This is a genomic window from Pseudoalteromonas sp. Angola-30 (assembly GCF_028599215.1).
GTDB classification, from domain to species: domain Bacteria; phylum Pseudomonadota; class Gammaproteobacteria; order Enterobacterales; family Alteromonadaceae; genus Pseudoalteromonas; species Pseudoalteromonas atlantica.
This window is the reverse complement of record NZ_JAQREI010000006.1, coordinates 1-57,671: the sequence shown is the minus strand read 5'-3', so window position 1 is coordinate 57,671 and position 57,671 is coordinate 1. Positions and strand designations below refer to the sequence as shown.

At 41.5% G+C, this 57,671-nt stretch carries 48 protein-coding genes (1 of these 48 running past the window's edge); 19 read left to right on the top strand and 29 right to left on the bottom strand.

From position 1 onward, the window contains the following. Together pdsS and PSH54_RS09885 are read left to right on the top strand one after the other, a co-directional pair. On the top strand, nt 1-359 hold the end of the coding sequence (pdsS, locus tag PSH54_RS09890) for a proteobacterial dedicated sortase system histidine kinase (protein WP_273606046.1). 1,777 nt of this gene lie to the left of the window's left edge; the window shows 359 of its 2,136 coding nt (coding positions 1,778-2,136); its start codon lies beyond the left edge, outside the window; it ends in the stop codon at nt 357-359. Nucleotides 360-500: 141 nt separating this feature from the next. After that, nucleotides 501-665 (top strand): hypothetical protein, encoded by a 165-nt coding sequence (locus tag PSH54_RS09885; RefSeq protein ID WP_024033174.1) that lies wholly within the window; start codon nt 501-503, stop codon nt 663-665. An 8-nt stretch (nt 666-673) separates the two neighbouring features. On the opposite strand, the gene PSH54_RS09880 is transcribed toward PSH54_RS09885, so the two are convergent. Continuing rightward, nucleotides 674-1,924: a multifunctional CCA addition/repair protein gene (locus tag PSH54_RS09880; protein ID WP_273606045.1), complete on the bottom strand. Its 1,251-nt coding sequence runs from the start codon at nt 1,922-1,924 to the stop codon at nt 674-676. Between the two features lie 125 nt (nt 1,925-2,049). Between PSH54_RS09880 and PSH54_RS09875 the strand changes: the two genes are divergently transcribed. Further along, entirely contained in the window at nt 2,050-2,277 is a 228-nt protein-coding gene (locus tag PSH54_RS09875; protein ID WP_004586108.1) for a hypothetical protein, read from the top strand. A gap of 8 nt (nt 2,278-2,285) precedes the next feature. On the opposite strand, the gene PSH54_RS09870 is transcribed toward PSH54_RS09875, so the two are convergent. Genes PSH54_RS09870 through PSH54_RS09855 form a run of 4 tightly spaced genes read right to left on the bottom strand, consistent with a single transcriptional unit; the run spans nt 2,286 to nt 6,136 of the window. Beyond that, complete coding sequence (locus PSH54_RS09870) at nt 2,286-2,786, bottom strand: DUF1543 domain-containing protein (RefSeq protein ID WP_024033177.1); 501 nt, start codon at nt 2,784-2,786, stop codon at nt 2,286-2,288. A gap of 20 nt (nt 2,787-2,806) precedes the next feature. Beyond that, complete coding sequence (locus PSH54_RS09865; protein WP_273606044.1) at nt 2,807-4,156, bottom strand: sigma 54-interacting transcriptional regulator; 1,350 nt, start codon at nt 4,154-4,156, stop codon at nt 2,807-2,809. A 2-nt stretch (nt 4,157-4,158) separates the two neighbouring features. Continuing rightward, nucleotides 4,159-4,680: a hypothetical protein gene (locus PSH54_RS09860; RefSeq protein WP_273606043.1), complete on the bottom strand. Its 522-nt coding sequence runs from the start codon at nt 4,678-4,680 to the stop codon at nt 4,159-4,161. A gap of 1 nt (nt 4,681) precedes the next feature. Then, on the bottom strand, nt 4,682-6,136 hold the full coding sequence (locus tag PSH54_RS09855; protein ID WP_273606042.1) for a sensor histidine kinase: 1,455 nt from the start codon (nt 6,134-6,136) through the stop codon (nt 4,682-4,684). Nucleotides 6,137-6,437: 301 nt separating this feature from the next. On the opposite strand from PSH54_RS09855, the gene PSH54_RS09850 reads away from it, so the two are divergent. The 6 genes from PSH54_RS09850 to PSH54_RS09825 all read left to right on the top strand — a co-directional run bounded on the left by PSH54_RS09850 (nt 6,438) and on the right by PSH54_RS09825 (nt 10,278). After that, the gene (locus PSH54_RS09850) at nt 6,438-6,671 is read left to right on the top strand and encodes a calcium dependent protein (RefSeq protein WP_004586103.1); all 234 of its coding nucleotides are present in this window, start codon (nt 6,438-6,440) and stop codon (nt 6,669-6,671) included. Nucleotides 6,672-6,696: 25 nt separating this feature from the next. Next, the gene (locus tag PSH54_RS09845; protein ID WP_273606041.1) at nt 6,697-6,924 is read left to right on the top strand and encodes a hypothetical protein; all 228 of its coding nucleotides are present in this window, start codon (nt 6,697-6,699) and stop codon (nt 6,922-6,924) included. A gap of 288 nt (nt 6,925-7,212) precedes the next feature. Beyond that, nucleotides 7,213-7,449 carry a calcium dependent protein gene (locus PSH54_RS09840; RefSeq protein WP_024033183.1) on the top strand — a complete coding sequence of 79 codons (237 nt, stop codon included), beginning with the start codon at nt 7,213-7,215 and terminating at the stop codon, nt 7,447-7,449. An 8-nt stretch (nt 7,450-7,457) separates the two neighbouring features. Further along, entirely contained in the window at nt 7,458-7,694 is a 237-nt protein-coding gene (locus PSH54_RS09835; RefSeq protein WP_004586100.1) for a calcium-binding protein, read from the top strand. A 131-nt stretch (nt 7,695-7,825) separates the two neighbouring features. Then, on the top strand, nt 7,826-9,481 hold the full coding sequence (locus PSH54_RS09830) for an amidohydrolase (protein WP_273606040.1): 1,656 nt from the start codon (nt 7,826-7,828) through the stop codon (nt 9,479-9,481). 119 nt (nt 9,482-9,600) lie between these two features. Beyond that, a complete protein-coding gene (locus tag PSH54_RS09825) occupies nt 9,601-10,278 on the top strand; it encodes a FlgO family outer membrane protein (RefSeq protein WP_004586098.1) in 678 nt (225 codons plus the stop codon). 50 nt (nt 10,279-10,328) lie between these two features. Here the strand turns inward: PSH54_RS09825 and PSH54_RS09820 are convergent, their stop codons facing one another. Further along, complete coding sequence (locus PSH54_RS09820; RefSeq protein WP_096041230.1) at nt 10,329-10,559, bottom strand: YgjV family protein; 231 nt, start codon at nt 10,557-10,559, stop codon at nt 10,329-10,331. 489 nt (nt 10,560-11,048) lie between these two features. Here PSH54_RS09820 and PSH54_RS09815 point away from each other — a divergent pair, with 489 nt between their 5' ends. Beyond that, the gene (locus PSH54_RS09815; protein WP_004586096.1) at nt 11,049-11,705 is read left to right on the top strand and encodes a Crp/Fnr family transcriptional regulator; all 657 of its coding nucleotides are present in this window, start codon (nt 11,049-11,051) and stop codon (nt 11,703-11,705) included. A 144-nt stretch (nt 11,706-11,849) separates the two neighbouring features. On the opposite strand, the gene PSH54_RS09810 is transcribed toward PSH54_RS09815, so the two are convergent. Together PSH54_RS09810 and pepB are read right to left on the bottom strand one after the other, a co-directional pair. Then, nucleotides 11,850-12,416, bottom strand: coding sequence for a phosphoribosyltransferase (locus tag PSH54_RS09810; RefSeq protein WP_004586095.1), 567 nt, complete (start codon nt 12,414-12,416; stop codon nt 11,850-11,852). Between the two features lie 182 nt (nt 12,417-12,598). Beyond that, nucleotides 12,599-13,894, bottom strand: coding sequence for an aminopeptidase PepB (gene pepB / locus PSH54_RS09805; RefSeq protein ID WP_273606039.1), 1,296 nt, complete (start codon nt 13,892-13,894; stop codon nt 12,599-12,601). 120 nt (nt 13,895-14,014) lie between these two features. Here pepB and sfsA point away from each other — a divergent pair, with 120 nt between their 5' ends. The 8 genes from sfsA to PSH54_RS09765 all read left to right on the top strand — a co-directional run bounded on the left by sfsA (nt 14,015) and on the right by PSH54_RS09765 (nt 20,358). Continuing rightward, a complete protein-coding gene (gene sfsA, locus PSH54_RS09800; protein ID WP_064384729.1) occupies nt 14,015-14,731 on the top strand; it encodes a DNA/RNA nuclease SfsA in 717 nt (238 codons plus the stop codon). Between the two features lie 226 nt (nt 14,732-14,957). Further along, nucleotides 14,958-15,401 (top strand): RNA polymerase-binding protein DksA, encoded by a 444-nt coding sequence (gene dksA, locus PSH54_RS09795; RefSeq protein ID WP_004586092.1) that lies wholly within the window; start codon nt 14,958-14,960, stop codon nt 15,399-15,401. Between the two features lie 16 nt (nt 15,402-15,417). Then, nucleotides 15,418-16,362: a tRNA glutamyl-Q(34) synthetase GluQRS gene (gluQRS, locus tag PSH54_RS09790; protein WP_024033189.1), complete on the top strand. Its 945-nt coding sequence runs from the start codon at nt 15,418-15,420 to the stop codon at nt 16,360-16,362. 234 nt (nt 16,363-16,596) lie between these two features. Next, the gene (gene pcnB / locus PSH54_RS09785; RefSeq protein ID WP_004586090.1) at nt 16,597-17,928 is read left to right on the top strand and encodes a polynucleotide adenylyltransferase PcnB; all 1,332 of its coding nucleotides are present in this window, start codon (nt 16,597-16,599) and stop codon (nt 17,926-17,928) included. Nucleotides 17,929-17,932: 4 nt separating this feature from the next. Continuing rightward, a complete protein-coding gene (gene folK / locus PSH54_RS09780; protein ID WP_029773910.1) occupies nt 17,933-18,418 on the top strand; it encodes a 2-amino-4-hydroxy-6-hydroxymethyldihydropteridine diphosphokinase in 486 nt (161 codons plus the stop codon). A gap of 30 nt (nt 18,419-18,448) precedes the next feature. Next, entirely contained in the window at nt 18,449-19,243 is a 795-nt protein-coding gene (gene panB, locus PSH54_RS09775) for a 3-methyl-2-oxobutanoate hydroxymethyltransferase (protein ID WP_024033191.1), read from the top strand. Beyond that, the gene (panC, locus tag PSH54_RS09770; RefSeq protein ID WP_004586087.1) at nt 19,243-20,091 is read left to right on the top strand and encodes a pantoate--beta-alanine ligase; all 849 of its coding nucleotides are present in this window, start codon (nt 19,243-19,245) and stop codon (nt 20,089-20,091) included. The genes panB and panC overlap by 1 nt, the downstream gene beginning before the upstream one ends. Before the next feature lie 30 nt (nt 20,092-20,121). Beyond that, nucleotides 20,122-20,358, top strand: coding sequence for a hypothetical protein (locus PSH54_RS09765; RefSeq protein WP_024033192.1), 237 nt, complete (start codon nt 20,122-20,124; stop codon nt 20,356-20,358). Between the two features lie 93 nt (nt 20,359-20,451). Here PSH54_RS09765 and PSH54_RS09760 read toward each other — a convergent pair whose 3' ends face one another. From PSH54_RS09760 to PSH54_RS09705, 12 genes are all read right to left on the bottom strand, one after another. Beyond that, the gene (locus PSH54_RS09760) at nt 20,452-21,417 is read right to left on the bottom strand and encodes a PstS family phosphate ABC transporter substrate-binding protein (protein WP_004586085.1); all 966 of its coding nucleotides are present in this window, start codon (nt 21,415-21,417) and stop codon (nt 20,452-20,454) included. 115 nt (nt 21,418-21,532) lie between these two features. Beyond that, on the bottom strand, nt 21,533-22,840 hold the full coding sequence (gene phoR, locus PSH54_RS09755) for a phosphate regulon sensor histidine kinase PhoR (RefSeq protein ID WP_004586084.1): 1,308 nt from the start codon (nt 22,838-22,840) through the stop codon (nt 21,533-21,535). Between the two features lie 58 nt (nt 22,841-22,898). Further along, nucleotides 22,899-23,588, bottom strand: coding sequence for a phosphate regulon transcriptional regulator PhoB (gene phoB / locus PSH54_RS09750; RefSeq protein WP_004586083.1), 690 nt, complete (start codon nt 23,586-23,588; stop codon nt 22,899-22,901). A 635-nt stretch (nt 23,589-24,223) separates the two neighbouring features. Beyond that, nucleotides 24,224-25,288: a class II fructose-bisphosphate aldolase gene (fba, locus tag PSH54_RS09745; protein ID WP_004586082.1), complete on the bottom strand. Its 1,065-nt coding sequence runs from the start codon at nt 25,286-25,288 to the stop codon at nt 24,224-24,226. Nucleotides 25,289-25,490: 202 nt separating this feature from the next. Further along, nucleotides 25,491-26,666 (bottom strand): phosphoglycerate kinase, encoded by a 1,176-nt coding sequence (locus PSH54_RS09740; RefSeq protein ID WP_004586081.1) that lies wholly within the window; start codon nt 26,664-26,666, stop codon nt 25,491-25,493. Nucleotides 26,667-26,729: 63 nt separating this feature from the next. Then, nucleotides 26,730-27,740, bottom strand: coding sequence for an erythrose-4-phosphate dehydrogenase (gene epd, locus PSH54_RS09735; RefSeq protein WP_004586080.1), 1,011 nt, complete (start codon nt 27,738-27,740; stop codon nt 26,730-26,732). Between the two features lie 178 nt (nt 27,741-27,918). After that, nucleotides 27,919-28,581: a peroxiredoxin-like family protein gene (locus tag PSH54_RS09730; protein WP_264390037.1), complete on the bottom strand. Its 663-nt coding sequence runs from the start codon at nt 28,579-28,581 to the stop codon at nt 27,919-27,921. A gap of 79 nt (nt 28,582-28,660) precedes the next feature. After that, the gene (locus tag PSH54_RS09725; protein WP_273606038.1) at nt 28,661-29,389 is read right to left on the bottom strand and encodes an SIMPL domain-containing protein; all 729 of its coding nucleotides are present in this window, start codon (nt 29,387-29,389) and stop codon (nt 28,661-28,663) included. A 137-nt stretch (nt 29,390-29,526) separates the two neighbouring features. Beyond that, nucleotides 29,527-30,150, bottom strand: coding sequence for a 3'-5' exonuclease (locus PSH54_RS09720; protein WP_256845428.1), 624 nt, complete (start codon nt 30,148-30,150; stop codon nt 29,527-29,529). A 15-nt stretch (nt 30,151-30,165) separates the two neighbouring features. After that, entirely contained in the window at nt 30,166-32,004 is a 1,839-nt protein-coding gene (locus PSH54_RS09715; RefSeq protein WP_004586076.1) for a DUF294 nucleotidyltransferase-like domain-containing protein, read from the bottom strand. Between the two features lie 113 nt (nt 32,005-32,117). Continuing rightward, nucleotides 32,118-33,842 (bottom strand): sodium:solute symporter family protein, encoded by a 1,725-nt coding sequence (locus PSH54_RS09710; protein ID WP_004586075.1) that lies wholly within the window; start codon nt 33,840-33,842, stop codon nt 32,118-32,120. A 10-nt stretch (nt 33,843-33,852) separates the two neighbouring features. Beyond that, nucleotides 33,853-34,116 (bottom strand): DUF4212 domain-containing protein, encoded by a 264-nt coding sequence (locus tag PSH54_RS09705; RefSeq protein WP_004586074.1) that lies wholly within the window; start codon nt 34,114-34,116, stop codon nt 33,853-33,855. Between the two features lie 392 nt (nt 34,117-34,508). Here PSH54_RS09705 and PSH54_RS09700 point away from each other — a divergent pair, with 392 nt between their 5' ends. After that, nucleotides 34,509-37,949 carry a PAS domain-containing hybrid sensor histidine kinase/response regulator gene (locus PSH54_RS09700; RefSeq protein ID WP_273606037.1) on the top strand — a complete coding sequence of 1,147 codons (3,441 nt, stop codon included), beginning with the start codon at nt 34,509-34,511 and terminating at the stop codon, nt 37,947-37,949. 81 nt (nt 37,950-38,030) lie between these two features. Here the strand turns inward: PSH54_RS09700 and PSH54_RS09695 are convergent, their stop codons facing one another. The 9 genes from PSH54_RS09695 to PSH54_RS09655 form a co-directional block, all read right to left on the bottom strand. Continuing rightward, on the bottom strand, nt 38,031-40,736 hold the full coding sequence (locus PSH54_RS09695) for a DUF2339 domain-containing protein (RefSeq protein ID WP_273606036.1): 2,706 nt from the start codon (nt 40,734-40,736) through the stop codon (nt 38,031-38,033). A 175-nt stretch (nt 40,737-40,911) separates the two neighbouring features. After that, nucleotides 40,912-42,273, bottom strand: a complete 1,362-nt coding sequence (locus PSH54_RS09690; RefSeq protein ID WP_024033201.1) for a DUF4397 domain-containing protein — start codon at nt 42,271-42,273, stop codon at nt 40,912-40,914. Between the two features lie 153 nt (nt 42,274-42,426). Next, nucleotides 42,427-43,332, bottom strand: coding sequence for a GGDEF domain-containing protein (locus PSH54_RS09685; protein ID WP_264390040.1), 906 nt, complete (start codon nt 43,330-43,332; stop codon nt 42,427-42,429). Nucleotides 43,333-43,559: 227 nt separating this feature from the next. Further along, on the bottom strand, nt 43,560-44,144 hold the full coding sequence (locus PSH54_RS09680; protein ID WP_029772950.1) for a YqaA family protein: 585 nt from the start codon (nt 44,142-44,144) through the stop codon (nt 43,560-43,562). 116 nt (nt 44,145-44,260) lie between these two features. Then, nucleotides 44,261-44,839 (bottom strand): OmpA family protein, encoded by a 579-nt coding sequence (locus PSH54_RS09675; protein ID WP_138684499.1) that lies wholly within the window; start codon nt 44,837-44,839, stop codon nt 44,261-44,263. A 2-nt stretch (nt 44,840-44,841) separates the two neighbouring features. Then, the gene (locus PSH54_RS09670; RefSeq protein ID WP_273587415.1) at nt 44,842-46,143 is read right to left on the bottom strand and encodes a TolC family outer membrane protein; all 1,302 of its coding nucleotides are present in this window, start codon (nt 46,141-46,143) and stop codon (nt 44,842-44,844) included. A 12-nt stretch (nt 46,144-46,155) separates the two neighbouring features. Then, complete coding sequence (locus tag PSH54_RS09665; RefSeq protein ID WP_273606035.1) at nt 46,156-47,463, bottom strand: HlyD family type I secretion periplasmic adaptor subunit; 1,308 nt, start codon at nt 47,461-47,463, stop codon at nt 46,156-46,158. Then, entirely contained in the window at nt 47,463-49,583 is a 2,121-nt protein-coding gene (locus PSH54_RS09660) for an ATP-binding cassette domain-containing protein (protein WP_273606034.1), read from the bottom strand. Before PSH54_RS09660 ends, PSH54_RS09665 begins: the two co-directional genes overlap by 1 nt. Continuing rightward, nucleotides 49,580-57,671: T1SS-143 repeat domain-containing protein (locus PSH54_RS09655; protein ID WP_273606033.1), on the bottom strand; the 8,092-nt coding region annotated here is incomplete at its 5' end. The genes PSH54_RS09660 and PSH54_RS09655, both read right to left, overlap by 4 nt.

Sequence of the window (57,671 nt, the reverse complement as noted above, 5' to 3'; positions counted from 1 at the left end):
CTTTACCTATGCAAGGTGCCCCCGAATTTATAGCTCAGCTACTTGATAAGCTTATTAATAATGCGCTGGAATTTAGTGAAGCAAATACGGCTATTAATGTAGGTCTTAAGCAGAGCGAAAATAAAGCAATATTAACAGTGAGTAATACAGGCCCCGCCCTGCCTGAAGGGCTAACTGAGCATATTTTTGATTCTATGGTGTCGGTACGTAGCCAGCAGATGCAGCAACAACCGCACTTAGGTTTAGGGCTTTATATTGTAAGGCTGGTGTGTGACTACCATAAAGGCAGTGTCACTGCGCAAAACAACGAGTGCGGTAATGGCGTGGTGTTTAAAGTAACCCTGCCTTTACAAAGCTAGGCTGTGCATAAAGTGGCGCCCTGCTGAGCCGCCCTTATTTTTTGCACATCGATTACAATTTACTACAACTTAAAATGTAACTATTCACTTTTAATTCAGTCAAACGGCCATACCCTGAACGCTAATTAAGGAGAATAGATCATGAACAACCCACTTGAGCGTGAAGAGATCGAATTTATTTTTGATCTATACAGGCCCCAAGAGCAAGCACCTAGCTTACCTTCAGAGCCTGCCACCTCTACATATAAAAACTTACGACAGCCAGAACAAGTTAAAAACGAAGGCGTGTCAGAATACCTCAGCTAGGGTATTGCCTATTGCGTTGCTTGCTCGTTTTGTAAAAACGCTTTAATGCAGTTTATTTCTGCCAGTTTTACCTCTTCGCCTATTTCTGGGCCTTTTTTGCCATTTTTAAGTGCTGTTTGCACTACCTGCTTTTTATCCATTTTTTGTAGTTCATTAAAAATTGCACGCAGCTTAGCCCCTTGCTGATAGGGCTTATTTACAAGTGTTTCTCCGCGCCCTTGCGCATCACATTGGCATGCTTGGGTAAACGCAATAAATCGCTCTGGGTGCACTAAAGCATTTAAATTAGTAACAATTAATTTATGAATCGTTTGTGGCCTTAATTGCTCAAGCGTATGACATAAGGTGTGATTATCGCTGGTGAGTACGCCAATATCACGAAAACGATTAGGCACTTTTAAACGCTCACAAAACTTTTCTACTACGGCTACCCCTTCGCGTTCATGGCCGCGTAAATTACCGCGTTTTTTAAAGCTCAGTGCCTTACCAAAATCATGAGTGAGTGCCGCAAACCGTGTTTCTAAATTAAAGTTTAAATCGGCAGCGCGCCTAAGTACCAACATAGTATGAACAAACACATCGCCTTCAGGGTGGTGGTTTGCAGGTTGCGGCACCCCTTGCATACTCTCTATCTCAGGGAAAATACCTAAGCCATGTAATGCTTGAAAATACAGTTCAGGGTGTTTTTCACCCAGCGCTTTTTCGGTTTCAAGCCATACACGTTCGGGCACTAAATGATTAAGCTCACCTTTGTTTTTAAGCTCGCGCATTAATGCATAAGTACTTGGGTGAATACGCCATTCGCTTCCGTAGCGTGCTAAAAAACGCGCTATGCGTAATACCCTTACCGGGTCCTCTACAAAGGCTTCTGTGGTGTGGCGCAGTATTTTATTGTGTAAATCGCTTTGGCCATTGAAAGGGTCAATAACGGTACCGTTTTCATCAAGTGCCATTGAGTTTATGGTTAAATCGCGCCGTGCTAAATCTTCTTCAAGGGTGACATTAGGGCTGGCATCTACCACAAAGCCGGTATAGCCTTTACCGCTTTTTCGCTCGGTGCGACCCAAGGCGTATTCTTCTTTTGTTTTTGGGTGTAAATAAACCGGAAAATCACTTCCTATAGGCACAAAACCAAGCGACTCCATAGTTTGGGGTGTTTCGCCTATAACAACATAGTCGTTATCTTTTGATGCTATATTAAGTAGCTGGTCGCGTACCGCGCCACCAACAAGGTAAACTTGCTTAAGGTTGTGTTTCACTGTTTATCCTAATCACACTGGGTGGTTATTTGATGTCGATCATACCATTAAAATAGCCATAGTTTGCCAAGCTTAAATAAGCTCATTACAATAGCGCTTTATTTTAAGCCACAGCCTTATACTCAATGAAAAATCATTCATCAAAAAAAGAACTTATGCTACTGCCTATATTACTTGTGGTTATTGTAATGTGCGTGGCGGGTCACTTTTTACTACAGGCTAACTTTCAAGATAGCAACATGGTTGAATACATGTTGGCAGCGCTACCCTTTGCAATGTTTGGCCTAGTTATTGTGGCATTTAAAATGGCAGCTAAAAGCGAAGCCAATGAGCAAAGCGAGCAAGACTCTTAATTTTACTGTTAAAGAATATAATACCCAAACCAATCTGGTTTTATTGGTTGAGCATGCCCACTTGGCGTAAGCTTAATATTTAATTGGCTGTCGAGCAGGTCTATAGCAAAGCAGTCATCTACATCATGTAAATCATCTTTATGAATATGGCTAAGGCCTGCAAGCAAATCGCTTTTAGCGCGCTGCTTGGCCTCTGCTGCGCTACTGGCAACATACAATGCAAAGTCGTGTTGCTCAGCCATAGAGTCGCTTCTGTAAGCGCCTAAATTAACAAAATACAGCTGCTTATTTTGCTCAACGTAGGTATCAACGACTTCTACTTTATAACCGTCGATATGGTTAATTGCCATGTAGCTGTCCATATGCACATTGTTTTTATCGCCCACCCATTGGCTTTTTAGCTTTGAATAAGTTTGCTCAATGCTTTGCCCTACGACAAAGCGAATATCGTGCATTTCTATGTGGCAGCCTTGAATTCGCCCGCCCAGATACACCATAAATAACTGCATTTAATAACCTTACTCTTAAATTACACTAAATTATCGACATCAATATTGTGTTTTTTTATTAACTTATAAAAATCCGAACGATTACGTTTGGCAAGCTTTGCGCCTTCGGCTACGTTACCGCCGGCCATTTTGAGGGTGTTTATTACATAATCGCGCTCAAACTCTTTTTTGGCATCATTTAGAGAAAGCGGCTCTGCACTGGCCTCGTTTGAGTTAAGTGCGTTTAACACTAAGTGTGCAGAAATTACCTCACTGGCGCTCAATGCGACCACTTGCTCTACAACATTTTGTAGCTGGCGAATATTCCCAGGCCAGTCGTAACGTACTAGTGCATGCATGGCATCGTTTGCAAAGCGCTTTTCTTTTTGGTTCATACGTTTAGCAATACTTGCGCTAAAGTGCTGAGCGAGCAGGCTTATGTCTTCTCGGCGCTCACACAGCGGCGGTAATTTTAAATTAACAACATTTAGGCGGTAGTATAAATCTTCCCTAAATTGTTGATTGCTAATCGCATCGGGTAAATTTTTGTGAGTGGCCGATACAATGCGCACATCAATAGGAATTTCTTCTTGAAAGCCCACCGGGCGAATGGTTTTTTCTTGCAGTACACGCAGTAACTTAACTTGTAAATTAAGCGGCATATCGCCAATTTCATCTAAAAATAAGGTGCCGCCTTGAGCTTGCTGAAATAAACCTTGGTGATCTTTCACCGCCCCTGTAAATGCGCCTTTTTTATGGCCAAATAATTCTGACTCTAAAAGCTCCCCAGGCACTGCGCCACAGTTAATAGCCACAAAAGGCCCTTCACTTACATGGCTGTGTTGATGAATCGCCTGAGCCAGCAGCTCCTTACCTGTGCCGCTGGCGCCAGAAATAAGTACATTTACTTGGGTTGGCCCCAGTAACTTTACTTGCTCAAGGAGGTGCAACATAGCGCCACTGCGCGTTACTATATTGCTTTTTTGGGGCGATTCTTCTGCGTTTACGCCATGTATTTCAATGGCTTTGGCTAAGCTGTCAAACAGCTCGTCTTTATCTACCGGTTTTGTAATAAACGCAAAAATACCTTGTTTTGTCGCCTCCACCGCATCGGGTATAGAGCCATGCGCAGTCATCATTATAACCGGCAGTGCTGGGTAGCGGCTTTGTAATTGGCGATGTAAGGCCATACCGTCCATTTCGTCCATACGCAGGTCTGTTATAACTGCATCAAACACTTGGTTTTTAAGAATTTGTAATGCAAGTATGCCGCTTTCACAGGTTGTTACGTCATACCCTTTAGACTCGATTCTTAGCGCGAGTAATTTAAGTAAACTTGCATCGTCATCAACGAGTAATACTTTTGCACCTTGTGGTGTGTGTGTTGCCATAATTACTGCTCCTTAGTGTCTTCGCGTAGTAATAGCTGCTGCTCTATGGTGGCTAAAGACGATAACGTTTGCTGCATTTTGTCATTTAACGCCTGTTGCTCTTTTAGGGCATTTATTTGCCGAGTAACATGCTGCTTTTGAAGCCATAAATATTGTTTTATTGGCTCAGGCCAAAAGTAGGCTAAATCGAGTTTTTGTAATCGTGTCATTACCTCCTCTGGTGCACGTGAGGTGTTAACACACATGAATTTAAAAAAACGTTTTAGCTCTTTTTCACCTAAATAAGTATGTAGGCTTGGCTTTACTTTAAAACCGCCACATTGATTAGCATGCCATGCAACAACACGTTCTGCACTGGGGTAAACGGGGTCACTTTTAGGGCGCTTTTTAGGATTTGGCATCGTATTTTTTGCAGGCTCAACCTCCTGCGACACTGCTGCTGTTTGTGTGTTATTTGTTTCACACCCAGCTAAAACAACCGTACTACTGAGCACACATAAAATAGCTATTAAACGCGTACGCATGCTATAAAACTCCTTGATTAGTTAAAGGTATTTTTATTGTAAATAAGCAGCCTTGGGGCTGGTTATGCTCAACACTAAGCTGGCCTTGCAGTTGCTCAACCGACTCTTTTACTATGGTTAAACCTAAGCCACTGCCTTGCAGCGTAACATCTTTATTATGCTTGCCTTGGTAAAATGCGCTGAATATCTGAGTTTTTTCTTGCTCTTTAATACCACAGCCTTCGTCGCGCACTTGCATTATTAATAGCTTTTGCTCAACTGCTAAGGTTACATCAACACTTTGCCCTGTATTTGAAAATTTTAATGCATTAGAAATGAGCTGAATGAGGGTCATTTCTATCAGCTCTGCGGGTAATGCAAGTGGCTGTTTTGTTATGCTGTTGTGCCAATTTAAGCGTTGCTGCTTAGCCGTTAAGCGGTGCTCAAAATGGCTGTTTATTTTATTTATTAAATTGCCAAATTCGACTTCGCTAACGCTGTCTTTACTGGTTCTGATAGCGTTATAACTAAGTAGGCTGTCAATCATAGTGCGCAAACGCACCATAGATTGGCTAATAAGCTCAAGCACAGCTTGCTGCTCTTTTGTAATGGGGCCGACTATTTCATCGCTAAGTAAATCGGTGCCCTCGACCATTGAAGCCAACGGCGTTTTAAGCTCGTGGGTTACATGGCGTAAAAAGGTATCTTTTTGTTGCTCAAGCATATGTAGCTGCTCTTGCACCCATTGTAGTTTTTCGCCTAATTCCACCAGCTCACTTGAGCCTTGCACTGCAATTTTTTGCTGCCAGTGGCCTTGTCCTAGTTTATCTATTACCGACGTAAGCCCTTTTAAGCGCTTACTTATGCGCCATAAAAAGCCCCCACCCACTAGTAAAGTAAGCGGAATAAGCGCCACTAACCAGTTAATAAACGAGCTTTGTAAAGTACTTAATTCACTTTGGTTGTTTTGAATTTGTGCTGCATTCGTATCGCGCAACCACACCGTAAGCTCAGCCACTAAATCGCTAATAGGCACAAACAATGCAGCATCTTGTTGGTTATTTTCAATTAAAGCTTGATGAGTACTACGCAATGTTGTTGCTAAGCGACGCCACTGCATAGTGTATTGCTGTGTGGCACTGGCTTGGCTGAGCGTGTCGATTGTTTGTAAGGAGGATTGCCATTTTTCGTTTATTAACGTGTCGAGCGACTCGCTTTTTAACACCCAGTTTTGTCGCGTTGCCCGCTCTAGACTATTAAGCTCTTGCTTTAAAAAATTAAACGACTTAGTAACTTGGTAATTATTACTGACAATAAGCTGAGTAACAGCGAGCTGTTTGTTTAACGCATTTAAAAAAACAATAACCACTAAACTAAGCGGCAGTAACGACAGCAACATACTAATTATAAACTGACCTATTAAGTTAGGCCGCCAATTAAGCATTGCACGATACTTTTTAGCCAACGTTACAGGCATTATCATTTCCTTTTATTATTTTAAGCGCCCTATTTTAGTTACTTACCTTATACTCTCGCTGAATCAACTTCTATATTTAACCCAATATAACCACTTGTTGCTATTTAGCAACACACTAAGCTATTGATAACTCTGTTAACTACTAATAGTACGTACCGCCTGTTGCAAAAATAACACACATTTAAGTAAAAAATTCCGACCTGCGCCCCATAAAAAATATAAACTACTGATTTTAAACACCTATTTAAATTGGCATTATTTTTGTAATAGTGAGTGCAACTTTAATCAATAAGGAAATTAAATGAACAACCGCTTTTTAGTAATTTTACCCATGCTGGCTTTTGGGTTTATGGGCACAGATGCAATAGCTATGGACGTTCAAGCTACTTTTAATGAGCTAGATAAAGACAGTAACGGCACACTTAGCGAATCAGAAGCGGGTGAAGATGCCGTACTACACGAAAACTTTTCACAAATAGACACTAACCAAGATGGCCAGTTGTCGCTAAGTGAATTCAAAAAGTTTATTCAGTAAATTCATTTAATTAGGGAACATGATTATGAAACAACTTATCGCAGCATTTGCATTAATGTTTTTAGCCATTAGCGCCACGGCTTTAGCCTCTTCTGTCAACATTCGCTTTGCTCATTTAGACAAAGATATGGATGGTTCAGTATCGCTTGCAGAAGCCAAACAAGATAAAGAAGTAATGAGACAATTTGCCGATTTAGACGAAAACCAAGACAAGAAAATTTCTAAAGAAGAGTTTCAAAATTTTAAACCTTAATTGTGATTAAGCGCTTTAATAACAAACTCAATAGTAACGATGTTTAAGTCTTTTTCTCTGGCTAGAAATTTTAATCAGTTAGCGCTAAACAGGCTGCTTAAAATAGATTTATTATCCACAGCTGAAGTTAATTAAGTTTTACTTAAGCTTTTATCTAGTAAGGTAGGTTTCAAAAGCATTTGCCATAATCCCTGAGGGAATGTGTAAACGGATTTAATGTTGGGAAGTTAAATTATGGCAAGTGCTTTTTTTATTAATCTACAAACACTGTATGTTGGAAGGAAAACCATGAAGTGTGTTTTTTTTAGTGTTATCGCTATTACCATGATCAGCTTTAATGCTGTTGCGTTAGATGTTAAACAACGTTTTGATCACCTTGATGCCAATAAAAGCGGCTTCTTAACAGAAGACGAATTAGAGCCACAGCCTCAGCTACTCAGCACCTTTACTCGCTGGGATAAAAACCAAGACAAACAAATCTCGCTTCTTGAGTTTAAAGACTATTTAACCAATAACCTTTACTGAGTATAAGTATGAAGACCGTAAGCTATTTAGCGCTTGTTGCGCTGGGCCTTTTTAGCGATGTAAGCCTTGGCCAAAGTACAGAAGTTGCCGATAAATTTGAAAAGTTTGACCGTAACCACGATGGCTTTTTAACCCGTTCAGAAACCGCCATTGACCCCGCCCTTTGGTCGCGTTTTTCAAGTTATGATAAAGATAAAGACGGCAGACTTACCCTTTCGGAATATGGCATATACGCCAGTAAGTAACTCTTTTTTATAAGCGTAAGCGCTAAATTTTTAACAGCCCTTACGCTTTTAAGCTATCTACCTCAACATATTGGTATTCTAAAAGTGAGTTTGCTAGTGTTATTTTACTAACAATAAAAAATAACCAACTTATGCAACTCAAAAAACTATTTAACCCACTACTGCTTGCCGGCTTATTTGTAAGCAGCACTGCGATTGCGCAAACGCAGGTCATTTACAACGCTAATGGTTACACTCCCTTATACCAAGGTGGTATTCAAACGTTTTCTACTTTAGTGATTAAAAACGGTAAAGTTGTTAAAACTGGAGATGATACGCTTAAAAACACTTTTCCTGATGCCACACTTATTGATGCCAAAGGTAATACGTTACTGCCAGGGTTGATTGACGCTCACGGGCATGTAATTGGCCTTGGCGATAACTTATCGCAACTTGATGTCCGCGGCGCTAAATCGGTCGCTGAAATAACCACAAAGCTAGAACAATTTGCGAAAAATAAACAAGGCTGGATACTAGGGCGAGGCTGGAACCAAGAGCTGTGGAGCGACACGCGCTTTCCTACCGCCAAAGACTTAGACAAAGTAGTCAATGACCGCCCAGTGGTACTTTCGCGCGTTGACAGCCATGCAATTTGGGTTAACAGCAAAGCCTTAGAGCTGGCCGGTATTACCGCAGCCACTCAAGCCCCTGACGGCGGCGAAATTATTAAAGATGAATTTGGTAATCCAACCGGTATTTTTGTTGATAAGGCCGAGTCGTTAATTACCCAGCATATGAGCGCCCCTTCAAAACAAGCTATAAGCGACTCGTTAGATGCCGCAGGCGCGCACTTATTAAGCTTAGGCATTACCTCTACTCACGATGCCGGTATTGATAAAACCACCTGGGAAGTTTACAAAGAGCGCAGCGAGCAAGGTAATTTGCCACTAAGAATAGTCGCCATGCTAAGTGCTGCTAGCCCCGATTTAAAACACATGCTTAAGGTAGGGCGCTATCAAGATGCTGCATCGTTTATGTCTATCCGCAGTGTAAAAGTATATGCCGATGGTGCATTAGGCTCGCGCGGGGCTGCGCTAATTGATGACTACGCAGATAGAAAAAACCACCACGGCCTGATGCTAGAAACCCAAGCCAAGCTTGAAGAATTATTTACTTTAAGCTTCAAAAATGGCTTTAGCGCCAACACTCATGCAATTGGTGATAAGGCAAATAAAGTGGTACTTGATGCTTATCAAAACGTGTTTAAGCAAACGGGCGGTATGTTACTGCGTAACCGTATTGAACACGCGCAAATAGTCACCCCTGATGACATTCCGCGTTTTAAAGCTCTTAAAATCATTCCATCTATGCAGCCTGTGCATGCCACCTCAGATATGCATATGGCTCAGCAGCGCTTAACCGATAGCCAATTACAAGGCGCATATGCATGGCAAACATTTTTAAAGCAAGGCTCTGTGATTGCAGCAGGCTCTGACTACCCAGTCGAGCTGGCAAACCCTTTTGATGGCTTTTATTCAGCCATTACCCGTATGGATCATAATATGCTGCCTGAGAACGGCTGGCGCGCAAGCGAAGTGCTAAGCCGCGAACAAGCCCTAAGAGCGTTTACCCTCGGCGGCGCGTATGCAGCACACCAAGAGTTTAAAATAGGCAGCTTAGAAAACGGAAAATGGGCAGACTTTATTTTAATAGACAAAGACTACTTTAAAGTCCCTGTCGATGAGATTTATAAAACACAGGTTTTACAGACTTGGGTAGCTGGAGAGTTACGCTTTAAAAAAGAATAGCTTACAAAGTATACAAACTTAAAAATAAACAAAGTAATTATGGATATTTACTAAAGTAATTAAAAAGTGTGTCGATAAGTGAGGGAATTTAAAAATCTCTTATGTTTCAGGAAGAAAACATGTTTTCTAAAAAACTATCTCTTACTTTATCGGCTCTTTTTACTTTATCACTTAGTGCATGCTCTACTCACCCAGTTTATAATGGCCACGCTTCGCATAATAATATTGGCCATCACAATAGCCATAATCGTTACACAGACGTTCATCAGCCACGCGTAAATAACTGGCAGTTCCCAGAAAATAACTACCGCCCTATTAACAGCAGTAAATTATTAAGTAACTATACAGAACAATTAGCAATGAAGCTGATTGAGAATATGAACTACATCAACAGTGGAACGCCTGTTGCAATTACTTCGTTTGTGAACTTAGATGACAATTTACAAACCACAAATATATTTGGTAATCACTTGGCTGAAAGCTTTATTACTGAAATGCAGGAGTTTGGCTTATCGGTAGTTGATTACAAACACACAGGCGCTGTGCATGTAACCCCGTTAGGTGATTTCTCGTTTAGTCGTAATGGTAAAGAAATTAAAGGTTACCCGCATATTGAATACACTTTATCAGGCACTCTAACTTACACGAATCGTGGTGTAATAGTTAACGCTCGTATTATTGGGGCAAAGTCTAAAGTAGTGGTCTCATCAGCTAAAGGATTTATCCCAAGCTTTGTTGTTGAGTCACTTTATCCAACTCGTAGAACTGATGGCATTGTCTTAGACGCGGTGCTTTAAAACAAAAAAGGGTTAACTTAAATGTTAACCCTTTTTTTGAATTTTTAGCTTCACGCTTCTTTGACTTTAGGCTGTCGGTAGAGCTTTACAATATGGTACATATTTACCAGCGCTAATAAGCCATTAGTAAACGCAACAGGCACTGCACCAATAGCCACACCGTAAATAGTAAATACAATACAACCAAACATATTATACCAACGCAGTTTTACTACATCGGTCATTGTTAACGATGCAACCAAGAAAGCTGATGCAATATAACCTAAATATTCCCAACTCAATTGTTCTCTCCTACCCTTTAGGTTAGCATTACGCCAATGCTAACGTGTGGCACTTGTCAGTGTTACAACGTTTAATACCAATGCGCAATAATACTCAATCATTTTGCGGGGCTAAACGTGTCGCTACCTGCGTTAAAAAATGCTCATTTACGACTGCATGGATGCAGAAGGTAGAGCAATGCAGGAGCAATTGCCGAGAACGACTAAATAGCTATTTTTTGCCTAGCTATCAACACGTTTTCCTAGCCTTAAAATTGATCACTTAATTATTAGGCTGATTGGTATAAAATAAAAAAACTAACTTGCTTAAAAAACCTTAAAAAGTATATTGGTTGTAGCCAATAGCTTCCTAAATCATTACACGGGAAATGAAGGTATTACGTACTTAGCAAGGCTAAATACAGTAGCAAGTTAGCGTAAATTCTTAGAGCCTTAATAATATCGTCATTAAGGTGTAATAAATAGGACAATTGTCCGAAGAGCATATTGATGTTTCAATACCATTTTTCTAGTTACCTTGTTGAACAATTACTCACTTTTGCAGGGAGTAGCTATCAACAATCAAAAAAAGAAGTGCTGATCCACCAAGATCAACCACTTAGTAAACTTGTGCTGGTGCGCAGCGGTACTATTTCATTTAGTTATGATGTGGGTAACGGACGCCGCCTATTGTTAGGCCAATTAGATTGCAACAACACCCTAATTGGTGAAATAGAAGCACTAAACAATAACCCATGTATTTATACGGTTACCTGTTTTAGCGATGTAACCTATAATTTAATAGAGCTTCGCCACTGGCGAGCATTACTACTCGAAAAGCCAGAGCTGAGCTTATACACCGCGCAAACCATTGCGGCTAAATTTCAAGAAAACCAAAAAATTAATTTAGATAAGTTACTGCTGCCTTTAAGCTACAACATAGCTAAAGACTGCTTACTACGAGCCGAGAACAATAACCCAACGCTACTGCGCGCATACCCAACCGTTAACGCCGAAGCAGAGCGCTTTGCAACCACTGAGCGAGCTTATCGTCGCGTAGTTACCGAGCTTGTTGAAAAAGGCTTAGTGCAGCGCAGCTCCCATGGGCTAAAAGCGGTCGATACACAAAGTTTAAGTGATTACGTAGACAGTTTTGCGCAGCTATAAAAAAATCAGACACAAAAAAAGGCCGTAATGGCCTTTTTTAGTTTTTGTGGTATTTATTAGCACTGCGCTATAGCAGCAATTTATTTAAAACGAGTACTCAAACACGCCCCCGCGCAAATAAACCCCTACTTAACGCTTAGGCAATTACTTATCTAATAAAATATCTTGGATATTTACTAAATCAGATTTACCTTCAATTATTTCATCTGGCGTTAAACCCGATAACTCATGCGGGAACACTAACCACTCTTCTGACTCATGGATAAAGTAATCTGGCACCATCTCTACTTTTGAGTTTTTAGGCTTATAGTACGGACATGCCACACGAATATCGCGTGGTAAGTTTAAGCGCATAAGCTCAGAAAGCTTTTCTTTTAGTGCAAATATACTGCGGCCCGAATCAAACACATCATCAACAATAAGCAATGAGTCACCTGCATTAGCGTTTTCTACAATGTAGTGTAGGCCGTGTACTTTTATTTCTTTAGATTGCTTGCCAATACCGTAATAAGACGACGTACGCACCGCAATGTGATCAGTCTCAATGCCTTTGTAATCGTAGTATTCTTGCACAGCAATACCAATAGGTGCACCACCTCGCCAAATACCAATTATAAAGTCTGGACGAAAGCCATCTTTATAAACTTGTGCCGCTACGCGGAATGAATCTTCAAGTAGCTGTTGAGCTGTGATGTAGCACTTATCTGACATAGTTTAGAACCCCAGTGGTGAGTATAACATTTGAGTGTAGGCACTTTAGCCAATAATTAAACACCCAAACAGGTATTGGCGAAGGATTTTACCGTAAATAAAAATAAATTGCTTGCCTGCAAATAGCAAAATAGGCACCAATTGGTGCCTATTTTATGTATTAAACGCCTAGTTACGGACTATTAAGCTTTTTCTAACAATGTACGTGCCACTGTGCGCATACCTTGCGTAGTTGCACCTGCAGCCCATTGGCTAGTGCTACCCATATTAAATGCTGCAGCTAAATCAATGTGTACCCAACCTTTACCATCGTTTGGTACAAAGCGAGATAAAAAGCCTGCTGCATTTGATGCGCCGCCGTAACCGCCACCTTTTTGAGCGCGGCTATTTGCCGTATCAGCATATGGAGATGGGCAGTTTTGCTGGTGCCATTTTTCAAGCGGAAGAGGCCATGCAGCTTCCATTTCTTGCGATGCAAAGTCTTCTACTTCGCGTACCAGCTCTTTATCCAGGGCAAATAATGCGTTGTACTCTTGACCTACAGCAACGAGTGCAGCACCGGTTAGTGTTGCCGCATCGATAATTAGCTCTGCGCCAGTTTCGCCTGCAGCCATTAGACCATCAGCAAGTACTAAACGCCCTTCAGCATCGGTGTTTACAATTTCAACGGTTGTGCCATTTTTGTAGGTTAAAATATCACCTAGTTTGTAAGCGTGGCCCGAAATTAAGTTCTCTGCACAGCATAAAAATAGCTTAATGCGTTTTTCTATACCGCGATTAATAGCCAGTGCTAAACCCGCTGTTACCGTTGCCGCGCCACCCATATCGCACTTCATTCCTAGCATACCTTCGCTAGATTTAATTGAGTAACCGCCAGAGTCAAACGTAATACCTTTACCTACAAGCGCTGCGCTTACCGGCGCGTTTTCATCGCCTGTTGGGTTATAATCAAGCTCAAGTAAAACAGGTGGACGCTCAGAGCCACGGCCCACAGCGTGAATACCAATCCACTGTTGCTCTAATAACGCATCGCCTTTAATAATTTGGTAGCTTACGTGTTCAGGCGCTAACGATTGAATAAATTCGGCGGCTTTTTCAGCAAGGCTCTCAGGGTAAATGTCATCGGCTGTGCCGTTTACCATTTCTCGTGCCCACGTAGCTGAGGCTTTTAAATGCGCAAGCTCGGTTAGATCTGACTGTGCGTTATCAACAAATTCAACACCATGTAATGATTTAGGTGTTACAAAACCTTGGTAAAAAGCCCATTGGCTTTCTGTGCACCATTTATCGCCCGCAAGCTCAACCTGTTTAACACCTTGGCTTGCAATTGTTCGCGCCGCTTTTTGAACATTTTTTAATGTTTCTTGCTCAGATAAATGAACCGTTGCGCCTTGCTCGTTAAAAGACAACGCCGCGTTTTCGCCCCAATGGCTTGGTGCTGCTTGCTCGCTTAGTTGAACAACAAATTTTTCACTCATGTTAGAATACCCTTACACTTAAATGTGCCACCGAGTTTACTATAGTGAGTACAAGTTCCCAACAGCTTGAGATAAATAACATAAACCAACGCATCTGCAGCGTTTAGCATTGGAATTTAAATGAAATACACCCCAGCTTTACAGCCCGCCACGTTATTAAAACGCTATAAACGCTTTTTAGCCGATCTCCAACTTAACGATGGAACTGAATTTACCGCCCACTGCGCCAACACCGGTAAAATGACAGGTTGCGCAGAGCCCGGCTTTAGCGCTTTTTATTCAACCAGCGATAACAGTAAACGAAAATACCCTCAGTCGTTAGAGCTCACTCAAAACTCCCTCTCGCAGTTAATATGTGTTAATACCGCCGTGGCAAATAAAGTGGTCGAAGAGGCTATCAACAACCAGGTTATCACAGAGCTTAACGGCTACGAGCAGCTTCAAAGTGAAGTAAAATACGGCAGCGAAAACAGCCGTATCGACTTTTTACTCACCGGCGACAATAAACCCGCTTGCTATGTAGAGGTAAAATCAGTCACCTTGTTAAGCGAAACCGCACCACAAAGTGGGCAAGGCTACTTTCCGGATGCGCAAACCGTGCGTGGGCAAAAACACATTCGCGAATTAATAGAAATGATCGAACAAGGCCACCGCGCAGTATTACTGTTCGCTGTTTTACACCAAGGTATTAATATTGTGAGTGCAGCAAGCCACATAGATAAAAAATACAGCGACTTATTAAACCACGCGATTAAAAAAGGCGTGGAGGTATACGCTTATAAGGCATCTATTTCGCCAAGTGAAGTAACGCTTAGTGAGAAAGTGGCCTTTAAATAAAAAATTTAACTTGCTTTTAAACTTTATGCCCATATAACTAGGCAAGTTTAAATACCGAAATAACGATTAATAAAGCATCAAAATTAAAATATGAGCCTTTTTAGTCAACACACTGGTTGAAGCTAATTCGATTAATTAAAAAATAAATTTGCCTAGGGTATAAGATTCTGCTATTTATACCGCCGGCTAATGCTGAGGCATTAAATTAAGGATTTAGGAGAGAGTTATGCCAGACCAACAAAGACATGGTTTATTGGCTCAAGCCGGTTTAGAACCATACCAAGAAAAGCCGGGCGAAGAGTATATGAATGAAGCACAACGTGCTCATTTTAAAGCGATTTTAGAAGCGTGGCGTAACGACTTACGTAATGAAGTTGACCGCACGAAATCGCATATGCAAGACGAAGCTGCCAACTTTCCTGATCCAGTTGACCGCGCTGCGCAAGAAGAAGAGTTCTCTTTAGAACTTCGTACTCGCGACCGCGAACGTAAACTGATCAAAAAAATTGAAAAAACAATTATCTTAATTAAAGAAGATGATTTTGGCTTTTGTGAGTCATGCGGAATCGAAATTGGTATTCGTCGTTTAGAGGCGCGTCCAACTGCAGATTTATGCGTAGACTGTAAAACCCTCGCAGAAATTAAAGAAAAACAAGCTGGGCGCGGTTAATTAAAATTAGTTAACTATGTCTCCTACAGCCGTTACCACGCCAAAGCGTGACTATCGCGGTCGATTTGCACCGTCTCCTTCTGGGCCACTTCATTTTGGCTCACTTGTGGCGGCTGTGGGCAGCTACCTTGATGCTAAAGTAAATCAGGGTAAATGGTTAGTGCGCATTGAAGATATAGACACCACCCGCGTGGTTAAAAATGCCGACACCCATATTCTAAATACATTACAAGCCTACGGCCTTTACTGGGACGAATCCGTTGTTTATCAAACTCAGCGCCTACCTCTTTATCAAGAGGTAACAAACAAGCTGATTCACCAACAATGTGTGTATGGTTGTCGCTGTTCTCGCAAACAAATAAAAGCCATGGGTGGCATTTACCAAGGTCACTGCAAAACGCTTAACTTATCAACAGAGCAAGGCGCACTTCGTCTTAGCCAACAGCACCCTACATGCCATTTTAACGATTTGATTCAAGGCGATATTACTGTAAATAGTGCATTAGCCCATGAAGATTACATAATAAAGCGCAGTGACGGATTATTTGCCTACCAGCTAGTGGTGGTTATTGATGACATTGAGCAAGGTATTAATCGTGTGGTACGTGGCGCCGATTTAATCGAGCCTACAGCACGGCAAATAAGTTTATTTAAACAGCTTAATGCGCCCATTCCCCAATACGCACATTTACCCCTTGCGGTGGCCGAGCCTGGTTTTAAACTCTCTAAACAAAATTATGCGCCCGCTATTAGCACAGACAACCCAAAACCTGCGCTTATTGATGCGTTTGAATTTTTAAACTTACCTGTGCATAGCCAATTGAATGATTTGTCTGTGGAGCAATTAATGGCGTGGGCTATTAACGAATTTAGCTTAACAGCGGTGCCAAACATACCCGAAATTCAAATTTCGCAAGGTCAGCATCCAAACAGCACTAAATTTACGCATTTAAGCAAATAAAAAACTTAAAAACGGCTTAATTTCAGTCCATCAACTTAATTTTTATACCGCGCTGGTATATGATAGCCGCCTAAATAGAGGCTATTTACAATAAATACAAAGCACCGCACTATAATACCTAATTTATGTGCTTTTTGATTGCGATGACCAGCCAATCATCATTTCTGTAGGAGACAGATTATTATTTCCAAGCTTTTTCAATTTTGCAGGCAAATAATCGGCCCAAATGCCGATGTGCAAAGCACTCAAACAAGTGATGAACCGGTTGTTGTAACACGCGGCGAACATGGTATTTCACGTAAACAATTTAGCCCAAATGCAATCAAAGTACTTTACCGTTTAAAAGACGGTGGTTACGACGCTTACCTTGTAGGTGGTTGTATTCGCGATATATTGTTAGGTCAACAACCAAAAGACTTTGACGTTGTTACCAATGCCACCCCAGAGCAAGTAAAAAAACTATTTAGAAATTGCCGCCTAATTGGCCGTCGTTTTCGCTTAGCACATATTGTTTTTGGTCGCGAAATTATAGAAGTAGCCACCATGCGCGGGCACCACGAAGCGCAAGAAGACAAAAACCAAATTAGCCAATCAAGCGAGCACGGGCAGTTACTGCGCGATAACGTGTTTGGTAGCATTGAAGAAGACGCCGAGCGCCGTGATTTTTCTATCAACGCGCTGTATTACTCTATTAACGATTTTTGTATATACGATTACGCCAATGGCTTAGCGGCCATACAAGCAAAACAAATTGAGTTAATTGGCGACCCAGAAACACGCTACCGCGAAGACCCTGTACGTATGCTACGTGCGGTACGCTTTGCAACTAAGCTTGATATGAGCATAGCGCCAAAAAGCGAAAAGCCAATTACTGCGCTTGCCAGCCTACTTGATAACATACCGCCAGCGCGTTTATTTGAAGAAGTTCTAAAGCTGTTTTTAAACGGCAAAGCCGAAGCTAACTATTTAATGCTACGCCAATACGGCTTATTTAAGTCGTTATTTCCGGTGCTTGATAAAATTTTAGATAAAAACCCTGACGGCTTAGAAGCGGCGTTTATTCAGCAAATGTTTCAAAACACCGATAAACGCATTAATGCAGATAAAAAAGTAACGCCTGCGTTTATATTTGCTGCTTTAATGTGGTTTCCGCTGCTTGAGCGCACAACTAAAATTAAACAACAAGAACAGCTGTCTTACTTTGATGCCTTTGCTCAAGCCATGAATAAAGTACTGAGCGAAAATGCCCAGCATATAGCAGTACCTAAACGCTTTACCTTAGGCGCACGCGACATTTGGCATATACAGCAACGTTTAGATAAACGTGCCGGCCAACGCGCTTACAGACTTACCCAGCAGCCACGATTTAAAGCCGCTTATGACTTTTTATTATTACGTGTGGATGCCGGTGAGCACCAACATAGTGAGCTTGCCCAGTGGTGGACACAATACTTGAGCCTAGATATTAATGGCCAAAAAGAAATGGTAAAAAACCTAGGCCACCAAGGTGGGCCAAAACCACGTAAACGTCCGCGCCGCCGCACCACTAAAAAGCCAGCCGAGTAATTGCATGCAGTGTGTATATTTGGGTTTAGGTGCCAACCTAAACTCACCCAAAGAGCAGCTTGATAACGCCGTTTGTGCGCTTAAAAAGCTGCCTCATTGTGAATTTATAAGTGTATCGCATTACTATGCAAGCAAACCAATGGGCCCACAAGATCAACCCGACTATGTAAATGCCGTAGCGTGTATTAAAACCGCGCTTGAACCTGAGCAATTACTTGATTTAACTCAAGCCATAGAGCTTGAACATGGGCGGGTAAGAAAAGCCGAACGTTGGGGGCCGCGTACGCTCGATATAGATACCTTACTGTTTGGTCAGCAAGTGATTAATACCCAGCGCTTAACTGTGCCACATTATGGCCTGTGCGAACGTGAGTTTGTAGTTTACCCTTTACTTGAGCTTGCCCCAGAACTGATTTTACCAAGCGGCATTGCATTAAAAACCATTGCGCAAGACTTACCGCTCAACGACTTACAACAATTACCTCTGTAATTAACCAAGGCTTATGCCTGCGAGGATATTATGTCTAAAATAACCGTTTCTACTTTAAATAAAATGAAAGCAGAAAATAACAAAATCACCGCATTAACCGCTTACGATGCCAGTTTTGCGAAGTTATTTCATGATAACGGTGTGGACGTTATTTTAGTTGGCGATTCTTTGGGCATGGTGCTGCAAGGTGGCGACGATACCCTAGGCGTAACCAATCAAGATATAGCCTATCATACCCGCTGTGTACGCGGTGGCAGCCGTGAGCTTTTTGTAATAGCCGATATGCCTTTTATGAGCTATTCAAACGTTAGCGACACCTGTAAAAACGCAGCAGAGTTAATGCGTGCAGGCGCTAATATGGTAAAACTTGAAGGCGGTGAATGGCTTTACGACAGCATTAAAAGTTTAACGCAGCAAGGTATTCCTGTTTGCGGCCATTTAGGATTAACGCCGCAATCAGTACACGTATTTGGTGGCTTTAAAATTCAAGGCCGCGAAGACGACAAAGCGCAAAAAATGATTGATGATGCAAAAGCCCTAGAAGCCGCAGGTGCCCAATTATTAGTGCTTGAGTGTATCCCAAGTGTTCTCGCTAAACGCATTACCGATGCCGTCACCATTCCTACCATAGGTATTGGCGCTGGTAATGTAACGGATGGCCAAATACTGGTAATGCACGACTTAGTCGGTATTTCGGCAGGATACATTCCTAAATTCTCTAAAAACTTTTTACTGGAAACTGGCAACATGCCAGATGCAGTTAAAAAATATTGTTCAGACGTTAAAAGTGGCGCGTTTCCAAGCGCCGAACATGAGTTTAAATAATGCAGTCAATTACTGAAATTAAATCATTACGTAGTCAAATTAAAGCTTGGCGCCAAGCAGGTTTAAGCGTGGCTTTAGTGCCAACCATGGGCAACTTACACCGCGGCCACTTTTCATTGGTTGAAAAAGCAAAAACAATGGCCGATAAAGTGGTTGTGAGTATTTTTGTCAACCCAATGCAGTTTGGTGCCAACGAAGATTTAGATAGCTACCCACGTACATTAAACGAAGACAAACAAGGCTTAGCCGACTTAAACACCGATATTGTGTTTACCCCAAGCGTAGACACCATTTACCCAAATGGGCTTGGTGAGCAAAGCTTTGTAGATGTACCAGGCGTATCTATGGGGTATTGTGGCGGCACGCGCCCAGGACACTTTAGAGGCGTTGCCACGGTAGTGACTAAGTTATTTAATTTAGTACAACCAGATTATGCATGCTTTGGCGAAAAAGACTTTCAGCAGCTGCAAGTGATTAAAACCATGGTACGCGATTTATCAATTCCGGTTGAAATTGTTGGTGTACCGACCATGCGTGAAGTTTCTGGCTTAGCTATGAGCTCGCGAAATGGCTATTTATCTGCAGAGCAAAAAGCCACGGCTACCGCATTATTTAAAACACTAAACAGCTGCGCTGAGCAGCTCAAAGCAGGTAATACCGATTACAAAGCACTTGAGCAAAGCGCACAGCTTAGTTTAGAGCAAGCCGGCTTAAAGCCAGATTATTTTGAGATAGCTCAACGAGATACATTAAAAGCTGCTACACTTGATGATACACAACTTGTTATTTTAGCTGCCGCCTTTTTAGGCAATGTTAGATTAATCGACAACTTACAAGTTGAGATTTAACAAAAGCGCAGTTCAACGTTAAGGATAAGCATGCAAACATTTATTAAAACGAGTGCCCTCGCCCTTTCATTTTCATTGTTAGCAGCTTGCCAAAATCAAGTGAAAAACCCTGAGTTAAACCAATGCGCACAACAAAACTATCAGTGCGAAAATAGTTGCGATCAGCAATCGATTGACAAAGGGTTAAAACAGCAAGTGTGCTCTGCCAAGTGTGTAGAGAGCTATAATCAGTGTAAAGCACAAGCGCAAAAGCTGACTGATCTGTAATCGCTTTTTAGTAAGTTAATCTGTTTTACGCTTTAAAATTTTACACACAAAAAAACCGCTCATTGAGCGGTTTTTTTATTGGTTGGGTTTAAATTATAAACCTAACTTTTTAAGCTCTGCTTCTACTAACTTAGCAGATAGTGGTACGTAACCATCTTTTTCAACGATTTTTTGACCGTCTTTAGAAAGTACCATTTTTAAGAACTCAGCTTCAATTGGTGAAAGCGGCTTATTAGGGTGCTTGTTCACGTAAACGTATAAGAAACGAGAAAGTGGGTATTTACCTTTAGCAACATTATCAAGCGTTGCATCTACGTAGTTAGTGCCTTTTTTAGATAAAGGAACCGTACGTACACCCGACGTTTTGTAACCAATGCCTGAGTAACCAATCGCATTTAATGAAGATGAGATTGACTGTACAACAGAGGCTGAACCTGGTTGCTCATTTACGTTGTTACGGAAGTCACCTTTACACAGTGCTTTCTTTTTAAAGTAACCGTAAGTACCTGATACAGAGTTACGTCCGTATAATTGAATGTCTTTTGCAGCCCAGTCGCCCGTTAGGCCAACATCGCTCCAGCGGTTAACTTGCTCAGACGCACCACATTTACGAGTAGATGAAAAAATAGCATCTACTTGGTCAATACGTAAGCCTTCAATTGGGTTATCTTTGTGTACAAATACCGCTAATGCATCAATCGCTACACGCACTTCTGTAGGCTTGTAACCGTAGCGTTTTTCAAACGCTTCGATTTCTTTTGATTTCATTTTACGGCTCATAGGACCCATGTTAGAGGTGCCTTCGGTAAGCGCTGGTGGAGCAGTAGACGAACCTGCCGCTTGAATTTGAATATTTACATTTGGGTAAATACGTTTGTACTCTTCAGCCCAAAAAGTCATCATGTTAGCTAAAGTATCAGAGCCTACAGATGAAAAGTTACCTGAAACGCCGTTAATTTTTTGATATTCAGGAATTGCGTCGTCAAGAGCAACAGCCTGTGCAGATACTAATGTTGTAACAGCCACACCCATTGCGGCAACTAAGTTTTTAAATTTCATGCGGGGTTCTCCGATTTGTTCGTCCCATTTCCTAACTGTCGTCTACTGTAAAGTGAGTAGATGACAGTTACATTACTCTTAAATGACACTTTTATGACTTTGGTTTTTATTGCCTTTAACTTGCTAAGTTAACAAGCTTATCCTTTGAAAAGTCGAAAGAAAAACACGAGCCTTTACCAAGCTCACTGCTTATATTTAATTTACTATCGTGACGTGTAAGCACATGTTTAGTAATTGCTAAGCCTAAACCTGAGCCACCGGTTGTGCGACTCCTTGCTTTATCTACGCGGTAAAAGCGCTCTGTTAAACGATTTATATGCTCTGGTGCAATACCATCGCCATTATCATTTACACTAAAGTGCGCAAGCCCCTCTTTACGCTGCCAGGTAACAACAATTTTTCCGCCCGCTTTAGTGTAATGTATAGCGTTAAACACTAAATTAGAAAACGCACTGCGTAGCTCATCTTCAGAGCCTTTAATATCAAGCTCATTATCTATATCAAAAATAAGCTCGTGGCCTTTGTCTTGGTTTATAGACTGCGCTTCGGTTTTAATGTAGTTGAGCATTTGCGGCACATTTATGGCTTTGTCGTTGTCTTGCCTGCGCGCCCCTTCAATACGCGAAAGAGATAAAAGCTGATTAACTAAGCTGTCCATACGCTTACATTGCTCAAGCATAGTATTTTGCGCTTTATTCCACATTGCGGGCGGTGGCATCATATCGCCATCCATCATCTCAAGGTAGCCAGTAACAACCGTAAGCGGCGTACGCAGCTCATGCGATACATTGGCAACAAAGTCTTTGCGCATTTGCTCTAGCTGCTTTAGGCGTGTTACATCACGTACCACCACCATAAGCTGCGTGTTGGCATACGGCATTACCCTAAATTCAAGCACTTGGTCAACAATATGCCCGTTATCAAGCTCTAATGGCTCTTCAAATTCACCGCGCAGCATGTACTTGGCAAATTTAGGTTCGCGTATTAGGTTATCTAGGCGCTGGCCATGATCGGTAGGCCACTGTAGCCCCAATACTTTAAGTGCAAGTTGGTTACACCAGACAATGCTTAAATCACTTTGCAACACCACTACAGCATCGGGTACGGCTTCAGCTCCATCGCGAAAGCGACGAATTAAATCGGCCAGTTCATTGCGTTTTTTACGATTACGGTGCTGTAAATGATAAATGCCTTCAAATACTTGTTCCCACGCACCCTCGCCCTCTGGTGGGTTAAAGCTACGTTGATTTAAAAGCCAATCGCTTAAGCGATAAAGTTGATGATAATGCCAGACTAAAAGAGAAGAAGTGCCTAAAAATAAAAGCAAAAAAGGTGCACCAATAAGCACACCAACTAATAACAGGGGTAAAAAATAGATAAACAGACGTTTTACTAACGCCTGTTTATTAATAACTCGATACATACACTCACTTTACCTTTAAGTAGTAATTTATGCGTACTCACACCCTAGCTGCGGTACCTTATAATTTACTAGAAAAACGATAACCTGCACCACGTACTGTTTGTACTAAGCGATCATGCCCCAGTGGTGCAATCGCTTTGCGTAAACGACGTATGTGCACATCAACTGTACGGTCTTCTACGTACACATTAGTTCCCCAAACATGGTCAAGCAGTTGCTCACGGCTATAAACACGCTCTGGGTGAGTCATAAAAAAATGTAATAATCTAAATTCGGTTGGGCCCATATCAAGCTCGCTTCCCTCAGAGGTAACGCGGTGCGATATTGGGTCTAAACGCAAGCCATGTACTTCTATGGCTTCTTCTAATGAGGTAGGCGATACACGGCGAATAACCGCTTTAATACGAGCCATTAACTCTTTAGGAGAAAAAGGTTTAGTGACGTAGTCATCTGCCCCCACTTCTAGGCCGCGTACTTTGTCTTCTTCTTCGCCGCGGGCTGTAAGCATAATGATTGGAATTTGGCGTGTGTATTCACTTTGCTTAAATTGCTTAGCAATTTGAATACCGCTACCACCTGGTAACATCCAATCGAGTAAAACCATATCTGGGTACGGTTCAACCATAGCTGCAATTGCAGAATCGTAATCTTCTGCTTCAATTGCTTGAAATCCATTTTGCTCTAAAACAAAAACTAACATCTCTCTGATAGGAGCTTCATCATCTACGACTAGTACTTTACGTGACATTCCAAATTATCTCTTACGCTATCGAATTAGTTTTCATTATTATGACTAAGTATGACATTTTTATGAAAGTGTAACGTGTAAATTAAAATCCTGGTAAAAAAAACACAAAATAGTGACAAAAAACCTCATTAACGTCATATTTTTAAAACTATTTTGCAAATTACGGTTAATCAAAACATATTTACAAAAAGATGACAGTTTTATTTCTGAGTAGATATCCATGGCGGGATCATTACTTTACTAACACAGTAAAAAAACCAGATACGAAACTGAGTTTGCACTGGAAGATGTCATTACGTGGTTAAAAATAGATCTGTTTTTTACTAAGCAGCCTATAAAAAGATCAGATTTTTACTAAGCCGATCGGGTTTGGGATCACGGTTATACTTAGTCAAACAACTAAGCACCTGATCTATTGTACAAATAAAAAACGATCTGATTGATTGAGCGCCTAACGTGGCGTAAATTTATGCGCTAGTTGGTAAATAAATGATCCGAATACGGGGCGGTTAGTAAATCAGTGATCCCATTTTATTAAGTTGGTACAACAGTGATCCCAGTGCCTTGCGGTATAAAAAAACCAGCTGGATTACGCCAGCTGGTTTTTATAACGGTATTTTATTAATCAAAGATCATTATTTAATTTGTGGGTCTAACTCACCACTTAAATATTTAAGGTGCATGTCATCAAGTGAAATTGGCTTAATTTTACCTGCTTGACCAGCTGTACCAAACGCGTTGTAACGCGCAACACAAATCTCTGTCATTGCTTTAGTTGCTTCTGCTAGGTATTTACGCGGATCGAAGTTAGATGGGTTAAGCGCCATATGACGGCGAATAGCACCGGTAGAGGCCAGGCGTAAATCGGTATCAATATTTACTTTACGTACACCGTATTTGATCCCTTCTACAATTTGCTCAACAGGTACGCCGTACGTTTCAGGAATTTCGCCACCGTATTGATTTATGATCTCTAACCACTCTTGTGGTACAGACGACGATCCGTGCATTACTAAGTGCGTGTTCGGGATACGTGCGTGAATTTCTTTAATACGATCAATCGCTAAAATGTCATCTGTGGGTGGGCGCGTAAATTTGTACGCACCGTGCGATGTACCACAAGCAATTGCCAAGGCATCAACATGGGTTTTATTTACAAAATCAGCGGCTTCTTCTGGGTCGGTAAGCATTTGATCAGTAGTTAGTTTACCTTCTGCGCCTACACCATCTTCTTCGCCCGCTTCACCGGTTTCAAGTGAGCCAAGTACACCTAGCTCGCCCTCTACCGATACGCCACAAGCATGTGCCATAGCCACGGTTTCGCGTGTTACTTCTACATTATATTCGTAGCTTGATGGGGTTTTTCCGTCAGTCATTAATGAGCCATCCATCATAACTGATGAAAAGCCAAGTTGAATTGAGCGTTGGCAAACACCGGGTGAGGTACCGTGATCTTGGTGCATTACTACTGGAATGTGCGGCCATTCTTCAACGGCTGCTAAAATCATGTGGCGGATAAATGGAGCACCAGCATAAGCACGTGCGCCTGCTGATCCTTGAACAATTACTGGGCTGTTTGTTTTATCAGCCGCTTCCATTATTGCGCGCATTTGCTCTTGGTTATTCACGTTAAAGGCTGGAACGCCGTAACCGTGTTCAGCTGCATGATCTAAAAGTTGTCGCATACTGATTAAAGCCATTGGGTATTCTCCAATTTATCGACAGCAGTCTCCTGCCATCTAGTTTGAACGGATATGTTAGTTTGACGCAATCACTGCGCCACAAAATAAAGCAATTTACACTGCTTAGTTTTGTCTTAATTAACTATTAAATAAGGGTGAGAGGTATTTAATAATTAATCGTTGGTGAGGGTTTCCCCTCACCTAATGCGGCTAAAATTTATTATTTAGCGCGCGACTCTAGCATTTCTACTGCTGGAAGTTTTTTGCCTTCTAAAAACTCTAAGAACGCACCACCACCGGTAGAAATGTAAGATACTTTATCGGCAATGCCGTATTTATCAATTGCCGCTAAAGTGTCACCACCGCCTGCAATCGAAAACGCATTAGAGTTAGCAATTGCCTGGGCAATAGCACGTGTACCATTACCAAACTGATCAAACTCAAATACGCCAACTGGGCCATTCCATACAACAGTACCGGCGTTTGCAATAATTTTTGCAAGCTGGCTGGCTGTATCAGGGCCAATATCAAAAATCATGTCATCGCTTGTTACTTCGCTTACATCTTTAAGCGTAGCGACCGCAGAGTCTGAAAATTCATTACCTACTACAACATCAGTCGGTACCGGAATTTCACCATCGTTTGCTTTAGCTGCTGCACATAAACGATTTGCTTCATCCATTAAATCAGCTTCATAGAGTGATTTACCAACCGGATGACCCGCAGCAGCAATAAAGGTATTAGCAATACCGCCACCTGTTACAAGCTGATCTACAATCGTTGAAAGCGAGTCTAAAACAGTTAATTTAGTTGATACTTTAGAACCACCTACAATGGCCACTAATGGGCGTGCTGGGTTATCTAGTGCTTTACCTAGTGCTTCAAGTTCTGCTGATAATAACGGGCCAGCACAGGCAACATCTGCAAATAAGCCAACGCCATGAGTAGACGCTTGTGCGCGGTGAGCGGTGCCAAATGCATCCATTACATACACATCACACAGGGCAGCAAGTTGTTTTGATAGGGCTTCGTCGTTTTTCTTCTCGCCTTTATTAAATCGTACGTTTTCAAATACAACTACTTCGTTATCGGCAACTTCAACGCCGTTTAAGTAGTCTTTTTCAAGGCGTACATTTTGCTCAAGTGCATCGTTTAGGTAATCGGCTACAGGGGCAAGTGAAAATTCGTCATCGTACTCGCCTTCCGTAGGGCGGCCAAGGTGCGACATAACCATTACTTTAGCGCCTTTTTCAAGAGCTAGCTTAATAGTAGGTAGTGCAGCACGAATACGTGCATCTGAGGTCACTTTACCTGCTTTAACTGGTACATTTAAATCTTCACGAATTAATACGCGCTTGCCGTTTAAATCTAAATCTGCCATTTTTATGACCGACATAACATCTCCTTAGTTAACGATACTTGAACCTGAAAAATAAATTTTAAAATTATTATAAAATGCTTACTTAGCCATCATCGCACGTGCTGTATCTAGCATGCGATTGGCAAAACCCCATTCGTTATCACACCAAACAAGTAACTTTATCAGGCGTTTGTGACTAACACGTGTCTGCGTGCCATCAATAATACAAGAATGTGGGTCGTGATTAAAATCAACCGATACCAATGGCTCTTCGGTGTAACTTAAAATACCTTCTAAGCGGTCTTTTGCTTGGGCTTTAAGAGCCGTATTTACCGCCTTTAAATCTACATCGGCATTTACTGTAACACTTAAATCCATTGCCGTTACGTTAATTGTCGGCACGCGAACCGCTATGGCTTCAAAGCGCCCTTCAAATTTGGGTAAAATGCGGTCTATTCCTCGTGCTAATTTTGTATCAACCGGAATAATAGACTGACTCGCAGCGCGGGTACGACGTAAATCATGATGGTACGCATCAATCACTTGTTGATCGTTCATCGACGCGTGAATAGTGGTAATAGCACCCGATTCAATGCCAAACGCATCATCTAACACTTTAATAACAGGCACCACACAATTTGTAGTACACGAGCCGTTAGATACTATAGTGTGCTCGCGTTTGAGCTCATCGTCGTTAATGCCATACACAATGGTGGCATCTACATCGTTATCAGCTGGGTGCGAAAACAACACCTTTTTAGCACCCGCGGTAATGTGTAATTGTGCATGCTCGCGCGAGTGATAAACACCGGTACATTCAAGCACTACATCTACATCAAGGGTTTGCCAAGGCAATTCTACTGGGTTTTCTTCACAAAATAGTGCAATGGTATCGCCTGCAACACTAATGGTGTCTTCACCAAGTTTTACAGGAAAAGAAAAACGACCGTGGGACGTGTCGTATTTTAATAAATGAGCAATAGCTTCAGGGTCAGCAAGTTCGTTAATCGCAACAATTTTTATCTCGTCGCTCAAACCTGACTCGTACAACGCGCGGACAATATTTCGACCAATACGACCAAAACCATTAATTGCAAGTTTGATTGCCATGAAATATAAAATCCACTCTCTTTACGTGCAGACAAAGGCATCGATGCCTTTTAGATGGCTGTATTGTAATCGACCTTGAACATTATTATAAGAGGGAGCGATTAGAAACTTTAAATTAACCCAAAAGTAGCTAATTTACTTGGCTACTTTTGGGCATAAAGCGAGCTTGCTTTATTGCTTACTGTAGTGCTTTTAAAGCATTAATTATATCTTGCGGCTCTGAGCGGGTGCGGTAATCAACATCAACATAGCGCCACGTCACTTTACCTTCGCTATCTAAAACAAACGTGGCAGGGATAGGTAAAATACTGCCGTTGCCGTTATTAAGCGACTCTAAATCAAGGCCGCGGTCTTCGCGCATATGATCTAATAAAAATGCAGGTACTTGCCACGCTACGCCATAGCTTGCTGCTACATCTGCATTTTGGTCACTCAGCACGACAAAATCCATATTACGTATGTCGTTTTCGCTCATTGAGCCATCGGGCGCTTGTGGGCTAATAGCCACCAGCTGTGCGCCTAATGCGTGAATTTCAGCTAGGCGTGACTGCAATGCTTTTAGCTGTAAATTACAATAAGGGCACCAACTACCACGATAAAAAGTTATAACCACAGGCCCTTTTGCAAGTAGCTCATCTAATAAAACTTGCTCACCGTGCTGGTTCGGCAGTTCAAAGCGTGGGGCATTTTGATCTAAATTAAGTGCATTTGCCCCTTCTTGAAACGCTTTTGCCTGAGCAATGGTTTCATCAACGCCTTTCATAAAATCAGGGTTACCTTTTCGCCCTGCTGCTACTTTTGCCTCGGTTTGTGCTTTTAACGTGTTGCTTTCATCGCTCATAATACTGCTACCTTCAAATTAATCAAAAACATAAAACTAGCTTACAGTACGAACATGTATTTGAAATGAAATTATTAATTTAATCAGTTATCTCTAAATCAAACACCACGTTTATGGATGATTTAAAGCTTATTGTTGCCTGTAAATCGTTACTACGTATTTGAGGAAAAGAGTTATTATCATGCTGCGCCCTGTGCATCTTGGTTATGGCTGTACTAAAACCACTGTCATAGTTGTTTTTAGTTGAGCGAATAGTGCGTACTTCACCTACTTTTGCATTGAATGAATCAGCAAGTAAATCCGCTTTTATTTTTGCATCTTCAATTGCTAACTGTGTGGCTTGCGCTTGTAATTGCTCAAATTTTGAAGATAAAAACTCAATATTTTGAATCGCATTTACTTCTTGGTTCAATAAAAAATCGGTTAAGTCGCTCACACGCTCAATACTGTTTAGCGTTACTTCAAACGTTCTTATCGCTGCGTATTCGCTAAGGGCCTGATGCCCTGTTTCAATATAATCCATTCCTGTTTTTTCAATTTTAACGTTTGAGGCAACTACGTCATCGGCGCTTATTTCAAATTGATTGAGCCCATCTATTAATAACTTCACTTTATTCTCAAGCGCGTTATTGGCGGCATTCGGCTCATTTTTAACACTATTCACTTTAAATAGTATTTTAGCCATGTCAGGCTCAACTAATACCTCAGCAGTGCCTTGCACTGAGATATGACGATTGGCAGGTAAGCTCGAATTAGCACAAGCGATGAGTGGCAAAAAGAGTAGAGCAATAGCGGTAATGAGTTTCACGTCGTTCCTTAAAGTAGTTAGTTAAATAATGATTACGTAACCGTACCTATAATCATACATGTAAAAATAAAAGAAAACTGCCCTTTATTGTAAGCAGAGTTTACCTCGCGCGGCATAAAGCCGCGTCTACAGCCAACCTAGGTTAACTCACCCACTTTTAGCTCTTTACCACGGTTTATTTGGTAGCACTGGGCTAATAATAATTCGGCGGTGGCCTGTGCGTCTGTAAGTGCGTTATGGCAATGATAGCTTGGTAACTCATAACGTTTGCGACACGCACTTAGGGTTAAATCATCTTGTTTTATTTCTGCGCCTTGGCAAATAAGGCGCTTTTTTTCTATGTGGAGGGTGTCGAGTATCAACTTAGGTTGTGCGTTTATATTGGAACCTTTAAGGGCTGCTTTTAAAAACCCCCAATCCAGTATGGCGTTATGAAAAACCAAAATATGGTCACTAAAATCACGGCTTAGCTGCGTTAATATAGTGTGCAGGCTTTGTCCTTTAGCAACCGTGTCTTCTACAATGCCGTGAAAAACAGGACTTTGGTCTAAGCGTTTAACGTTTTTATTAATTAAATGCTGAGACTCACTCATTTTTATACATTGGTTATCTATTTTTACCCAGGCTACCGAGACAATTTCATGCTGGTTTACATCAAGCCCAGTAAGCTCTAAATCAATCACTAAATAGCGTTGCGTTAACGCATTTTGACTTAAAAGATTACGCCTTTTTATATACTTACTGAGCCATTTTTTTACCACAGCGCTTACCTCTTGTTACAAACTGCCACGGGCAAATTTAAACGCCGCGGCTTGCTGCGCTTGTTTTACTAAATAAAAAGCCTCCTTAAGCTGATGACGCTCTAATGAACTTAATTTATCGGGATTTATGCAGTTACTTGGCAAACCTTCTTCGTTTATTTGCGTACTAAAACGCAACTGAGTTAAAAATCGCCAGCAATCTTTTAAATTATAAATATCGTCTTTATTTAGCAGTGAATGCTTAAGTAAAGCATCTAAACGCTCTTGGGTATTGGCGCGTTTTATACCTGCTTTTAACGCATATAAACGAACTATATCGTTAATGATCACCACACCACGCTTTTTTAAATCAATGTACTTATGGTTGTTATCATTTTTTTGCGTTTTAAGTTTATTAAACAAGCCAATAGGCACTGAGCTGGCTCTTATATCGGTTGCCATAGCAGCATAAAATAACTCATCGCGCGATATTCTGTTTAACTGCTCGCAAAAGCCGCTGTATAGGGCATTGGAGCCTTCTATAAAGCGCAAATCAAAAAATATTTTGCAGTTAAGCATGGCGCTTGGGGTTGGGCTTTTTATCCATTTAAAAAAGCGCTCGCACCACTGGCTTACACTCATTCTGCATTCATCGCTGCTGGCCATTATATTTCCGGGGCAACGCCTAATGCCACATTCTACTAACTGCTCACATACAAACTCCCCCATGTGTTTAAAGTAAGCTTGGTGTTGCTCGCTTAAATCATCTGGGAGTAATAAGCCGTTGTCTTGATCTGAATGTAGGGTTTGCTCTTCGCGTGCTTGCGAGCCAAAACATATAAAGCAAAAACTGGTGGGCGCTGCGCCATTTTCTTCTTGAAATAAATGAATAAGACGCGAGGTAAGTGCATCGGTTAAGCCGCTGAGCAGTTTACCAATTAGCGATATGTCTTCTATGTTGTACGAAAAACTTCGCAGTAACTCAGGGATTTCGCCCGCATAACGTTTTAAATCGGCAATGCTGTGGGCTTTATAAATGCGGCCAATAAGCTGCACAGGATCGCTTTTTTGCTGGCGAAGTAAATCGGTACTGGTAAGCATACCCAAAGGCTTATGGTTTTCATCAAGTACAGGTAAATGATGAATATTGTATTTAAGCATTAAATGCAAAGCAGAAAACACCCGATTGTTTTCAAATATAAATTTAGGCTTTGCACTCATTATGCTGCTAACCGCATCTTGTGGATCGACTTCATCGGCCAGCACACGGTTGCGTAAATCGCGGTCGGTCACTACGCCAACTAAAATGGCGTGTTCGGTGATCATAATTGACGATACACCGTGTTTTTTCATTTTTTTAGCGGTTTGCCTAATACTGGCATCGGGGGCTAAGGTTATGGCGGTGCGGGTCATCAGCTCAGATATTCTGCGCTCAGACCAGCTATCGTTTTTACTTTTATAATGTGATGAAAGTAAACGATTGGCGTGCGCGCGTACAAAATACTGCTCAAACGGTTTGTACTGATGACGTAAAAAGTCAAAATGCGTTTGCGCAAGCATATACACTATGCCCTCTTTTTGTACCTGTAACCTATTTTGAATCGCTTCCCCTGTTAACAAAGAGGGATAACCAAAATAATCACCCTGCGCTAAACGCTTCACTACATCGCCTTTTGCATCCACTAGGTCGTATAAACCGGAGCGAATTAAAAAAAGCTTTGGGGTTTGCGTTTGCAGCCACTGCGCTTGGTTTTCTCGGGTTAAATAAACACTATCAATATGGCTTACAAAATACTCACACGCACTGTCGTGTAGCATGCTAAATGGTGCCTGCATACACACAAACTGGGCAACTTCCTGCTGCTCTACACTCATTGCTGTACTCTTAAAAAGTATACACAAAACCTAATGTACTCATTATTTGAACAAATAAAAAGCCCGACTAAAGTCGGGCTTTTGGTGCTTTATTTTTAAGTAGGCTTAGCGCATTAATGTGCGTGTGCTTCACCTGACCCTTTAGGATTACGAATACCTTCCACCATTTGTTGTATTTCAAGCGGTGTCGATTTTGTTAATTTAAGTACGGTTGCAGCAACCACAAAGTTAATTATCATTCCCACTAAGCCAATTCCTTCGGGTGAAATACCTAAGAACCAATTTTCTGGGCTATTAAGCTCAGGGCTTACAAATTTAAAGAAGATAATATACGCAGCGGTAAAGCCTATACCGGTCACCATGCCAGCAATTGCACCTTCTTTATTCATTGTTTTAGAGAATATCCCCATAATAATTGCCGGGAAGAAACTCGCCGCCGCTAAACCAAAGGCAAAGGCGACCACCGATGCAACAAACCCAGGCGGGTTAATCCCAAAGTAAGCCGATATAACAATGGCAATCATCGCGGCTAACCGTGCAGCTAGTAGCTCTTGTTTATCGCTTATGTCGGGTTTAAGGGTGCGTTTAAGTAAATCGTGCGACACTGAGGTCGAAATAACCAGCAATAACCCCGCTGTGGTTGAAAGCGCAGCAGCAATACCACCGGCCGCTACTAATGCGATTACCCATGCTGGTAAATCAGCAATTTCAGGGTTAGCCAGTACCATAATATCGCGGTCTACTTTTACTTCGTTTGCGCTTGTTGGGTCTTCTACCTTGCCGGCGGTGTAAAACATTTTGCCGTCGCCGTTTTTATCATTAAAGGTAATTAAACCCGTGCGTTCCCAGTTTTTGATCCACGCTGGTGCTTGAGCGTACTCTGTACCGCTACCATCTTTACCGTTAATGGTGTCAATCATGTTTACGCGTGCAAACGAGGCAACCGCCGGTGCAGTAGTGTAAACAATAGCAATAAATACCAGTGTCCACGCTGCTGAAATACGGGTATCTTTAACGCGTGGTACAGTGAAAAAGCGAACAATTACATGCGGTAAACCTGCAGTACCCACCATTAAAGCGCCGGTAATAGCAAATACGTCAATCATGCTTTTAGAGCCTTCGGTGTATTGTGCAAAGCCCAGCTCTGCGCTTAACCCGTCTAGCTTATCAAGTACATACATGCCTGAGCCATCACTCAATGTGGCACCAAAGCCGGTTTGCGGGAAGAAGTGGCCTGTCATCATCATTGAAATAAAGATAGCGGGCACAAGGTAGGCAAACACAAGCACACAGTACTGCGCTACTTGCGTGTAGGTAATGCCTTTCATGCCGCCAAGTACCGCATAAAAGAATACAATCACCATTCCAATGTAAACACCGGTTTCAATTTCTACTTCTAAAAAGCGCGAAAATACCACGCCTACGCCACGCATTTGTCCAGCAATGTAAGTAAAACAAATAAAGATTGCACACAAAATAGCAACAACACGTGCTGTTTGTGAGTAGTAACGATCGCCTATAAAGTCAGGTACAGTGAATTTGCCAAATTTACGTAAGTAAGGCGCTAAACACATAGCGAGTAATACATAGCCGCCAGTCCACCCCATTAAGTAAACACCGCCATCGTAACCTGCAAACGAAATAATACCCGCCATTGAAATAAACGACGCTGCGCTCATCCAATCGGCTGCGGTTGCCATACCATTGGCAAGCGGAGGTACGCCGCCCCCTGCCACGTAAAACTCATTTGTAGAGCCTGCACGCGCCCAAATTGCAATGCCGATATAAAGCGCAAAACTTAAACCAACAATTATAAATGTGAGTGTTTGAACATCCATTACCTAGCTCCTATTCGTCTACGCCGTATTTTTTATCTAACGTGTTCATTTTGAAAACGTAAACAAAAATCAAAGCTACAAAGGTGTAAATAGCGCCCTGTTGTGAAAACCAGAAGCCAAGTTTAAACCCAAAAAAACGTACTTCATTCAGTACATCTACCAGTAATATGCCAAAGCCAAATGAGACCACAAACCACACTGCTAGTAACTTAAACAGTAGTGAAATGTTTTCTGCCCAATAAGCTTTTGCTTGTTCTTCATCTTTAAAAGCCATTTTTATTTTCCCCTTTAAGCATTGCATAATTGCAATGAGTGGTTTTTTTATAGTCGGTTATTAATTTAGCAACGCGGCGTGAAGAGTGAAGTGAGACCATAGTCGTAACAGCCTGTTAACGTTTACGTAAACTGCAAATGCAATTGTATTTAAAAATACAATTACACATAATTTTCAGTAGGTTAGCTTTTGCCTAAGCGCGTTAACGGCAAAATTTAAGTGGCTTTGTGTAAAAATGCGACATTAGTCTAATAAATCATCAACAATATAAATAATCATTTAAAATCAATACAATAAAAACAACGTTAATATTTTGCATAAAATTGTGCACGCACACTTAAAGTTATCTCTGGTATTGTGTGTGGGTATAAATAATAAGGTTTAATAACAACATGACTGCTGTACTGATTTTTGTAGCATTAGGCTACATTGGGGTGCTGTTTTGGCTTGCTAATTGGGGCGATAAAACAACACCACTTGCTAAACGGATTAGCCATCATCCTTTTGTGTATTCGTTATCGTTAGGGATTTATTGTACCTCGTGGACGTACTATGGTTCGGTTGGTACCGCCGCCACCAGTAGTTGGAGCTATTTACCCATTTTATTGGGGCCTTCATTGTTGTTCTTTTTTGGCCAAGGCTTTTTACGCAAACTGGTATTAGTAAGTAAAAAACAAAACATTACCACCATTGCCGATTTTATTTCTGCCCGCTATGGTAAACGTCAAACCAGTGCAATACTGGTCACTGTTATTGCCCTACTTGCTACCATTCCCTATATTGCGCTGCAGTTAAAAGCACTCAGTACCAGCTTTTTGCTTTTGCAAAACAGCAATCAAATATCTGGCGAAATGCTTACCCTCACCGCCACGTTAATTATGGCGCTGTTTGCAATATTTTTTGGTACCCGTAAGGTAGATGTTACCGAGTACCGCTCTGGGCTTATGCTAGCAGTCGCCTTTGAGTCAATGATAAAGCTCATTGCGCTTATTGCCGTCGCTGGCTTAGCCTTGTACACCTTATTTAATTTACCCACCCTTAGCGGCGACAAAGTCACAGAGTCGATTTGGCAACACTGGGGCAACTTTAACTTTTTTAGTTTTAACTTTATTGGCCAGTCACTTATGGCTGCCGCGGCCATAATTTGTTTACCACGACAATTTCATGTCACCGTGGTAGATAACCAAGACAAACGCCATTTATTTACTGCTCGCTGGGCTTTTCCGCTGTATTTATTACTCACCGCTGCGATGATAATTCCTATTGCTACTGCCGCAATTCACCCAAGTATTGGTAGCAGTTTTTCACCCGATAGCTTTGTATTAGCGCTACCGCTTATTCACGACCAAGCTTTTTTAAGTACCTTTGTATTTATTGGCGGGCTTTCTGCAGCCACCGCTATGATAGTGGTGGCCACACTTACGCTTAGCACCATGATCTCTAACGATGTAGTGCTGCCGCTTATGCTACGCCGTAAATTTAAGCGCAACTTAATTACCAGCAGTTATAAATCGCAAATTTTACTAGTCAGGCGCTTTACCATAGCCGGCATACTTATATTGGCTTATTTTTATCAGCAATGGTTTGGCCATGGTAGTGCGCTGGCCAGTATGGGGCTGGTGGCATTTTCGTTAGTAACGCAGCTGCTCCCGGCTATTGTGGGCGGGCTTTACTGGCGTAAAGGCCATGCTTATGGTGTATATGCGGGGCTATTAGCGGGTTTTATTTGTTGGGTATTATTTTTAATGATGCCAATTTTAGATGCCGGCAGTGCCCTTGATAGCGAGCTTCAGCAAACCCTTATTACACGCGGCACTCTGATTGCCTTATTTGCTAACATTGGCTGTTATATTAGTTTTTCGTTAGGGGCAGAAGAGCGCTTGATAGATAAAATTCAGGCGGCTGCATTTGTTAACCCTAAAGATCAGGCTATTTTATCGCGCCGCTTAAACAAAAATGTTAAAGCCACGGTTTACGACTTTAAAATACTGCTGCAAACCTTTTTAGGTATTCAGCGTAGCCAACAAGTACTGGCGCACTTTTCACTTTCGCACCAGCTAAGTGACAATAATGCCCACCCCGAGCCCGAATTTATAGCCTACTGCGAGCGTGCGTTAACTGGAGTATTAGGGGCGTCTTCGGCGCAGGCGCTAATACGTACGGTTTCATCGGGTAAACGTATGGCCTTTGAAGAGGTGGTTAACTTTTTTGACGAAACCACACAAGCATTGCAGTTTAACCAAAACCTTTTGTATACCTCGCTCGAAAACTTAAGCCATGGTATTTCGGTGGTCGATAAAGATTTAAAACTGGTGGCATGGAATAAGCGCTACAGCCAAATGTTTGGCTACCCTGACGGCTTTTTAGAAGTGGGGCAACCCATTGAAGATATAATAAGGTACAACGCAGTACGCGGTGAATGTGGCCCAGGCGAAATAGAGCGCCAAGTAGAAAAACGCGTTCAGCATTTAAAAAATGGTAGCTCGCATCACTTTATTCGCCACCGCAGAAACGGCCAAGTGTACGAAATGATAGGTAACCCCCTACCCGATGGCGGCTTTGTAACGAGTTTTTCAGACATTACAAACCATATAAGTACGCAAAATGCGCTTGAAGAAATTAACATGGATCTTGAAAACCGCATTGAGGCGCGAACTCAAGAAGTGCAAACCATTAATAAAGACTTACAAGCACAAATAGATAGTCGAGTAAAAACAGAGCAAGCACTTACTTTAGCCAAGCGCGAAGCAGAGCAAGCCAACGACAGTAAAACGCGATTCTTAGCACTGGCAAGCCACGATATTTTACAACCCCTTAACGCGGCGCGTTTATACCTTGCCGCCATTGATGAAAAGCAGCTTGATACAACTAACCAAAATAGTTTTAATAAGCTTGGCCACAGTTTAGACTCAACCGTGCATTTAATGTCGGCCTTACTAGAAATTGCCAAGTTAGAGCAAGGCGCAATGACCCCAACCCCTCGGCACTTTTGTATAAACGATATACTTATGCCACTGCAAAGCGAGTACGCTATTTTATCAAGCGATAAAGGCTTAAAACTAACCGTGCGTTCAAACGCACAAATTGTGCATAGCGACATCACCTACTTGCGCCGAATTATACAAAACTTGGTGTCTAATGCGGTTAAATACACCGAAACAGGGCGAGTATTAATAGCATGCAGAAACCGTAAACATAATTTACGTATAGAAGTATGGGACACCGGCCCAGGTATTAGCCAAATAGAACAAGCTAAAATATTTAACGACTTTTACCGTATAGAAGCCGGTGATAACAAAGGCGTTGGCTTAGGGCTTGGCGTTGTAAAACGTATGGCTGATTTACTTAGCTTAGAGCTTGATGTGCACTCAGAGCCCGGTAAAGGGAGCCGCTTTAGTATTGAAGTACCCTATGGAGATGCACAGTTTGTACAACAAAAAGCAACGGCCAGCAGCTTAGTAGAAAACCGCGACGCGATTAACATAGTCGCGGTAGACGATGACCCCGAAAACCTAGCAGCAATGGCCAGTTTACTTAAAAAGTGGCAAGCCAATTACACCTTGTTTGACGATGTAAATAAAGTACTCGCGCACGCTAAACAGCACGCAGCGCCCGATGTAATTTTAATGGATTACCAATTAGGTAATGATTGCGATGGTATTTCGCTTATAAAAACACTGCGTGATACATGGCAAAGCGAAGTGCCCGCCATACTTATAACCGCCGTACGCGACACCGAGCTTAAACAAGAAACCAAAGCGGCTAATATACATTATTTAAGTAAGCCTATTAAGCCAGGTAAGCTTAAAGCTTTACTTAATCACAGCACGTAATAGCTAATTAGCAGCAAAAAATAAGCCCAGCATTAGCTGGGCTTATTTATGTGCTTAACAAAGCGTTGGAACCCTAAATTATTAGGCTGGTTTGGCTTGGCTGCGTAGTTTTTGAAATAACCAACTTAGCCCCACTAACGACAAGCCTAAGCCAATAAACGACAGCGCTTTTAAAAGCCCCGTTAAATTAGCCATGTCCACTAAGAATACTTTTAAAATAACCGCTGCCAATAATCCTAACCCTATCTTTTGGATTAATAGTTGATTTTTTAAATGCCCTAGCACCACAGTAATAGCCCCTAACACAAGCCAAATAACCGAGTAGCTATAAAGCTCTGCGTTGCTTGCACCTGTTGATAAGTAAATATAAGGGCCTTGCCAGTATTGGCGTATAAAGCCATTAATTGCCAACACACTCAATACACCCGCTACTGTGAGTATAAATGGCGCAGCTTTTGTATACAGCGGTTTAATTAACGTATAAAGCCAAAGCACGAGACCCGCAGGCACTAACCAAAGCAAAAATAGCCAATTAAATACAAAATATTCGCCAATATAAATAGAGCTTAAAAATGGATTAGCGTTTAGTAAGGTGCTCAGTGCAGTAACACCCGCAGCACCTGCTAATGCCATGCCTGCCACTTGGTATAATTTAGCTAAGCTACCGGCAATACGAGCACGGTGTAAATATACACAACCCAGCGCAAGCCAATTACAGGTGAGTAAAGCTTGTTCGTAAAAGCTCAAAGAATCAAACTGCGGATAGTGCCCTACCAGTTGATAGCTGGTTTCGGTGGTAATAAATAACGCCAAGCAATGCAGCGCTGCGCCTTCAAGCCAAACTTTTAAATGCGATGCGTTAAAGCATTTGGCTGCAGTATAAAATAACACCACACACAAAGGATAAACTACTAAGCTCCAGTGTACACCCAATACACTAAGCGCCTCGTAACTTGGGGTCCACGGTGACAGTGTAAGGCGAAGTAGTAATGCAGCCACCAGCGCTTTAATTGGCCAATGTGGCATAGGCACCCGATAGCGGTTTATTAACACGCTAATAAGTAAAACTTGAATAGCCAGTGCAATGGTTAGCCCGCTGTCATTTAATAACATAGTAATAGCAAGCGTGATGTTGGCATTTGCCCCCACCCAATATGTAAAGCGCTGAAAAAGCGTTGCGCCACCTATTGCACACTTAATTAAAATGGCGCTACTTGTAAGTAGTATCACTGCCCACAATGGATAGGCTGTGGCCAACGCATGGTTTGGGATTATAGCGTATAAGGTGGCAATCATTATAAATACGCTAAACGAGGCAGTAATATGAAAAGTCAATCGTTTAGGTTGCCACTTTATACCAAAATAAAGCCCATATACGCTGAGCGCTAACCCTAAAAATATAGCGCCACCATATTGGTGCCTAAATATAAATAGCGAGTCAGAATAATCAGCATAATAAGAAGGCGTGCTTAATAGCCAGAGTACTGCTATTAACATCGCCACCCCTTGCCATAAATCCCAGCGGCTATTTTTAAGCACTAAAAACAGCAATGTTAATATGCTTAACGCATTTATTATTTGCCACTGTAAGTAGTTAGTACTATCAAAAAGCATAGCCAGTAACAAAGGGACAATACAGGCAAGCATTAAAGGGTTACTAGGGAGTGCGTTTATTAGGCGCTTTAAACTATGTGGGCGAGTTTCAACCACCGCAAGTTTTAACCCCAAGCGCGGCACGGCAATTAAACCAATAACACTTAATAGCCCATACGTGCCCATAAGCCAAATGGTGCTGCTGTTAGCTAAAGTAAAGCCAACAACATACCAGCTTAAATGCCCCGCCCAAAGTAAATACCACAGCCATGCACGCTGTACTTTATGCGCGACCAGCGCAGCAGATAAGCTCACAAACCCAATGTACATATAAAGCGCAAATAAATTATTGCTGCCGGTATTAATCAGCACGGGGACACAATAAGCACCAATAATACCTAGTACGGCTAATACTGGGCCAAGCATTATTGCCATAGCGCTCGCACTTATGGCAATAACCCCAAGTACAACAAATGCTGTTAAGGGGCTGATCATGTTATAGCTGCTATACGCTAATAAGGTCAGTGCAAAGCACGTAATAAAACCCCCACTGGCAAGCGCTGCAGGTATATAGTTCTTAAACCCTTCAAATACACTATTTTTGTAATGCATATAAGCTGCGGCTGCAATTAAGCCACCACCAAATAAACCGCCTAGAGTTAATCGCATTGCAGGAGAGAGCAACCCGGCTTCTAAACTGTACTTTGCTAAAAATATACCGCCTAGCGCCAATGCGATTGCGCCTATCCAGGTCATCCAGTTTTGTTCAAAGTCGCTACGCAGTTTTTCAAAAAAAGAAGTAACAAGTGTGGGTTTGAGATTTTTACTGCCTTGCTTATGTTTATTGGCAGAAGCATTACCGGGAGGCTTTATTGCTGAAGCTGACGTTTTTACCTGGTCACGAGGCTGACTTGGCTGATTGGATTGATTAGGGCTAACTTGATTAAAAGTCGCCTCATTGCTATTTGCTTGAGCCGTGTACGCATGTTCAGCTGTGGAGCAATTGGTGCTTTTATCGGCGTTTTCACCGTGGCTTTGTGCGTTGTTAGCTAATTCTAAACTAAGTACTTTTGCTTTTAATTGGGCAATTTCTTGCTTTAAATTACTAAGTTGTGCAATTGCGACAATACCGCAAATAGCACCGGCCATTATTGCAAATGCAAATAAACCCACTATTCCTAAAAACTCATCCATGGCACGCTCTTTTTATTTATTATGTTATGAGTGTACCTAAAATTTTTAAAAGTTATAGCAATCTGCTTATATATGGGTTTATTTAATGTAAACAAAATCACGCTACAGCTAGGCAAAAAAAGCCCCAAACAATAATGCTTAGGGCTTTTACTTTCTAGAACGTGTTACATGTTACTTATTCTACGCTGTCTGTAATTGTGCGCGTTACACTCATTTTAAAGCCTGAGCTGGTTGTCTCATCGTGCTCTAAAATTAAGATATAGTTACCTTCTTCGGTAAAATCTATATCGCTTTGTTGAATTAACACTATTTGTTGGCCGTTATCTTCGTATACGGCATACACAGTGTAAGCTTCATCATCTACATCAATTTCTTCTTGATCGTATCTATCTAAGCCATCAATTACATTGGTGGCGTCATCAACAGTTTCACCATTTAAGGTAAAGTACACGTCAACTTCGCTTACTGTTTGCCCTGCGTAGCTTTCAATTAGGTTAACAACCGAAATAGTATGGCTGTAGCTGCTAGGTGTTAGGTTTTCCTCAACACTCATCATGCGTAAACCATTATCGACATCGTTGTAAAAAACGCCTACCGCACTTTGCTCGCGCTCTAGGGTCATTAAAAAGTTATCGGCAAGCTTAGTGCCCTCTTCGTCGTACATTGCAACGCTGTAACTGTTTGGCGAAAGCTCAACGTAATCGGTGTAGGTATCGCTTGCTACCGTATTAGTATCGTTAACTGTGGTGCCACGGGTCGTGCTAAAGCTAACTGGCGAGTAATCGTCAACGGTATTTATAAAGCGCAATTGGCCTAACGCTGATTGGTGCTTTAGTGCTGTAACATAGTTATTGTCAGTCACAATATCGAGCGTGATACCGTTTTCTTCTGTTGCATAGCTTGGGCGGATCATGGCTACGTAGCTTTCTTCATCGTAAAAATAAACCGACTCCGACTCATACACTACATCAGTGCTACCTGCCTCAGTGATATAAATTGTGTAGTAACCCTCATCAAGGGTTTGTAAATCTAGTTCACTTAAATACTGTGTTGATGTAAATAGTTCAGCACTTTCAAATACGCCATCATCGGTTGCTAGGTAAATATCGTAGCTAGTGTCTTCACTGGTGATATTGTAAAAACCTAAGTTAAACTCATCTGTATCACTTGAAATGGGCACGCTTAGCTCTGTGAACGTAGGTTCGTCAAAGTTACCGCTCATTACAATTAGTTCGGTTTTGTCACCTTTGATTGATACTTCTTGTTCGCTAATTGTAATGTAGCTGTCGTTTGCATCTAAGTATTCAAAGCTTAAATCGTAAGTGCCGGTGCTGTAATTATGACGCGTGGTTACATCAGCAAAATCAGTGCCTGAGCGCTCAGTTTCGTCTACAAATAAACGCGTATATGGGCTGTTATATGAGCCGTTATATAATTGTACGTAGCCTGTATCACTTGAGCCGTCGCTGCCGCCACAACCAACTAAAATAGACATTAAACTTAGAGGTAAAGCAGCTTTCAACAGAGAGTTGGTCATTAAAGTTTCCTTATTATTAAAATCACTATTATGACTTCTTTGCTGCATTTTAATTTCATAGTTTACAAAGTATTACCCTCGCTGACAGTTCTTTACGAAAACGTTTAAAAGTGTAATAAATGTGCAAATAATAAGGATATTTGCGTAGAAAGCTTAAGGGGCTATTTTATATTGATCTCGGCCATTATTTTTAGCAACGTATAAAGCCATGTCTGCCCGCTTCATTACCTTGTCGAGGGGCTCGTTAGCGCTTTGCAGCGCCATACCAATACTTACGGTAAGCTGTTTGACCTGTTTAACTTTAATATTGTGTGCAATGTCTATTAGTTGCCCACAAAATTCAGCCGCTTGGCTTATATTACCGGTAGGCAAATAGCCGCCAAACTCCTCACCGCCTAAACGAGCAAATACTGCATTATTAACAAATGCACTATTATACTTAGTAGCTAACTGCTGTAGTACTAAGTCACCTTCATCGTGTCCAAACTCATCATTAATAGCCTTAAAATGATCAATATCTATAATTAAAATAACGTAAGGCGTACTAGGGGCAGTTTTAACATGCCGATAAAAATAGCGTCTATTATGTACTTGTGTAAGATCGTCCGTTATCAACTCGTGCGCTAAACGGTTATGTATACTTTGTACAAAACGCATGGTCTTAAATAAGCCATAGGCGGTAAAAAGCATTCCCATGGTTCTGCATAAGTCTTCAAAATAAACACTCATCCAATAAGGCTGCACAACTAATTCATCTATTACATCAGCCGTTGTACCCATACTCCATAGCAATAAACCTAAAGTAGAAAACACGTACGCTTGTTTTGAAAGCTCAGAGCATTGCACTATCCAAAATAAAAATACGAGCACGATGAGATTGCAAAAATCGGTAGTAAAACCATACACATTGTTTTGCACGTTTAAAGGGGGGAAAGTATTTAAAGCATAAAGTGAAAAAACAATAATGTAGAGCAGTAACGCTATACTTACCGCCTTATTTATCCAACTCATTTTATAAAAGTTAGACAGCCTAACGGTAAGTTTTACAGTTTCAATCATAGGGTGGCGCTTTTTAATGCGTTATTAACAAACTATAGCACACCAGAAAAAACCGCTATAAAAGGTTAACTTACCCTGTACTTGCAGGGTTATTTCACCACCTTGAATACAAAGAGTTGAGCAAAGCAGACACAAATACAATGCAAAGCTAAAAACCCACATTTGCATTAGTGTCCACACAGTTTTAGTCGCGCTGAGCAGCTTACTTATAACAACTAAGTATAAAACTATATTAAGGTGCTAAGGCCCCATAAAGCTAATATTAAAATAGTAATAGCAATCATTGCTTTAGTTTTGTGTTTACTGATTATTTGCTCGGCTTTATTACCTGCGTAATATACAACAACGGCTAAACTAAAATAGCGAATTGAACGAGCAATACCTGAGGCTAATAAAAACAAACCAATAGAGTATTTTGTAGCCCCAGCGGCAAGCATCGCAATTTGAAACGGAATGGGCACAATTCCCAGCGTCATTACAAACCAAAAACCTTGGCTTTGCATTTGCTGCTTAACATTTTCAAATTGCTCTTGGCTTGAAAACATTTCAATAACCCAGTCACCTATAGCGTCAAATAGGTAATAACCCAGCGCATAACCAAATAAAGCACCAATCACGCACCCAACTGTTGCCATAAGCGCTATTAACCAAAGCTTTTCACGACGTGCTTGCATAAGAGGCACAAGCACTGCTTCAAGCGGAATAGGGACTATCGTAGATTCTAAAAACGACGCTACGGTAATGCCTGTTAGCATATGTTTAGAATCTATAAAGTGCCGTGTTTTTTCTTTTAGTTTTTTTTGAATAGCCATGTAAATCCCTTAATAATTTGCCATTGTAAGCACAGTGTATAGTAAGAGTATTAAGGTACGCTTAAGCATAAAAAAGCCCGTTATAAAACGGGCTATTATCCATTGTTGTGCGCTATTTAAATGGTTGAGTTATATACGTCAAACTGCATTTGCATAACGCTAGACTGCTCACCTTCAACTAAAGCAATAACACGCGTTTCTCGGCCTTGTAGCTCTGTCGGAATTTTTTTAGTTTCGATAAACGTTTGTTGCGAAATTTGCTCTTCGCTCACATTAAGCGCAAGCAGTGCTGATTTAACCGTTTCAATACGTTTTAACGCTAGCTTTCGGTTGTATTCAAGTGAGCCCTTTTTACTGGTATCGCCTATTAAAATAACACTCAGTAGTGGTGAATTTTCAATAGAGCGAGCAAACTCGGCTACTTTTTGCTTTGCATCAGTAGTAAGTGCATGCTTATCAAATTCAAAGTTAATTACCACCCCACGAGTTGTGCTTATGTTTTCCTCAAGCGGGCAACCGTCGTTATCTGTTACCGCTTTAAAGGGCGTGTCTGCACATTTATCGCGCTCGTTAATAACCCCATCTTGGTCTTGATCAAGCAAATCATTAGACTGTAATTTTTGCTCGTACGGACCTGGCTCAGTAGCACAGGCTGTTAAAAGTAAAGCGGCACTTAATAAAGCTATTTTTTTCATTATTATCTATCTCCAAGCTGCCAAGCATCTGGCTTATCTACTTTTAAGGCACTCACTAAACGACCCGTTGCATTAATTAGTCTGTAACTTGCAATACGTTGATCATACGCTGATTCAATATAGTTTCTTCTTGCAGTAAACAACTCAATTTGCGAATCAAGCACATCTAATAATGAACGACGCCCTAAGCCAAATTGTCTTTCGTAACCTTGTTGTGCCACTTCAGCATAACCAACGTTTTCCTGATAAAACTTCTTTTGCTCGTCTAAAAACACATAAGCATTCCACGCAAAGCTAGTAGCCTCTTTGACCTGTCTGTGGGTTGAATCTTTTACAGCTACAGCTTCTTGATAGCGCCATTTTGCGGCATCAGTATCAGCATTAGTTTTACCGCCGCTGTATAAATCGTAACTCATAGTTAGCATTATACGGCCATTGTCATCTCGCCCAGGCGATCCTGATATATCTCGGTTATCTGCAACATCAAGCTCTAAACTCACTTTAGGCCAATACCCACTTTTCTCTCTTTGTATTTGTTTATCAGCAGCTTGAATATCGTAAATAGCGGCAGCAATCTCAGGATGTGCGCTTTTTGCAATTCTCATAGCCTCTTCTAAAGAGTCAGGTAGGTAATGTGCATCCGCTTTAGGGATAACGAGATCCTCAGGATACTTGCCTACTAAATCATAATAATTTGCTTGTATGTCTAATAAATTATTTTTAGCGGCTAGATAACCAGACTGCGATGTTGCTAAACGTGATTGCACTTGAGCTACATCGGCATCACTTGATAAACCACGTTGGTGGCGCTGCTCAATATCACTTAAAATCTTTTTATGTATTTCGATATTTTTTTCAGACAATTCAATTAATTCAATTGCTTTTAATAAATCTAAATAGACTTGAACAACTTCAAGGCTGATATTTTCTGCCTCAGAGATCAAACCGAGTTGATCGGCGCGTGCTTCGTTATCTAATCTAGCCACCTCAGAAGAAGTGCTAAAACCATCAAACAGCATTTGTGTAATTTTTAAGCCCAATTCTCGGCGGTCTAGTTCTGTGTCAAATTCGCTGCCCGATTTATAATTCACATGCTCATAGCCATAGGCCGCATATAAACGTATTTGCGGTAAGTATTCACTAAATGCACTGCGTTTATCACGATACTTAGCTTCAAAGCTCGCATACTTTTGCATTAAGCGAGGGTTTGTATTTAATGTTTCTGCTACCGACTGCTCTAATGTAAGAGCACTTGCATACCCCGGTGTTAAAGCTAAAACAGAGAGTAATCCTATAATTCGCATTTAATATTCCTATTATGGTTCACGCATGGCATTTGCCTTTGCTCTTAGCAAAGGTTTTAACCAGTAATCTAAAACAGTTTTTTTCCCAGTAATTATATCTACCTGAGTTTGCATACCCGGTATGATAGGCTGCTGAGCAATCTGACTTACGGTGGTTTTTATAAAAGCTTGGTAATAAGCGGTGCCGTCTTCTAAATATTGAGCATCGGCGCTGATATAAGTAACCTCGCCTTCCAATCCGCCATAAATCACAAAATCATATGCAGTAAATTTTACTTTGGCAGGCATGCCCACTCTGATAAAGCCAATATCTTTTGGCTGTACTTTGGTATCAATTAAAAGCTGATCATTTTGCGGCACAATTTCCATCATAACTTCACCAGGGTCGATGACACTGCCGATAGAACGCGAGACTATATTTTTAACCGTTCCTCTTACAGGCGCTCTTACCTGTGCTTTTAACAGCCTGTCCTCAAGCGCTTTACTACTTTGTGAAATTTTGGCCAGTTCATTACTCACTTCATCTAACTGATTTTGTGTATCGGCTAAATAATCAAATACAATCGCTTTACGCTCTTCAAGCACTTGGCTTTTGGCTGCTCTAAGCTGCTGTAGCAGTGCCGTAGCTTGGTTTAGTTCACCTTTCATTGCGATTTCATCGCGTTGTAATTTAACCAGTTCCATTTCAGCAACGGCTCCAGCATCTACTGCGCTTTGCGTTAACTCTACCTCTCTGCTCGTAAGCTTTAAGCTTTGCTTTAACGCTGAAATATTAGCCAGTTGTTCATTACTTGCCTGCTCTTGTTGCAATAAGCTTTGCGTACGCTGCTGTAATTGTGACTCGAGCTGAGTTAAACGAGATGTGTAAGTGTTATAGGCTTGCCTATATACCTCTGGCGACACGCCTTTTCGTGGTATTTCTAGGCGCTGAATTGTGGCTCCAAAACTACTTTTATCATCAAGTTCAACACTTTTAAGCTCTGTTAACAGGCGGTTACGCCTAGCAAGTAAAGACTCACGTTCTTGGCTTGATTCAGCAAATGCGGCCGCAAAGCGAGTTTCATCAATTAAAAGTAGAGGATCGCCCACTTCAACTAATTGCCCCTCTTGTACGAGCACCTCTTTTAATATGCCACCGTCGAGGTTTTCTATTGTTTGTACACGCTGAACAGGAATAACGGTGCCTTGTCCTATAATCACTTCTTCTAGCTTAGCAAACTTGGCCCACAAAACGACTGAAAACAGCAAAATAAAAACAATAATAACCAACCGCTTAGCTTGCTTTGCAGCTTGCAGCTGCCCCATATATAAATCAGCCATTATTTAGACCCACTCCCAATATTGGCATTACTTACTCGCGTTACTTTTTTACTCACCAGTTTTACGCCGCCCGATACTTTTTCGCTAAATAATGATTTTGGGGTTTCTATACTTTTTAATCGGCCATGGTCTATAACAAAAATTCTGTCGCAAATTGAGAGCATTTCTTTACGGTGGCTAGAAATAACCACAGTTTCGGTGCGCTCTTTTAGGGTTTTTATTAATAGTTTTTCGTGCCCTTCATCCATAGCTGAAGAAGGCTCATCTAACAGAAGTAAGGCGTTATTACTTTGTAGTAGCGCTCGTGCAATACAAACAGCTTGGCGTTGGCCGCCAGATAAAAATCGGCCAAATTCGCCCACTTGGGTTTCAAGCCCCGATTCTAAACGATCTATAAAGCGGCTTACGCCAGATTGAACAAGCGCTTTGGTGAGTTCAGTCGGGTTTATGTTTTGAGCACCTAATGTGATATTTTCAAGCACGGTGCCGTAAAATAGGCTTGGGCTTTGTGCTACCCAGCCACTTTGTCTGCGCAGTGCACTCAAAGACCAATGCTTTATATCTATATCGTCTATTAAAAGCTGCCCAGAGGTTGCTCGGAACTGGCCAGCAATAATAGCTAACAAGGTTGACTTACCTGACCCTGCTCGTCCATATAAGCCTATTTTTTCACCTGGCTTTATTTCAAAATTAATATTATGAATAGCTTCGAGCTCTTGCTCATGATATTGAAAACTTAAATAACGAGCTGTAATATCGCCACTTAACGTTGCATCAATAGTACTTTCACCGCTTTGCTGCTCTTGCTCTAACGCCATTATATTTTTAACGGACTCAATAGCCGTTTGAGTTTGCTTGTACTTTAAAACAAGCCCAGCCAACGACGATATTGACCCTGATGCACGCCCACTTAACATAACAATAGCAATCAGTGCGCCCATACTAATATCGCCATTACTAATTAAGTACACACCGAAAACGATTAATCCAATACTGGTAAATTGGCTGAGGCTAGAAACGGTATGCGTTAGAGTTGTTGCACTGTGACGTGATTTATTTTGCCAATCAACCATTTGTGCGAGTGTTTGCTCAAGCTTTTGTTGTGCCCCTGCTTGGCCATTCATTTGCTTAAGCTCAACAAGTTGGTTTAAATTTTCAATTAGATACGCTTGACGCTGGGTAGATAGCTTAGATGCCTGCTCTACGCTTTCATTTAATCTAGCTTGGAGTACAACACTCGTAATAATAACAACACTAAGCACGGCTACAGGAATAAGTACAATTAATCCCCCAAGCCAAAAAATTAAAGCTAAAAACAATAAGGTAAAGGGTAAATCAATAACAGAGACCAAGGTTGCAGAGGTGATAAATTCCCTTACGCTATCAAAATCTTGTACTTGCTTTGCATAAGCACCAGAAGAAGCTGGGCGCTGCTCTAGCCTCATACCGAGTACTTTAGCGTACAACATACTGCTAATACGTAAATCAATTTGCCTGCCTGCGGCATCAGTCAAATGCCCTCGCGCTTGTTTTAAAAGCCAGTCAAATACAATCGCTATTGTTGCACCCGTTGCTAACACCCATAACGTATCCATAGCTGCGTTTGGCACAACACGGTCATACACATTCATGGTAAACAATGGCACCACTAAAGCGAGCAAATTCACAGTTAGTGAGGCCAATAATAATGAGTTATAAAATGGCTTTACCTGATCCCACGCAGGCCTTAGCCAGCTTGGAATACGGGTGTGGAGTTTTTCAGAGCGTTCATCGGTTACATTATCGTGCGATAAGTACCATATAAGCTCTATATCTATGTCTGTTAACTGCTTGGGATTTGCATCATCTTGTGAGCTAAACGTACTTTTACCGCTGTTTTCAAAAAGCCAGAAAAAACCATCTTTATCGAGTACCAAAGCGGGATAAGCATAATGTTTAGGCGTAGTTTGTAGTTGAGCACTTACATTAATGTTACTTAATGCTTGCTCTAAATGATGCGCCGAAAACTCATTACTTGGTAAACCAAGTAACAAGTTGTCGCTTTGATGACGCAAATGCAAGGCATCGGCAATATGCTTACCGAGTGCCAACATTTGTTCCCGGTTAAGGATTAGCTTCATACGTTTTCATCACCACTAGTCATACTCGCAATAGTCTCATCATGTGCAGTGTCGCCACTACCAGACATTTCACTATAATCAGCACCACTGGCACTTGCTGTACGCGCTGAGTTACTTGTAGCCGACTCAGAAATAGTTACATTCACTTCCTCTGTAGCCGCTTGTTGCGTTTCACCATCGAGTGTAGCGAATGCATTGAGCGTTAGCGTGAAGCTATCACCTGCATCGGCGTCAATAATTTCGAGAGCTTCAATATCAGCAATATCAACGGTCCACGTATCACCTACTTTTTCTCCAAAGTTAAAGCTGTATCCATCAGGTAAGCCGGTAATTTCAATATAGCCGGTTTCATCTGCTGCAGGGTTTTGCAAGTCTGCATCTAAGTTTAGGGCAATATTGTTGGTTGAATTACTTGTAACATCGTTTGCGGCAGTCCATACAGGCGCATCAGCTTGAGGCTCTAACTCAATAATAAACTCTGATGATTGTGTATCACCCACACTTGTTACTGTTTCGCCATTAATTTCTGCGCTATCAACTGTTGCTACATCGACACTCATGTTCAATGTACCAAACGCAAGACCACCGGCATTAAAGTCAAAGTTTTCTATTGAACTGCTATCGCTTGTAATTGTTGCGCTAAAGCCGCCATTACCATCACTGGTAAAGAATACAGTTTCACTCCCAATAGTAATAAACGCTTCGCCGTCAATATACTCAAGAGCACTACTGTCCGAATCGGCTGCTATATTAACCGTTAACTGAATTGTCTCTGAGCCATCAGCCTCTTCACTAAATGCTTCAAGGTCAATAGTTATAGTGTCATCTTCTTGCCCGTCGTAGCTTTCAAACGGCTGCTTAGAAAAATCCAATGCGTCGGCTTCTGGGTTTACTACAACCATAAACGAGGCTGAGGTTTGTACAATTTCACCAGGTGATTCGTCTTGTGTTAGCGCATTTAGGGTTAATTCAAACTCACCACTAAAATCAAGCGGCGGTACAATAATTAAACCAGCTAATTGCTCTGCAGTTACGGTCCAGCTTGTGGTGTCTTCACCATTAAAGGTGCCACCGTCTTTACCGTTATTAACAAGTAAATTACCATCAGCGTCTTTTAGTACGGCATCTTTTGGTACGCCCGAAATAGTAATTGATATAGTTTCAGAGCCGTCATCATCTTTTAGAAGCGCGCTTAAGCCTGCTAATGCTATATCGGCATCTTCGCTCCCTTGTGCATCTGCCACTGTTAATACGGCTTCATCGGTTACCGCCTCTACTGCAATACTAATTGTATTAGTAACTTGCGTTGTAGCTGTAGCTGTACCTGTACTTAATTGTGCGGTATCAACTATGGTTGCCGTTATTTGAATATCAATATTAGTTCCTGATTGGTCCTCAATTGGCTCAACGCCAATACCTGCAAGCGCAGCGGCAAACTCTGCTTCTGTCCCGTTATAGGTGTATGTGTTATCGCCGTTGTCGGTAAACATATTATTAGGGTCATATAGCCCCACACCGTCCGGTAAAGTAATAGTAATAGGCTGACTGAAATCAACCTCTTCAACTCCCCCATTTTGCTGAGGGTTTGAATCATCATCCACTTGGTTTAAATCGGTAAATGCTAACGTTAAGCCAAGCGCTGTGGTGCGGTTATCTTCTTTAATTTTGTTAATAGCAGCGCTAAACTCACCACCGTCGGCGACAGGGGTTACATCTATTTCTAAAGATTGAGTGTCATCAATATACTCATCACCACTATCATCATCTACTGCAATAATGGTTACCGGAATGATTAATTGCCCTGAGTAGTCATCGCCTGCACTAGTAAAGCTTAAGTTGCCAAGCGACTCTTCTGGAATAATATATTCAGCAACTTCACCGTCATCTCCAGGGATTGCGATAACACCGTCACCTTCAATAATAAGGCCTTCAGGTAAGCTGTCTGCGCTTATGTAAACAGTCACGGTGTCGTTTTCATCATCAGTCAAGCTGGTATTAATATGGCCTGTAAAATCAACAACTTCATCTTCTACTGCATCAACCACCGAAATTTGTAATTGCCCTACTTCAGAAGCTTCTGAGCTGCTCCCTTCACCTGTTACACTAAAGTTAACCGTAAAGTTGTCACTTAATAATACGGCGTGACTGCCATCGGCTACGCGCGCTTTAACAGTAACATCTATATCACCCGTAGAATTTTGCGCTTCTAAGGTCACATCAGCAAGTAAGTCACTAATTACATCTTGTACTGTGTCACTTGTACCTGCATCAATAGGTATAATCCAACGGCCAGAGCCATCTGGGTACGCCCCATTTGGATGAATCACCTCTATATTTACGCCATCAGGGAGTATTATTTCTATATGAGTAATAACCTCAGAGCCATCAATATCTTCTTCTGTAAAGCTAACAGCACCTGATAAGCTCATTGTTCTGCTTGAGCTCGTTATTGTTTCATCGGTTGCTTCAAGGCGGGTAACAGCACCACTGTTATCGCGCTCGGCACTGCTTTGGGTATCAACTTGCCCGTTTACGGTTACTGTAACTTGACTACTAATGTCTTCGCTCACACTGCCTACATCAGATGTATCGGTCACGGTATAAAGTACATCAACAGTAAGCGTGCCTGAGAAATCCTCATCAGGCAGTAAACGCACTCTATCGCTGGCTAAAACATCCTCAAGTGTTGGGTATTCGTCATTAATTAAATCAGCTAAATCATACCCGCTACCTACACTCACTTCGTTGCCATCAACATACAAGGTAGTGTTTGCTGGTATGCCTGTAATTACGGCACCTGTTATTGTTTCTGACCCGTCGCTGTCGATTAAATCGGGATTAAAGTTAAGTGCAATGCGTGTATCTTCATTACCCTCAGACGTTGTTGCTAGGCTTTGCGTATTATTGTCGATTGTTGGGTTAAAGTTTGTGGTTACAGCAATGTTGTAATCATTAGTATCACCATCAGCTTCTGTTGGAACTACTTTAATATTAAAGTTAACTTCACCACTAAAGTCATCAACAGGCGCTAAATAGTAATTCTCCATCTCTGCAGCCGTTAAGCTGTACATTGGCTTGCCGTTAGCATCAGTACCAACAATTGGTAAATCTGCTGGGTCGCCGTTTACATCAACTAGCATTACCGAGTCTGGTAAGTCAGAAATAACTAAGCTAATTGCTTCTGACTGATCCACATCAGAGGTCACAATTAAAAAGTCTAAACGTAGGTTAGTATCTTCCGTACCTTGGGTGTTTTTCAGCGTAAAGTTGTTTTCATCTACCTCTGCAAATGCCCAGTTATCATTGCTATTTTCTTCATCTAGCTCTGGCGGATCTATTTTACCTATAACAGTTAATTGTAGAGTATCTGGCTGTGTACGTGCTTCTTCACCGGTGCTGGTTTCTGTTGCAATAGCTGTAACCGTAATATCGAAGGTAGCATCGGTTGCACGGCTGGCATCTTCTTTTTGTTTTAAGAATATATTTCCTGCTTGCAGCTCTGTATCACTGACTAGCCAATTTCCATCTGTATCTTGAGTTAATACATTTCCATTTTCATCTACGAGCTCAAAACCTTCTGGTAATTCAACTTCAAAACGCAGTGTTTCTGAGCCATCTTCATCTACAAGTAAACCACTAAATAAATCGATAGCTGGGGTGAGCGCATCTTCATCTACGGTTTGGTTTCGCACAAATAAGCGAGGTTCATCAGCAACAGGAGTTATTTCAACCGTTACTGTTTGCGTGTTTGATGATGCACTATCATCATTTTCAGCTTCAGTAGCAACTGCAGTAATATCAAATGTAAACGTGCCTGCTACGTGCTCTTCGCCAACTACAGTTAAGCTTTGCGCCTCTGCTGCGGTTATTTCATCACCGTTTGATAGTTCACGGCCATCGGCACTAACAATTAAGCCCTCTTGTATATTATTGATTATATAAGTGAGTGTTTCTGATCCATCTGTATCTTGCAGTGAAGCGCCAATATTAATAGTAGCTTCGGTATCTTCTGCTGTTGTGTAACTGTAATCGTTTGTGTCATCCCAATCAGGGGTGTCGGCCACTGACTCAACGGCAATAGTATCACTAGCCGACAACTCTCTAGAGGCACTGCCGATGCCAATTGTCGCCTCTATATTTACAGTTACAGATTGGGTTTCATCTGAACTATTTTGCGCAGGTTGAAAAAATAAGTCACTTATTGTCACTGTATCATCAGCGTTAATTGTAATCGTATCGCCAGTGAATACATAGTAGCCATCAACAATCGTAACGTTAGCCTTATCCGTTGCTAAAGCGTCATTGAGGTAAAGTTCGCCGCCTTGTAAAGAGGCAACTTCTATTCTAATTTCACTCACTGTTTCGTTTTGATCTATGTCTCCCCGGTCAATGCTTATTGTGATTTGGCTACGAGCTGAGTTTACAATGCCATTATCATCAGTTGCATCTTCACGGATATTTTGTGCTGTTACGCTCATCGAACCTTCAGCGTCACTAGTGGTCAGTTCGATAATCGAACCTGTCACTTCATCACCATCGTTATCTATGACGTTGTAAGTAATTTGTTCATTAAAATCAACACTTGCTGTTTGATCAAATGCAGATGTATCAAATACCACTTTACCACTTTCGTATACTCTCAATGTACCTTGAGTATCGTTACCATTTTCATCTTGCAGAGCCACTTCTTTATAGCTACCGTTGGTATCACTGCCTGAATCAAACGCAGTATATTCAGTACCACCGTAATTAAATGAAGACAGTTTGGCACCATCAGCGCCTGGGTTATTATCATTACCTACAAAGTCATTGCTGTTTGTATCTAATAAATCAATAGTCGTGCTTTGCCCCTCGACTAAATTGACTTCAACAGGGTTTGCATCAATTGTTGGTGTATCATCTGTTATTGAAATAGTTACTGACGCGTTATTTGTATCGCCATCAGCATCAACAGCTGTTACATCAAAACTAATATCCTTCGTATTGGCTCCGTTAGCATCAGGATGTTCTATTGCTGTAAATTGCTCGTAAGTGTAAGAGCCATCAGGATTAAATTTAACACGTAAAACATCTTCGCCATTTGCTGTAGCGATATACCAGCCATCAGCGTTTTTATCGTTTAATGTAATTGCATTATTTCCATCTGCAGTAACGTAACCTTCGTTGTTAAAGGTTGTTATAAAGTCATCTACAAGCTTAATCTCAATAATCTCGTCAGAGCCTTGGGTAACACTAATTTGCCCTGTTGCCGTTATTGAGTCATTACCTCTAAGGTTAGCTTCATCAACACTTGTAGCTGAGTTAGCTATTACAGGGTCGGTACCGTCGTTTAATGTCACCGTAACATTACTTGTAACTTGTGAACCATCGGTATCTTCTGTGTACACTGGAATCACTATTTGCGGTGCATCTGTGGTATCACCTGTGTGATCTATTGCACCTGAAATTTCGAATGAAATAGCATAGGTGGCAGAGGTTTGTGCATCAACATTTACATCTGGTAAAGTGATTTTAAAGACCTCGGTTGAAGTGCCTTCTAAAATACCTTGTGCGGTACCGTCGCTATTAACTTGCCAAACAATATTTGTGGTGACAGCATTACCGTTCTCATCGAGCGTAGTTTGCGTTAGCTGATTACCATTACTATCAAGCACCGCTGACCCATCAGTAATACTAACTTGCATGTCCACTACATCATCAAGACCTGCTGTTACTGTAAATGAGGTATCAGTATCAGTATTTGCTTGGCCATCTCCATCTTCGTTATTGTCAGCCACGCTGTTAGGTGTTTCAGAAACATTTAAAGTAATATCATTTTGAGTATGCTCTGCCCCGCCATCATTAACGGTAATGTTTAATGTGGTCGTATTACTGTCCCCATCATTATCGATCACTTCGACTTGCAATGGTACGCTGGTACCTTCTATTGTGTTGTCAAATGGACGATAAAGCGTAAACTCGTATGTTAAGTTTTGATTACTCGTGCCATTAATGTCGGGTAACGTCGCTACAAAAATTGTTTCTGTACCTTCGCCAGTATTTGCCGTTATCGTTCTTCCATCATCACTTAAAGTGTATACAAGCGCGACACCACCGGCAGTTAAATTTGGTTGTGAATCACTAGAGAATGCTAGCGATGTAATTGTGTCACTGCCAACTGTTGTGCTCACGGTACCTTGCTGAGATACGGTGGTGTTATTAGCGGGGTCTAAACCACTTTCGTCAATACTAATAGGTGTTTCTGAGGTATCTTCAACCTGAGGCCCACCGCCATCTTGAACGGTTATGGTTACGTTACCCGCACCGCTGATTGCTGTACCATCACTGTCCTCCCCATTAATAGAAAGCGCAAAATCAATATTCTCTCCATTAGGGTTATCAAGGGGTAAGCTTACTGTTGTTTGAACCTTAGCATCTAAATCTTTGCCATTTGCATCTTGCGTTGCACTTACGCTAAAGCGAATAACTTCGCTGCCATTAGCTGAGCCTGTAATTGTTTTTCCGTCTTCACTTAAAACAAAGGTAATAGCAGAGCCTGAACTTGTTAAGTTAAGCGAATCTAAACTTGCAATAGTGTCATCAAAGGTGATTGAATCGGCAACTAATGCATCAGAGCCTGCTACAACATCAAAGGATTTGTTATTCGTGGTAATAACGCCGTAGTCACTTTCAGTGTAGGTGGTTGCTTGGTTAGTAAAACTGCCCGCACTGCCATCTTGTACTGTAAATGTAGCTGTACTGGTAGAGCTACCTACACCGTCGCGATCTGCTATTGTGTATTCAATAGTAAACTGTGGTGAAGGGGTTGAATCACGATTATCTAGTGCGTTAAAGCTCCAAGTGCCATCACTGTTAACCGTTAACGTGCCTTCATCGGTTACTATTATTGCAGGTGTATCGGCTGTTATGTCATCATAGTCAGTGCCATTAAATGTAACGCTTGTAACGGTTGGCTCGCCCTCTACTACACTGTCGTTAGTGACTAAGCTACCTGTTGATACTCTACCTGCATCAGTGTCTGCTTCGGTGACTGTAAAGCTGTCGTCACTGCTTTGTGGGGCTGAGTCGGTAATCGTAACGGATGTTGGTACAACGACAAGCTCGGTTGTGCCATCGGCATCTGTTTGCAGCGCATCGACAAAAATATCTGTTAGTAAACTTTCACTTTCATGATCAATGGGGGCATGTAACGTGGTAGTAAGCTCACCGCCAGCAAGCGCCACACTTAACACTAAGTTGCCTTGAGAGTCTTTAACTTCTAACGATAAACCATCATTTGCTAAGGTAACAGTTACAGGGTTTCCATCTACCGTTAAGCCTTCAAGGCCAGATTGATTTGTACTTAATGTAAGGTCAGCGTTATCTATTTCTATTGAACTAGTCGCTGAGCTTGTGCCACCACTTGCAGTATTACTTTCGTTTAATGTTTGGCTATCAAGCGCATCTAATGTGGGTGCGATATCTTGCGCTGTGTTTCCTGCAGAATCGGTAACGGTTGCTGTAATAGTCCACGACTGTGTATCATCAAGCTCAGATACATCTATACCGTTAACAGTCCAAGTTCCACCATTTGCTACTGCTGCAGTCACTATTTCACTAGTAGTGCCATCAAAAATCGTAAGTGTAACGATAGAACCTGGTTCAGCATCGGTTGTACCATTTAACGTGGTTACTTCACCGTCTTTAAATGATCTACTGTTAATGCCGCTTTCACCAGTATCAATATCAATATTAATGGTGGTGTCTTTAGTGAAAGTTGTTGAATTAGTCGCTAAATTGCCCTCAATATCAAGTGCGCTCACTTCTGCGGTAATCTCTCCATCAGCAAGTTCTGATATATCAGTGGCGTTGATTGACCACTCACCCGCGGCATTAATAACTACATTTTCGACTGTGACTTTGTCACCATTTACATCGGTAAAGACCACCGTGGCGGTTTGATTTTCATCAGCCTCTTCTATTACACCGCTTACTACAACATTACCCTGCTCATCAGTATTAACAACGTCATCGCCTGCTGCCATTTCAATGGTGGTTGCTGCGGTTTTATCGTGAATGGCTGTGTCTGTATCGGTTGCGGTATTGCCT

Bases quoted from the DNA above. Each gene is read 5' to 3' on its own strand.
- PSH54_RS09885 (WP_024033174.1), top strand. From the start codon at position 501: ATGAACAACCCACTTGAGCGTGAAGAGATCGAATTTATTTTTGATCTA.
- PSH54_RS09875 (WP_004586108.1), top strand. From the start codon at position 2,050: ATGAAAAATCATTCATCAAAAAAAGAACTTATGCTACTGCCTATATTA.
- PSH54_RS09870 (WP_024033177.1), bottom strand. From the start codon at position 2,786: ATGCAGTTATTTATGGTGTATCTGGGCGGGCGAATTCAAGGCTGCCAC.
- PSH54_RS09865 (WP_273606044.1), bottom strand. From the start codon at position 4,156: ATGGCAACACACACACCACAAGGTGCAAAAGTATTACTCGTTGATGAC.
- PSH54_RS09860 (WP_273606043.1), bottom strand. From the start codon at position 4,680: ATGCGTACGCGTTTAATAGCTATTTTATGTGTGCTCAGTAGTACGGTT.
- PSH54_RS09855 (WP_273606042.1), bottom strand. From the start codon at position 6,136: ATGCCTGTAACGTTGGCTAAAAAGTATCGTGCAATGCTTAATTGGCGG.
- PSH54_RS09850 (WP_004586103.1), top strand. From the start codon at position 6,438: ATGAACAACCGCTTTTTAGTAATTTTACCCATGCTGGCTTTTGGGTTT.
- PSH54_RS09845 (WP_273606041.1), top strand. From the start codon at position 6,697: ATGAAACAACTTATCGCAGCATTTGCATTAATGTTTTTAGCCATTAGC.
- PSH54_RS09840 (WP_024033183.1), top strand. From the start codon at position 7,213: ATGAAGTGTGTTTTTTTTAGTGTTATCGCTATTACCATGATCAGCTTT.
- PSH54_RS09835 (WP_004586100.1), top strand. From the start codon at position 7,458: ATGAAGACCGTAAGCTATTTAGCGCTTGTTGCGCTGGGCCTTTTTAGC.
- PSH54_RS09830 (WP_273606040.1), top strand. From the start codon at position 7,826: ATGCAACTCAAAAAACTATTTAACCCACTACTGCTTGCCGGCTTATTT.
- PSH54_RS09825 (WP_004586098.1), top strand. From the start codon at position 9,601: ATGTTTTCTAAAAAACTATCTCTTACTTTATCGGCTCTTTTTACTTTA.
- PSH54_RS09815 (WP_004586096.1), top strand. From the start codon at position 11,049: ATGTTTCAATACCATTTTTCTAGTTACCTTGTTGAACAATTACTCACT.
- PSH54_RS09810 (WP_004586095.1), bottom strand. From the start codon at position 12,416: ATGTCAGATAAGTGCTACATCACAGCTCAACAGCTACTTGAAGATTCA.
- pepB (WP_273606039.1), bottom strand. From the start codon at position 13,894: ATGAGTGAAAAATTTGTTGTTCAACTAAGCGAGCAAGCAGCACCAAGC.
- sfsA (WP_064384729.1), top strand. From the start codon at position 14,015: ATGAAATACACCCCAGCTTTACAGCCCGCCACGTTATTAAAACGCTAT.
- dksA (WP_004586092.1), top strand. From the start codon at position 14,958: ATGCCAGACCAACAAAGACATGGTTTATTGGCTCAAGCCGGTTTAGAA.
- gluQRS (WP_024033189.1), top strand. From the start codon at position 15,418: ATGTCTCCTACAGCCGTTACCACGCCAAAGCGTGACTATCGCGGTCGA.
- folK (WP_029773910.1), top strand. From the start codon at position 17,933: ATGCAGTGTGTATATTTGGGTTTAGGTGCCAACCTAAACTCACCCAAA.
- panB (WP_024033191.1), top strand. From the start codon at position 18,449: ATGTCTAAAATAACCGTTTCTACTTTAAATAAAATGAAAGCAGAAAAT.
- panC (WP_004586087.1), top strand. From the start codon at position 19,243: ATGCAGTCAATTACTGAAATTAAATCATTACGTAGTCAAATTAAAGCT.
- PSH54_RS09765 (WP_024033192.1), top strand. From the start codon at position 20,122: ATGCAAACATTTATTAAAACGAGTGCCCTCGCCCTTTCATTTTCATTG.
- PSH54_RS09760 (WP_004586085.1), bottom strand. From the start codon at position 21,417: ATGAAATTTAAAAACTTAGTTGCCGCAATGGGTGTGGCTGTTACAACA.
- phoR (WP_004586084.1), bottom strand. From the start codon at position 22,840: ATGTATCGAGTTATTAATAAACAGGCGTTAGTAAAACGTCTGTTTATC.
- phoB (WP_004586083.1), bottom strand. From the start codon at position 23,588: ATGTCACGTAAAGTACTAGTCGTAGATGATGAAGCTCCTATCAGAGAG.
- fba (WP_004586082.1), bottom strand. From the start codon at position 25,288: ATGGCTTTAATCAGTATGCGACAACTTTTAGATCATGCAGCTGAACAC.
- PSH54_RS09740 (WP_004586081.1), bottom strand. From the start codon at position 26,666: ATGTCGGTCATAAAAATGGCAGATTTAGATTTAAACGGCAAGCGCGTA.
- epd (WP_004586080.1), bottom strand. From the start codon at position 27,740: ATGGCAATCAAACTTGCAATTAATGGTTTTGGTCGTATTGGTCGAAAT.
- PSH54_RS09730 (WP_264390037.1), bottom strand. From the start codon at position 28,581: ATGAGCGATGAAAGCAACACGTTAAAAGCACAAACCGAGGCAAAAGTA.
- PSH54_RS09715 (WP_004586076.1), bottom strand. From the start codon at position 32,004: ATGAGTGTAGAGCAGCAGGAAGTTGCCCAGTTTGTGTGTATGCAGGCA.
- PSH54_RS09710 (WP_004586075.1), bottom strand. From the start codon at position 33,842: ATGGATGTTCAAACACTCACATTTATAATTGTTGGTTTAAGTTTTGCG.
- PSH54_RS09705 (WP_004586074.1), bottom strand. From the start codon at position 34,116: ATGGCTTTTAAAGATGAAGAACAAGCAAAAGCTTATTGGGCAGAAAAC.
- PSH54_RS09700 (WP_273606037.1), top strand. From the start codon at position 34,509: ATGACTGCTGTACTGATTTTTGTAGCATTAGGCTACATTGGGGTGCTG.
- PSH54_RS09695 (WP_273606036.1), bottom strand. From the start codon at position 40,736: ATGGATGAGTTTTTAGGAATAGTGGGTTTATTTGCATTTGCAATAATG.
- PSH54_RS09690 (WP_024033201.1), bottom strand. From the start codon at position 42,273: ATGACCAACTCTCTGTTGAAAGCTGCTTTACCTCTAAGTTTAATGTCT.
- PSH54_RS09685 (WP_264390040.1), bottom strand. From the start codon at position 43,332: ATGATTGAAACTGTAAAACTTACCGTTAGGCTGTCTAACTTTTATAAA.
- PSH54_RS09680 (WP_029772950.1), bottom strand. From the start codon at position 44,144: ATGGCTATTCAAAAAAAACTAAAAGAAAAAACACGGCACTTTATAGAT.
- PSH54_RS09675 (WP_138684499.1), bottom strand. From the start codon at position 44,839: ATGAAAAAAATAGCTTTATTAAGTGCCGCTTTACTTTTAACAGCCTGT.
- PSH54_RS09670 (WP_273587415.1), bottom strand. From the start codon at position 46,143: ATGCGAATTATAGGATTACTCTCTGTTTTAGCTTTAACACCGGGGTAT.
- PSH54_RS09665 (WP_273606035.1), bottom strand. From the start codon at position 47,463: ATGGCTGATTTATATATGGGGCAGCTGCAAGCTGCAAAGCAAGCTAAG.
- PSH54_RS09660 (WP_273606034.1), bottom strand. From the start codon at position 49,583: ATGAAGCTAATCCTTAACCGGGAACAAATGTTGGCACTCGGTAAGCAT.